Below are 57,392 nucleotides of genomic sequence, written 5' to 3' on the forward strand. Positions count from 1 at the left end.
CCTTGCGACACAGTGATTTCAACCTAGGACTTTATGGTCAACGCTGGCGCTGTGCCATGGAAGTCTGGGCGGATCTCGCCTTTCAGTTGATGGCCCTGAAACCCCACAAGCACCTCTATTTCCAGCGTGGTCTACACGTTCTAGCCCTGATGCAGCAAGCGATCTAGCCACGTTGTCACCCGTTAAGAAGTTGAACAGGCTCAAAACCGGGCGAAACAGGCCGAGGAACGGGCTGCTCAACTCGCCGAACAACTGCGGGCAACGGGGATTGAAGCCGAGGGCTAATTCGGTGTTGGTTGGTCAGCCAAGGTGGAGGCTGGGATTAGCTGGCGAGATATTCGCGGATATCGGACTGGCGTTTGCGCAGTTTGGTGAGGGCTTCTCGCTCAATTTGGCGCACCCGTTCACGGCTGATAGAGAGACGGTCGCCAATTTTCGCTAGGGTCATGGTTTGACCATCGACTAATCCGAAGCGCAGAGACAGAACCTCCCGCTGCTGGGGGGTGAGTTCGCCCATCAGGCGCTCTAGGTCTTGGCGCAGGGAGGTTTGGGCGGCAAATTCTTCGGGGGAAGGGCCGTCATCCTCCAGCAACTCCACCAGTTCGGTGTCTTGGTTGTCGCCCACCTTGAGATCGAGGGAGAGGGGCTGGCGGGCTTTTTCGAGGTAGTCGCGCACCTGCTTAGTGGTAAGGTCGCACTCGGCGGCGAGTTCGGCGACAGTGGCGGCACGGCCATGTTCCTGGGCTAACTGGCGTTGGGCCTTCTTCAGCTTATTCAGCTTTTCGGTGATGTGGATGGGCAGGCGGATGGTGCGGCTTTTTTCAGCGATGGCGCGGGTAATGGCTTGGCGAATCCACCAGTAGGCGTAGGTGGAGAAGCGGTAGCCCTTGGTGGGGTCAAATTTTTCGACGCCCCGCTGCATTCCAATGGTACCTTCCTGGATCAGATCCAACAGGTCTACATTGCGCTTAATGTACTTTTTGGCCACGGACACCACCAACCGCAGGTTGGCTTCCACCATCTTGCGCTTGGCCAGTTCGCCCTCGCGGATGATTCTCTTTAGTTCCGTCAGGGAAATGGAGGCGGCCTCGGCCCAGTCCTCTAGGCTGAGGGTTCGTCCGGTGGTTTCCTCAAGGTCGCGCCTTTGGGCCTCCAGCAGGGACAGCCGCTGCACCTGCTTACCCAGAACGATCTCTTCCTCGTGGGTGAGCAGGGGGACCCGACCGATTTCCTTCAGGTAGGTACGCACTAGGTCGGTGGAATTCTGCAACGTTCTCATGGCAGGGAGACAACTAAACAGCAGGGAGAAACAGATCGACCCATGGGGCTGGGCTGCGGTTAACGATGGCGATCCTTCACACCGCAATCATTGACAGGGACGGGGATGGGGACTTCCTGGTGAGCGGTTTCGACCTTGCGGCTAATCAGCAGGTAGCCAGCCCCTAGGGTAATGAGTCCGCTGTAAATTAGAGTTGAAGCGTCCATATTAGCTATTGCTCACTTATTTATGTAAACAAGTGTAACATTTATGAAGGAGAGCGGGAATAGTGATTCCTACTCAATTCAGGATTTTATTTAGCCCAGATGGTTTGCAGCATAGGGCTTCTAGGGCCACTGGACTGCATCCTTTGCGACATATTTTTTGCGGAAAATCCAAAAACATTCTTAAGCTTTCGCCAGATTATTAACGATTGTTACAAATATTTGCGAAAATCGCTGTCGTTCCTGAGTCAGTGCTCAGGCTGAGTTTACGTCTACGGTGTCACTCCCATTGTGGCAGCGTGGCAGAGCCTCGTACTCTATCCTGGGGAAGATTGACCCCTAGGGCTGGACAAATCTCGGAGAACCCTACACCGAGAGGGTAATCTGAGAGCCCTGGGCGGTTTTGGTAATGTCGAGGCGGGTGGGGAAGGCTTCGCGCAGGCGGGGCATATGGGTGACCGCCAAAATGCAGGCAAAATCGGGCGCAATGGCGTTGATGGCAGCGATCAGGTGGTCGCAACCCTGGGGATCTTGACTGCCAAAACCCTCATCAATCATTAACAGTTGCAGGGCCATCCCCGACCGCTGGGCCAGAATGCGGGCCAAGGCCAACCGCAGGGCAAAGTTAATCCGAAAGGCTTCACCGCCGGAGTAGGTTTCGTAGGGGCGGGTGCCCTGGGCGTCGGCAATCAGAATATCGAGGGTCTCAATTCGCTTATCTTGACTTCCCTTGCTGGCCCGCTGGGTGACAAACCGCAGGTGCAGTTGATGGTGGCTGAGCCGGCCCAAGAGGTGGTTGGCTTCGGCCTCCAGTTGGGGCAGTAGGTTTTCAATCATCAGGGCTTGGATGCCCTTGCGTCCAAAGGCATGGGCGAGTTCTTGGTAAACTTGTTGGCGCTGTCGAGCGGCCTTGAGGTCTTGCCGATTTTGCCCCATCTGTTGATCCAGGCGATCTAGGTGTTGGCGAGCCTGGGCCAAGGCTCCTAACTGAGCGAGGAGGTGATCTCGCTGCTGCTGCTGCGTTTCCAAGCGTTGCCTAAGGCGGTCTAGGGCGTCTGGATCGTAGCCCTGGTGGTGCAAGGCCGACTGAAGCTGATCGATCTGGGCGGTGAGGCGGTCTAGGGTCTGCTGCTGCTCCTGCTGCTGGTGGCGCAAATGGGCACAGCGCTGTTCTAGATGGGGCCAACGTTGGCGGGCCTGGTCTAGGTCTCGCTGCCGACTGCGCCAGATCTGGGCTTTTCCCAAGGCCAAACGAACCTGCTGATATTGGGCTAAATCTGCCTGGAGGGGCTGAATCTGTTGCTGAAGAGTCTGGATTTCTTGCGGCATCGGCCCCTGTTCCAAGGCCAGTCGCTGGGCATCCAGTTCAGCGAGGGTTTGTTCGATCTGGCGCTGCTGATCCCGCAGACGGCGCTGGCGATGTTGGGCCTGGGTGAGGTCGTGGTGTTTGAGATCGGCCCAGCGCAGGCGATTCACCTGCCCCCGCGCTAGGGCATGATCGCGATCATCGTAGGCCAACTGGTGCAGGGTGTGTTCGATCTGAGCCAGTTCGGCTTGGAGGTCGGGGGCATAGTGGCGCTGCTGAAGAGATTGCTGAAGCTGATGACATTCCGTTTCCAAATCCCGCAGGCGTTGCTGTATGGAGATCTGGGAGGCCCGCTGGGCATCGATCTGGCCCTGGCGGTGCAGCACCGGGCGGTAGAGGGCCAGTTCCGCCTCCACCGCCCGATATTCCTGCCGCAAAACCTGAATTTCCCGTTCCGAGGCCGCCAACTGTTCGCGAATCACCCAAATCTGATCCTGCAAGTCCTGCTGCTGCCGTCGATGGCGGTCGGTCACCAGAGCCCGATGGGGGCTGCCGAGGGATCGATCACAGAGGGGGCAGAAGGCGTCGGGCTGGGCCAACATCGACAACTTCTGGGCAATTTCGGCCATTTGGGTTTCACAGTCCCGCTGGCGGGCCTGAAGGGTGGCCACAAAACTACGCCGCTCCAGTCCCTTATCCCGCACCTGATCCTGGTAAGCCTGCCGCTGCTCCAGATAGCTCAGGGTTTGCTCCACCGCCTGGGCCGACACCTCTAGGGGCGGATGCTGAGCCTGGGCTTGGCGCAACTGGGCTAGGGCGGCTTGGGCCTCCTCCAACCGGGTTTGCAGCCGGGTTTCCTGGCGTTGAAGCTGGGACTGGATTTGCTGTTGCCGTTGCCGCAGTGGCCCTACCTGAAGCTGCAAGGCATCCAGGTGCTTTAGACGCGCCTTGGCCATGGCCAACTGATCGCAGGCCGCCTTCACATTGTCCGTTTGGCCGAGGGTGTCCGCCAATTCGTGGCGCTGGGTTAACACCGCCTCCAACTGGCTCTGGGCCTGCTGGTGCTGGGTTTGAAGCGCTTGGGCCTGGGCCTGGTATTCGGTCGTCAACTCCTCTAGGCGCTGCTGCCAGGTCTGGGCCTGCTGAAGCCGCTGACTCAGATCCTGTTCCTCTGATTCCAAGGCTTGCAGCTTTGCGACCTCAGTTGCAATCGTGACTGCCGCCGCTAGGTGTTGCTGGCACTGTTGGGCCTCCGCCTCCGCCATGGCCAAGGCCACCTGGGTTTGTTGGCACAGGGCCAAGGTCTGATCTCGCTGCTGGGTATAGAGTCGCCGCTGTTGCCGCTGTTCTTGGCAGGTTTGCCCCAGGGCTTGGAGGTTCTGGATCTGGGCCTGGGTATCGGCCAGTTCCCGATCCAACGCCTGTAAATCGGCCTCAAACTGGGCCCAGGCGGAAACCGTGGTCTCCGCCTGGGCTAAGGTGGCGGTCAACTCCTCTAAATGCTGAGTTCGCAGGGCGACTTCGGCCTTGGCTTGGCGGGCTTGTTCCCTGGCCCGTTCCGCCAAATCATCGTAGTGGTCGAGCTTGAGCAGTCGCGCCAGCACCGCTTTCCGTTCGCTGGGGCGCTTTAACATGAACTCATCGGCCCCACCCTGGCGTAGATAGGCACTATTAATAAAGGTGTCGTAGTCTAGTTTGAGGTGGTGGCAAATGATCTGCTGGGTGGCCCGAATGCTGCGCTGGGTCAAAACCCGATAGCCCGCCTCCGTCTGCACCTGGAACTCTAGCCCCGCCCCCTGCTGCCGATGGCGACTGCGGATCACCCGATAGCAATGATCCCCTTGCTGAAACACGAAGGATACCTTGGCCTCTAGCGCCCCTTGGTGGATCACATCGTCATCCATGGCAACCCGGCTTTGACCCCACAGCGCCCAGCCCATCGCCTCTAGTAACGAAGACTTGCCTGCCCCATTTTGCCCCGCAATACAGACCACATGCAGGCCGCTAAAATCTAAGCTAGCCTCACGGTAGCTCAGAAAATTCCTTAGCGTAATGTGTCTGGGGATCATGGAGACACAAGCACCACTTCCCCAAGTGTACAGTACGTCAGAACTTCAAGTACATTCGCTCTGGAAAAGTCGTTCATTTCATCCATGGATGACCCACCCTAGGCTTTGCCATCACAAGGCCTGATCGCCCGCGTCGCCACGCTTCAGGGACTCTGGGGGCAAAGGTTCAGTGACCACCGGGGCGGGCAGGGGCACATCTTCCACGGCAGGGAGAGTTTCGGGGGTGAGTTTGATGGGTTGAATGCCGCCCCCTAGGCGTTTGAGCAGCTTGGGGGTGGCATCATGGAGCAAGTAGATGAGGCGATCCCCCACCTTCCAGATATCTTGTCCCAACGCCACTTGCAGGGCACCGTCCCGTTCCACCAATAGGGGAATCATTTCGCCGCCGCGTACCAGGGCCGCTAGGTGGGCCTGTTGCAGCTCGGTGGCGTCGGATCGCAGGCGGGTTTCCCCCAGACGCACCTCGCCATCCGTGAGGTAGCGATTCCATTTTTTGAGGGAGAGGCTGGGGGTTGCGGCTTCTTTAAGCTTGCCTTGGTTCGGCACCTCACCCAGGTCTTTGTCCGTGGGCATGACAGCGATTACCCTGGGGGGCTGGAATTCCTCTAGGGCGCGTTGGGCTACCACAGCATTCACCTCACCGTTTTTGGTGATGGCCAGGAACGTCCCCGCCTTGCCCAGTCCGGCCTGTTCGAGCACCCCATGGTCGAGGGCACTGCTAATCAGGATAGGAATGCCATCTTTGGCAGCTTCGTCCTGGGCGGTTTCGTTGGTGTCAATTAGCACCACGGGGTCGCCATAGTCTTGAATTAGGCGGGCGATGAGCAAACTGAGGGGGTTGCAGCCCACCACCACCGCCCCCACCGCCTCAGTTTTGGCGATGCCCAGCCAGCGGGCCACCCAGCGGGCGGTTAACCCCTGCACCAGCACCGTCATAATAATGGTGAGGAACACCAGGGCTTTGATGGCATCGCCGCCGCTGATCCCCTTTTCCGTGAGCAAAATAGCAAATAGGGAGGCCACCGAGGCCGACACGATACCACGGGGGGCAATCCAGCTTAGGAAGGTCTTTTGTCGCCAGTTCATATCGCTGGACTGGGTGCAAAGCCAAATGCTGACGGGCCGCACCAGCAGCATCAACACCAGCACCGTGCCCACCGCCCCCCAGCCCAGGGCAAAGAGGCTGGCAATGGAGAGATCCGCTGCCAGCAGAATAAACAGCACCGACACCGCCAGTACCGTAAGCTGACCCTTGAAGCGCCGCAGCAGCCGTTCATCGGGCACTGAGAGGGCGCGTACCACCAGCCCCGCCACCACCGTCGCCATCAGGCCCGATTCGCTCCGTACCGTTTGGGCGAGGCCAAAAATTCCCCACAGCCCTGCCAGCACCACCAGGTTGCGCAGGTCATCACTCACAAAGCTGGCCCGCTTTAGGAACCAGCCCATCAGTCCGCCGCCAATGGCCCCAATCACCGTACCAATGCCCAGGCGCAGGGTCAGGCCACCCACCACCGACCCCAAGTCGGCATCGCCGTTGAGGATGATGCCCAGCACCACCACCGCCAGCACCGCCCCCACCGGGTCGATCAACACCCCCTCGCCCTCCAGCAGGGTGGAGACCTTGCGATCTACCTGTACCTGACGTAGCAGGGGCGTAATCACCGTGGGGCCAGTGACCACCACCAGGGAGGCATAGAGAAAGGCCAGCGACCAGGGAAATTCCCCCAGCCAGTGGGCCGCCACGCCGCCGCCAATCAGGGTGACAAACACGCCGATGGTAACCAGATTCCGCAAACTGCTAGACACCTGGCCCAGTTCGCTTAGCTCCAGGCTGAGGCCACCCTCAAACAAAATCAGCGCCACACTGAGGGAGACCATCACCTCCAGCCCCACTCCCAGCGATTGGGGGTGAATCAGCCCAAAGCCATCCGGCCCCAGGCCAATACCAAAGATCAGCAAAAAAATGATGCTCGGCACCCGCGCAAACTCGCCCACCACCTGAGCGGTCACCCCGGCTAAAACCGTCAGCACCATTTGCAGCGTTAGCTCGAAGGCGTTGTCCATAACTCTCTTTAGCGGCGAACCCAGTTAGGGATGATCCCCAACGGTTACCCCGCAAAACCCATGCAGCAAGTCCCGTCTAGGATAGCATTGTGCCCAGAGCCAAGGCTTTTAGGGCGCAGGGAGAGAGGTAAAGGGGCCAGATCCGGGTGAGGGCTAGATCCCAGGGTTCTCGCGGCTGACGCAAGGGCCATCGGTGTGACCCATGAAAGAACCCTGGGACCTTGGGTTACTGGGGATCTTTGCTAGATGCGAAACGCCAGGGTGAAGCGATCCCGTCCAGCCAGGTCTTCGATTACCTGAATGCCTCGATAGGCTCCTACTTGGGTCAGCAATTCGGTGACCAGTTCCCCCTGACCCGCCATCATTTCCGCCAGCCACAGCCCGCCAGCAATCAGGTAATCCGGGGCTTGGGTGGCGATGATACGCAGATCATCGAGGCCATCGGGGCCACCATCGAGGGCGGTGGTGGGTTCGTGGGCAATGACTTCGGGCTGAAGGGTGGGCAAGATGCCAGAGGGAATGTAGGGCGGATTGGATACTACCGCACTGAGTTTGCCCCGGTAGTTGGCCAAGGGCTGAAACCAAGACCCGTGGCACAGGGTAATGCGGTCGGTGAGGTCGTAGCGCTGGACGTTTTCCTGGGCGATGGCGAGGGCGTCGGCGCTTTGGTCTACGGCGAGGATTTGGGCATTGGGGAAGGCATCGGCTAACCCGATGGCGATGGCTCCGCTGCCTGTGCCCATATCCACCCAAATTCCGGTAGCGAGGGCGTCCCGTTGGGGACTGCGTTCCACGGCATCCACCGCGAGATCAATGATTAACTCGGTTTCGGGGCGGGGAATCAGCACCGCCGGAGAGACGTTTAGGGAAAACTGCCGCCAAGGGGCTTCCCCGACGAGGTACTGTACCGGAACCCGCCGCTGAACCCGTTGCTGCCAGCGGTGTTCTAGGTCGGCTAGGGACAATTTCAAGTCAACGCCCGCCATTTGGGATAGCCCCAGCCGCAGGGTAAGGCTATCCAAATCGCAGATCGCTCGCAGCAGCCAGTCCACTTCCTGGGGGTCAATGCCTACCGCCTTGGCCTCGGCCTTGGCCTGGTTGCGCCATTGATCGAGGCTTTTCCCAGAAACCCGCTCCCCCATCTACCCAGCCAGGGCGGCGGCGACTCGGTCTTTGATGATGTCTACCACCGCATCTAGGGCGATTTCTTCGGCTTCTCCGGTGGCCCGATCCACCACTTCCACAAAGCCATCGGCCAGGGCGCGTCCGGTGACGATGCGGTAGGGAATGCCGATCAGTTCGGAGTCCTTGAATTTCACCCCGGCCCGTTCGTCGCGGTCGTCCAGCAGGGTTTCCACTCCGGCGGCGTTGAGGGCGGTGTATAGCTCGGTGGCGGCTTGCATTTGGTTTGCGTCGCCAATGTTGGGCACGACCACAATGGCGTGGTAGGGGGCAATGGACACGGGCCAGACAATGCCGTTTTTGTCGTAGGACTGCTCCACCGCCGCCTGGGCCAACCGAGAAACCCCAATGCCGTAGCAGCCCATCACCAGGGGCACGTAGTCGCCGCTTTCGCTGGTGTAGGTGGCTCCCAGGGCGTTGGAATATTTGATGCCGAGCTGGAAGATGTGGCCGATTTCAATCCCCCGTGCGGTTTGCAAAAGCTGGCCGGGGTCGTGGACGGCCCGATCTCCTGCCATGGCCTTCCGCACATCCACAGTAATCTTAGGCAGGGTGAAGTCTTGGCCCCAGTTGGCCCCAACGACGTGGAAGCCGGATTCGTTTGACCCGGTAACAAAGCCCGTCAGATCAACGGCGGTGGCATCCACCAGGCGCAGGAATTTGGGTTCCAGGTCTTTTACGCCGGATTGAATATAGTCGTCGCCCAAGTCGGGGGCCATGTAGCCCAGGGGCAGGGGTTTGGCAGCCCATTTGGCCTGGGCTTCCTCGTCGGGCACGGTGAGCGAGAGGAGGGCGGTGCCGCCGTAGGTGGGGGCCAGTTTGGTGAGTTCGTTGGTCAGCTTTACGTCGTTGACATCCTGATCGCCGCGAATGCTGACGATCACCAGCACCGTCTTACCGCTGTCAAACACCGCCTGATAGAGGACGTTTTTGACGATCTGGGTGGGCGAACACTTGAGGAATTTCGCCAGAGATTCGATGGTGGGGGTGTTGGGGGTGTCGAGCTTTTCAAAGGTTTTGAACTCAGAAGGCACGGCATCGGCGGGCAGGGATACGGCCTTTTCCACGTTGGCGGCGTAGATACCGTCCTCGGTGTAGAGCACTTCGTCTTCTCCGGCCTCGGCCAGCACCATAAATTCTGTCGAGCCAGAGCCACCAATCGCCCCAGAGTCGGCATCCACAGCTCGGAACTCCAGCCCGCAGCGGCGCAGAATGGTGCTGTAGGCGGTGTACATCTCGTTGTAGGTCTGCTTCAGGCTGTCCTCATCGGCGTGGAAGGAATAGCCGTCTTTCATGATGAACTCGCGCCCGCGCATGAGGCCGAAGCGGGGCCGAATTTCGTCGCGAAACTTGGTTTGAATTTGGTACAGGTGCAGGGGCAGTTGGCGATAGGAGCGGATCATATCCCGCGCAATGGCGGTGATGATTTCCTCGTGGGTGGGGCCAAGGCCCATTTCCTGCTGACGGCGATCCACCAGGGAAAACATGATGCCCTCGGCCTTGGTGTAGGTGTCCCAACGGCCCGATTCGCGCCACAGGTCGGCTGGCTGAAGCTGGGGCAGCAAACATTCCTGGGCTCCGGTCGCGTTCATTTCCTCGCGCACGATGCCGGAAATTTTGGTCAGCACCCGCCACAGCAGCGGCATATAGGCATACACCCCGCTGGCCACCCGCCGAATGTAGCCCGCCCGCAGCAGCAGCTTGTGGCTGGGGATTTCGGCCTCCGCCGGGTTCTCCCGCAGGGTGACAAACAGCATTTGAGACAGGCGCATGGGAATCTCCAGGATGGGCTAAAGCAGGTTGACAGGAACGTCCATTCAGCAACGTCCATTAAGCATAGTAATCGATTCTGACTTAACACCTCCCTTCGGACAGAACCGTGCTATTTTCAGCGGCCTTTTGCTATAGAGTGATTGGCAAACGCAACAATCAGGACGTATCGATGACTCTGACCTGCAAGGATTTGGTCACTATCCATGCCGAGGCCTGGGAACGGGCCACCGTCCATCCGTTTTTGACCGGATGCCAGCGGGGCACCATCACCGCTGCCCAGTTCAATACCTGGCTGGTGCAGGATTACCTGTTTGTAAAAGACTTCACCCGCATGGTGGGCAAAATGCTGGGAGCTGCCCCCGATCACCATTTGGATGTGCTGCTGGCGGGGTTAATGGCCCTCAAGGATGAACTGCTGTGGTTCCAGGCTAAGGCCGAGGAACGGGGGTTGAAGTTGGAGGCTCCGCGCCAGTCCACCTGTTCCCACTACTGCGATTTTATGGCAGGGCTGGTGCTAGAACCCTACCCCGTCCAGGCCACCGCCCTGTGGGCCATCGAAGCCGCCTATAACCAGGGCTGGCAAAAACCTGGCCCCATGCCCGCCCCCTACACCGAGTTTGCCGACCGCTGGGGTAACCCCGGCTTTACGGACTACGTTAAACTCCTCGCCACCCAGGCCGATGAGGTACTCACCCAAGCCAGCGACCACACCCAAGCCCTCGCCTCCACCACTTTTCTGCGCATCGCCAACCTAGAAACCGCCTTTTGGCAAATGGCCTTTGTGGCCTAGGGCGAGGAGACCTCGCCCCTACCGTTGGTGCAGTTGGAAAGCGGTGTGGTCTGGTTTAGAGGACGCCTTTGGAGCTAGGAATCAAATGGGCGCGGCGGGGGTCAACTTCTACGGCCATCCGCATCGCCCTGGCGAAGGCTTTGAAGGTGGCTTCGATGATGTGGTGGGAGTTGAGGCCGTCCAGTTGGCGCAGGTGGAGGGTCATTTGGCTGTGGTTGACGATGGCCACAAAAAATTCGCGCACCAGTTGGGTATCGTAGGTACCGACCCGCTCGGTGGGGATGGTGAGGCCATAGCTGAGGTGGGGCCGTCCCGAAAAGTCGAGGGCTACCTGTACCAGGGATTCATCCAAGGGCGCAACAAAATGGCCAAAGCGGGTGATGCCCTTGCGGTCGCCCAGGGCTTGGTGCAACGCCATGCCGAGGGTGATGCCCACGTCTTCGTTGGTGTGGTGGTCGTCGATGTAGGTGTCGCCCTGGGCCTGCACATCGAGATCAATTAACCCGTGGGAGGAAATTTGGTGCAGCATGTGATCCAAAAAGGGAATGCCTGTGTTAGCGCTGCATTGGCCGCTGCCATCGAGGTTGAGGCTCACCTGTACGTCGGTTTCTCCGGTGGTGCGGCTCACGCTGGCCCGCCGAGGGGGGAATCCCACCGTAGCGGTGGAGTCAGCAACGGACAGGGGACGATCTTGGGTTTGCATGGCAGAGATTGAAACAGGGCCAATCTCTATCTTATCCCTGGCCGATCCCCTGTGCCTAGGCCAGTCGCCACTCATGGCCCCAGCAGATCTCTCAGTTGTTGGGGGCTGGGCCAGTGGCCCACAATGCGGCGTACCGGGGGCGGCGACACCTGAATTAGGGTGGGTGTAGCGGTGATGTTGTTGGCTTCGGCCTCGTCGGGGTGGGTAATCACGTCGATCAGATGGAGCGTATAGGGGTGGGTGAGGGTGGTCTCCAGGGTATGGCGCAACACCCGCAGCATTTTCTCGGTAGCTATGGTGTCGGCCCCGCTGACAAACAGTTTGAACAGGTGGGTGGGTTCCCCGTCCAAATCGGTTTCCTGAGGATCATAGATCGGGAGATCTAACCTCTGGGAATCTCTCGATCCCTGGAGGTCGTTGGATGGAGGGTTGGTGGAATCCTCGGTGAACCGGGTGGGCAACGAAGATCCTAGGGGACTCACCCAGGTAGCCTCCACCCGCATGATCAGATCGTGGCATTCCCAGAGTTCAGGAAAGGTGGTGCGGTAGGACTCGATCACCCAGACGGAGCAGTCTTCGTGGTGGCTGTAGTTGGGTTGCCAGATTAAATCATCGATGTCAAACAGCACATTGAGAAAGGTTTGGAAGCGTAGGGCACGGGGGTAAGCCTCGGCCACGGTAACCAGGGCTTGGCTATTGGGGTCTACCCAGCGATCCACCGTTGCCGTGAAGCAGGGCAGCAAAAAGTAGGGCGGCTCGGCTAGCCCTAGGGCGCTTTGCAGAGCTGCACAGAGATCCAAATGCCAGTGGCTACGCTTCCGCTGGTCGATGCAGTACACACAGTCGCCGCCTGGAGTAAAGAGGGCCAGCCCCTTAAAACTGGCGGCGGTGGTGCTGGGGTCAGGTAACTTAGACACGCAACTTAGACACGACCTCGCAGCATTTGGGCCATTTCGTTCTGCTTCGGAGCCATTTCCAGGGCCGTTTCCTCGGTGATCCGCCCCGACTCATAGAGGGCGTAGAGGGACTGGTTCATGGTACACATGCCGTCGAAGGTACACTTGGGAATCAGCGCCTCCACTTCGTCCAGCTTGCCTTGGAGGATGTAGTCCTTAATGGCGTCGGTGTTGATCAGGATGTCGTGGAAGGCGGCTCGTTTGCCGTCGGTGGTGCGACAGAGCCCCTGGGCAATCACCGCAATCAGCGATTCCGCCAAGGAGACCCGAATCGGCGCTTGTTGTTCGGGCTCGTAGAGGTTGAGGATCCGTTCCACCGTTTTCACGGCGCTGTTGGTGTGCAGGGTGCCCATCACCAAGTGTCCGGTTTGGGCGGCCTTGAGGGCGGTATTCACCGTTTCCTTGTCCCGCATTTCCCCCACTAGGATGATGTCTGGGTCTTCCCGCAGGGAGGCTTTCAGGGCGTTGTCAAACTTGTGGGTGTGCATTCCCACTTCCCGCTGCTTCACCAGGGAACGCTTACTGGTATGGACAAATTCCACCGGGTCTTCAATGGTGATGATGTGCTTCGGCATTTCGCTGTTCACATAGTCGATCATCGCCGCCATGGTGGTGGATTTCCCGGAACCCGTTGGCCCCGTCACCAGAATTAGCCCCTTGTGGTAGTGGCATACATCTTTGAAGATGCCATCAAAGCCCAACTGCTCTAGGGTGAGGATCTTCACCGGAATCAGCCGCAGCACCATGGCAGGGCCACGCAGGGTGTCAAAGATGTTGATCCGGATCCGGGTGAAGTCGTACTGGGCGGCTCCGTCAAAGTCGAGGTTTTGGCGAAATTCTTGGATTTGGTCGGGTCGCAGAATTTCCGACAGCCAATTATAAAAGGTCTCCTCATCGGTGACGGGGTATTCCGTCGGGCTAATTTCCCCCCGTTCCCGGAATCGGGGCACTTCCCCTACCCCCAGGTGAATGTCCGAAAAGCCCTTATCAAAGGCTTCCCGCACGATGTGCTCTAGGGTGGGGCTAGCACTCACCTTAATGGCCTCAGCCGCTGTGGGCATGGGCGGTGGGCTAGGGGCACGGTGTTGGGCCGCCGCTGGGGGGCGCTGTTGGCCTTGGGCGGCAGGTTGGCCCTGGGGTGGAGCCGGGGGACGTTGGCCCTGGGCGGGGGCGGGAGGACGTTGCCCCTGGGGCGGGGGCGGCGCGGGAGGCCGCTGCCCTGGGGTAGGTGGGGGAGCCGCCGGACGAGGGGGCAGATTGGGATTGGCCGGAACACGAGACGACTCAGCCATAGAACCAGTTCTCCGTGGTGAATACCGTGATAGATAGTCGATCCGGGTTAGTGATCGGTTGAGACATCCGCACCCGGACTACTGTTTAGGTTGCCCAAGGATGGGCCAAAATAACGCGGCTTAGAATTTGTTTATGGTGGGTTGGCCCCGGCCCTTCCTCAGACTATACAAACTATACGCGATGACTTTCCCTTGGGGATGGACGATCCTAGCTATCTCCCAGGACGACCTAGCCTAGCAATACTCCACAGACACCTCCTTTTGGAAGCGCCGCAGCACCGTCACTAGATCTTCAATTAGGCTACGGCGAATGGAAATATTTTTGGGCAGCAGCGGGTTTTGGTAAAACTCGTTAATACTTTGCCCCACCAAAAAGTGGATGGCATCGGCCTGGAGGATTTCGCGGGCTAGGAGATAGGCTCCATTGTTGTCAAAGCGCAGACGGCCTAGATCGCAGTGGCACTGGCGGATGTACTCCGTGGCTTTGGAGAGGGTCAAAATCCCCTCAGTTACCAAGTCCACGCCGCTCAGCATCCCAATGGGGGGTAATTCTCGCCGCATGGTCGAGAGATCCATTTCTACAATTTCCCCCAAATAGCTGGCCACGATATTGCCCGTGGTGCCACCGCAGACCACCTTGCGCCCCTCAAAGTCCAGCAACCGATTCACAAAGGATTCGTCCTGTCCTTCCTCTAGGGGGGGGCCAGTGAAAATCATCAGCGGGTGGCGCTGACGCACATATAGCCCCACCATGGTGGCATCGTCGCCGATCTGACCCTGGTATAGCTCAAAGGTGTGGTCAATCACCCGCTTGACGATGGATCGCGCCGTGTGGGCCTGACTGCCAATTACCCCCTCTACATACTGGGCAATGTTGTCCCAGCCCCAACCAAAGTTCATGGTCATGCCCATCCCGGCATAGAGCACGCCGTCGCTAATCGCCCCCAAAAAATCCCCTCGGTCGAGTTGTCCTTCGGCGGATTGCAGCTTGCGGCCTAGAATTTCCTGGGTTTCCATGGCCAGGGGTTCGACGCGGCCCCGGTGACAAAACACCGGAGGCGGATTATCGAAATTAATCACCTTGAAATGGTTGGTATGGCCATCTACCCAGAGAATCGTGAAGGTGGAATAGGCAATTTTTCGCACCTGACAAATGGGCAGGGTGCCAATCACCGTCTTCAGCACCTCCTCCAGGGGCACATCGGCGTTCAGCATGGTGATCAGAATTTCCGTGGTCAGGGTCGCCAAAATGTTGGCCTTTACCCCACTGCCCAACCCATCCGACAGCACCACGGTGGTTTGGGTACCCGTTTTGAGATACTTCACCTTGTCGCCACAGAGTTCCTCGCCAAGCTTATTCAAACTGGCGCTGTGGATATCAATAAAGGCATCTAGGGTCATTGACTAACGGCCCTCCTCCCTGGGGATATTCCCCTGGGCCAATTCAGCGGATCGGGGATGTCTCGTCTTTAAATCCTGGGGATGCACCGCCACGGTGTCCACGGCTTCGTGCTGAAGCATTTGCACAATTTTGAGCAAACTCACCTTAGTTTGGGCGGTGGTTTCCCCCAGCAGCCCTGCGATTTCCTGGACCACCTTCATTTGGTTATCTACGACCTGATTCACCTGTTTAATGGTGGTTTCTTTAATGGCCATGAGCTCCCGTCGTTCCGTGAGTTGATGGCTGTAGTCTGCCATGATGCAAGCAATAATTCCCTCATCGGGAATTGGAAAAATGACCTGATTAACTAATAAATCATGCTGGGCAAATTCTCTGGGTTTACCACGATACACTTCCCCCGTTTCCCAGACTCGCCGAAAGTCGCTGACATCATCCAAAATCGTGGCGGCGGGCTGGCCAATGACATCGTCGGGCTGTACCTTAAACATCCGACAAAAGGCCGGATTCACCAACTTAATGTAAAGATCTGCATCCACCACAATCAGACCATTGGGGTCATATTCCCACAGCAGTTGCCAGAGGTGATGGTGATCGTGACGGCCACCACCGCCCCCCAAACTGGGCCGAGACGAAGGACTAGGAAAGGTAGAATCTGCCATAACAAAATCCCTACTGGGCGTGGGCTAGGGCCGCTTGAATCATCGGCAGAATTCGCTCGGTAAAGATGCTATCTACATTTTGGGGACTAATGCCCAAAAAGCGATGATCCTGAAATTTCATCACAATTCCCTGACTGCACGTTTCTAAACAGAACGAGCCCTTCAGTTCAATCACATCCCCTAGGTTGTGAGCCAGGATGAGTGCCTGAAGCTGGGGCAACACATCGTAGACCCCCATTTGGTGACAGGCCGAACCCATGCAGAGAAACAGGTTTTCTTTCGCCATGGTGTTGAGGGATGAGACATTAAGGAATACGCGTGAAGGGATAAGACATTGAGGGCTGAGGACAGGCACAACGATAGTCAGCAAATCCCCCTCTAGTCTAAACAGGTTGCCTTGGGGGTGGTCAGCCAGAACCCAAGGATTTCCTTAAGAAATTCCCTAAGAAATTCTCCCTGCCCTGCCCTACAACCCGCCCAGACCCTAGGCTAGGATCTGGGTGAACCAGGCCCATCCCCAAAAACTTTGTGAAAGCCTGACCCACTTTTGGGGCATCGGGATTATCGTTAGGAACAAGAAAATCTGCTACCCCGGTGGGAGGAGCCCATGTCTGCCCCTGAATCGCACCCTGGATGCCTCAAAACCCAGGCCATTGTGCCGGAATATCTGGAAGCCTATGCCGAGCAAGATGCCCAGGCCGGACGCCCCAATCCCCGCTTTAAGCAATCGTCGATTTACAGTAGTCGCTACCTAGCGGTGCGGGCTGACCTGGTGGGGCCAGATCAGTTTAGCGACGCCGAGTGGGATCTAACGCTGTTTTAGCCCAGTTTTATCCCAAATCCTAATTGGATAACCCCGATTCCCAGCCCAGCAAACCGTAGGGGCGAGGTCTCTTCGCCTTCAAGCTTAGAAATACAGCAGGAGATTGAGGCCGGGGATGGTGCGGGAGAGCGTCCACAGCAGCAGGGCGGTGTAGATCAGCCCTAGTCCCCATTGATACCAGACCAGGGCGGTGACCAAGCCGGGAACATTGTGGTCGCGGAGGCGGATGTCGTTGAAGCCAAATTTAAGCCAATTGTTGAGGCTGAAGTCGAGGTAGTTCAGCCAGTTCCAGCGACGGTCTAGCAGGATGGGGGTGTAGCGATCTCGAAAGAAGTAATACTTAGGAATCACAGGCAGGCGGGCGATCAGCAGGCGCAACTGGCGCATACTACCATCTTCGACCAGGTAGCTATCGTGGAGGTGATCGTGGAAGCGGCCTTGCTTGAGCAGCAGGGCAATCAGTAGCAGGGGCACCGGGAAAATCAGCAGCCCTAGAGACAGCAGGGTGAATTGAGGATAGTCGGCGGCACGCAGCAGGTTGCTGAGGCCCAGGATGAGCAACATCCCGCCGCCACCCCCCAGCCATAGACCTTCCCCCAGGGGCGGCAAAATCGGGGTGGGAAGGCGGCGACGGTAGCGATCCACAAACCAAAACATCCCGGCAAAGAGCGGGATAGCCACCAGGCCAACGCCAAAGATCAGCCCAAAGCTGGTGCCGTAGTGGCTGAGGACGATCAAGCTTTCTAACAGCACCCACCGCAGGGCAAGGGTGACCCGTCCGCCCAGGTTGCCCTGACGACGGACGAGGACGTGGTCTCGCACCTTGACGTAGGCCGCAAGATCAATGCCCTTCACGTTTAAAATGTCGTCCACACTCAGCAGGGGCTTCTCCTGGCGGTAGGCGATCAGGGCCTCCGCTTGGGTTTCCTTAAATCCAGCTTTGATGAGGGCGGCCTTGGGAGCCTGGTTGAGGTCGGCCCCAATCAGTTGGCGCTGCCAGTCCTTCAGCCGCAGCCGTTCGGTGGTGTAGGCGATGCGGTTGGCGTCGCTGATTTGTTCTAACTGGCGAAAGTTGCGCTCTAGGTTGCGCAGTAGGGTTTCGTTGCCCGCCAACTGCGGCACGGAAAAGGCTCGCCCGATGCGCCCTGGGGTGCCCAAAATTCGGGTCTGCTCCACGCTAAATTCCATTCCGGCCACATTCAGGTAGGCGGCGGGTTGGAAGAGGGCATCACCAAAGTCGGCCTCTGGCCCCAGCAGCACATTGCGCAGGTTCACCGGGGCACCAAACCGAGCCTGACGCAAAATTAGCGGCGCTTCAAAGCGGGCCTCGGTAAAAAACAGGGCTTGGTCAAAGCGATCCCGCAGAAAAAAGGCGGTGCCCTGCCAGAGGGTGCGGGCAAAGTCGGCGGTACCCTGCCACTGCACCCGGCTAAAGTTCAAATCTCCCGCCAGTTGACTGCCGCTGAAGTTGGCATTGGCCTTAAATTCCGCCCCCTGGAAGTTGGCCCCCTGGCGAAAAAATCCCTGATCAAACCTTGCCGGGGCAAAGAATATGGCGCTTTTGGCCTGCACCCGTCCGCGAAAGTCGGCCCCGACCAGATTCACCTCCCGGTTAAACCGTGCCCCCGCCAGGTAGAGTTCCTGATCAAACCGCGCCCCCTGGGCCAAAATTTGCCCCAGCACATAGGTTTCCCCCGCTAGAACGGATCCCTCAAAGTGGGTCTGTACCGCCAGCAACGGCCCCCGAAACAGGTAGATATCCTGGGGGGTGCCCTCTGCCTGGATTAGCAGCGATTGGGATAACCGACTCAGTTGGGACAACCGCTGCCGATCTCGCTTCAGTTGGGAGAGTCCCTCTGGGCTGAGCAGAGGAGCGAGGGTCTCACCGTAGAGGGGTTCTCGCTGGCCCAGTTTTTGCAGGTCAAAATCCCCCTGTACCAGGGCATAGCTGAGGTCGAGGACGGGCGGTGTGGCGGGCCGCTGCAAGCCATTACTCAGCAGACGATAGAAGCTGGTGGCAAAGTCTGAGTCGGTTTTGAGGTCGATGGTGAAGGATCGCAGGTCAACCACCGTGCGGCCCTCCCGCTGGAGAGGGTTAGCTAGCCGCTGCCGCAGTACCTCCGTGGTGAGCAGAGGATGGGTGGAAACCGGATCCGCCCCGGCCACCGTTGGGAGTGCCACCAGTCCCCCCAGCAAAGCCACTACGACCATGAGCACAGTCACCCATCGCCACGCCCACCGCTCAAATCCTAGGCCCAGCCCAGATCCTAGACTCAGGAAACGCGATGGTTGGGGAAACCGCCAGGGAAAGGGAAGTCTATAGGCCATCACCGCAAGCTTCCATCCCCGGAATCTCCCATCACCGAACTCTCCCATCACCGGAACCCACCAAGATCGGCCTAACGACGACGTTCCTGGAGCTTGCGGTACACGTCCTTGAGGTCTACTCCGTGGTGGGCGAGGGCCACGAGGGTGTGGTAGAACAGGTCGGCCACCTCTCCGGCAATGGCGGCGGGGTCGTCGTCCTTGCAGGCCATCACCACTTCGGCGGCTTCTTCGCCAATTTTTTTGAGAATTTTATTGTCGCCCCCGGCCAGCAGCTTGCAAGTATAGGAGTCGGGGTTGGGGTTATCCCGGCGGTCGCAGATCACGCCAAACACCTGGGAGAGGGTATCCGCCGGCGGGGCCACCTTGCCCTCGTTGACCTGGTGAAAACAGCTTCGTTCCCCGGTGTGGCAGGCCACATCGCCGATTTGATCCACCGTCACCAGTAGGGCATCGCTGTCGCAGTCGTAGCGGATGGCCTGCACCCGTTGCACATGGCCAGAGGTGGCTCCCTTATGCCAAAACTCCTGGCGAGATCGGCTCCAAAACCAGGTTTCGCCCGTATCCAGCGTCTTTTGCAGAGACTCCGCATTCATCCAGGCCATCATCAACACCGTGCCATCTAGGTGGTCTTGCACGATGGCGGGCACCAACCCCTGATCGTTATAGCGAATACGATCCACGGGCACAGCGTGGGACAGCGTTGCGGGGGAAGAGGTGGCCATGACAGACAGGGAATCAAGCTTACCTGTTCACTGTAGGAGATTTCCGGTAACCCTGTACACCAGATCCGACCTCTCCAGGGTATGAGCTAGGCTTTGCCGTAGAAGTAGGCAATTTCCTTGGGTTTGAGGGGGGCAAAATCCGCCTCAAGCAGCATGTTATCGAGGTCTTCCTGGGCGTAGTGCTTGGCCCCAATCCGCACAATGCGAGATCGCATGGAGTTGATCACACCGCTGCGTTGGCGCTGGGCTTCCTTGGCCATCACGGTGTTATAGAGATCGAGCTTGGCGGCGGGAATGGGACTGCCATCGAGATCAACGCCCTGGGCAATGGCGGCGTCAACGGCGTCGGCTCCGGTGGTTTGAGACATGGTACGGGCGCTCCAGCGGCGTTACAAGGTACAGGTATCCTATCAAATCCCGTGACCTCGACCGATTTAAGGATTTCTATGGATGGGATAGGGCTGGCTGGGGGCAGAATCCCTAGAAATCCCTAGCGCTAGGGCGGCATAGACCTTCGCGGCTCAGGCTACACTAGGGGCGCACCGATGAATCAGGTTTTGCGGCCATGTCCAGCCATCCCACGCCCCGACAGATCCTAGAGGCGCTGCTGCCCTACCTCAAAACGGCGGGGGCCTATGCCCAGCAGATCCAGGCCAAAATCCAGGCCCAGCCCGACAAGGCTGATAAGGGCGACAACTTTTTTGCTTCGGCCCTTAGCGACGCCGATCTGTCTATCCAAACCATGATGGAGGTGGTGCTGTTGGGGCTGTTTCCCCAGGTGCGCTTTTTTGGGGAGGAGTATGAGCAAACCTACAACACCAAGTATTTTCGGGCCATCGACCTAGGGGAAATGGGGGATTATTTAATTACCCTCGATCCCATCGATGGCACCCAGTTTTACCTGGATGGCCATGCCAACTACCAAATCATCCTCGGTATTCTCAATGCCGATGACTATGAAGCTGCCATCGCCATCACCCCTGGTCAAGACTGTTACTACTACGCCCTGCGGGGCCAAGGCACGTTTAAGGGTCGCCTTGCCGATGCCCTAGAGGACTGCCAACGCATCACCGTGAACAATCCCACCCCGGCCATTTGCCTAGGCTGGCAGATGGGTGACCTAGTGCCCCACCTCAGCGACCGCTACCGAGTCTTCCACACCAAGGCTGACTATTCCAAAACCCATCCCATCCCCAACTTTAACGGGCTGCTCAGCGGCGAGTTGGCCGGGGCCGTGCTAGCCAGGGGGCAGTTCATCGATGGAGCCGCCATCGCCTTTATGGCCCAGGAAATGGGGCACATTGTCACCACCTTCAGCGGCGATCCCCCGCCCCCCCTCCACACCTGCGACGCCTACCAGCGGCCTGGGATGGTCGTGGCCGCCAACCCAACCATCCACAGCGATCTCCTAGCCGCCCTCGCCAAGATTTAACCCCAAACCCGCACTCAAAAACCCCGATTCTCTACCCCAGAAACCGTAGGGGCGAGGTCTCCTCGCCCACCCATACCGGGGTCAAGTACCGGGGTCAAACCAACTGGGTTGGATCGGGCTAACCCAGCAACGCCTTGGCCCGATTCACGAAGTTCTCGGCGGTGATGCCGTTGAGGGCCATGATTTGCCCAGCGGTGGCGGTGGTTTCGCCGCGCTTCCAGGCAAAGGTGTCGCGGGGGGCGGTGCTGCGCAGCATGATCGGTTCCAACATAGCGCTGGAGCCGCCCGTTACGCCAATCACCACGTCGCCGCCAAACAGCCGCTCGAATCCAGCATCATCTAGGAAGTTGCTGTCTGCCTCAGAGCACATATCCCAGGCGATATCGGTGGGGCGATAGAGCTGGCGGGGGCTAACTACGGAAACAATCCGGCTACCGACGCCCAGGCTGGCCAGTTGTTCAGCGGCCTCAAACACGGGGATTAGGGTCATGTCGCCAATCACCGCAAACACCACGGTTTTGTCGCCAGGGGTAGAGGCCAGTTCCACCGCGCCCTCGGCGAGGGCTTGGCGGGTTTGCTCGAAGGTGGTGCGGATGGGCAGGGGCGACTTGCTGGCGGTGATGGTAACGCCCTTGTTAACGGTGCCCAAGGCCCAGTCGTAGCAGACCTGGATGCCGTTGGCGTCGGTGGGGAAGAGGGGGAACACGTTGCCATTGCGCATCATGCCCGCGAAGTAGTTTTCAATTTCCGGGCGCTGGTGGGTCCAGCCGTTGCGGCCCTGTTCCAGTGCCCCCGCCGTAAACAGGGTGATGGTGGAGGGGGTGGCGCGGCGCAGTTCGGCCATCGCCTGGGTGACGGTTTGCCAAATGGGCAGGCCGTTGATGGCAAAGGATTCGTAGGAACACCAGAGGGTGCGCCCCCCAAACAGGGCTTGGGCGGCGGCGAGGCCAGCGCAGGCATCTTCGCTGAGGGGTTCGTAGACCTGGCCCTGGGGCTGCTGGAAGTAGGTGGCGTCGGTGGTGGGGTGGATAATCTTCAGGGCTTGGTTGATGTTGTTGATGCCCGAAGCCGCGTTGCCGTCGGCGTTCGTCACCACAAAAGTAGGATCTTGCTGACCGACGTAGCCCACCAGAGCACCCATCGCGGTCGTCGCCACTTGCTTATCACCGCCTACCGGGAATTCGTTGAGGGGGAGCGTTCCCAGATCCGCCAGGGGTAGTTCTTTCTCGGTGACAGCCACCTGGGAAGAGGGGCCACCCGCCGCCCGTTCGTAATTCGTCCGCACCAAGGCCCAAGCATCGGGGTGCAGGGCACGGGTCGTCAGGGCACTCACAATATAATCCCGCGTGAGGGAATCGCCGGGATAGAGGTTGTGGGATTGGGCACCGCGCTTGTGAACCCCTGCGCCCTTGAGTTGCTTCACAATCAGCACCGTCAACGTGCCGCCGAGGGCGAGTTTGGCGGCTTTGTCCGTGGCTTCGAGGACGGCCTGGGTGAAGGCGAACCGCTGAGGGAAAGAGAAGGCGGTGCTATCGACATAATCCCCAGGCTGGTTGGCATCGTCAAAATCCTTGGCATCCACCAGGATCACCTCCTGGAAGCCGTTGCCGCGCCAGTAGTCGATCATGGCCTGGTTGCTCTTGGTGGAGACCATGCTGTGGTGCTCCTGGCTATAGCCGTTCCACACCAGGATGGGGAGGAAGTTGGTGGCGCTGGGGTAGGCGGTATTGAAGTGGCCGATGCTGCTCATGATGTAGGGTTCGCCCAGGCCGCCATCGCCGATGGTGACGGGAAACAGCACACCGGGATGCAGCTTGGCCCCGGCCATGGCGAAGTGCTGCCCCTGACCGAGGGGGCCAGCGGGGGCGAGGAGGCCCGGAATTTGGCCCGACAGGTGGCCCAGCAATCCGTGGGTTTCCCGGAAGCGGTCGCATAGGTCTTGGACGGTGTTGATGCCCATGGCCTCTAGGGAGCCATCCAAAAACACGTTGCTATAGAAGCCCGGAGCATGGTGGCCCACTTCCGTCACGATGTTCTTGTGGCCCAGCATCACCAGGGCGGCGATGGCTTCGGCAATGCTGGCAAAGCCGCCGGGATGGCCCGATTCCTTGCTGGCGGTCATTTGCAGGGTCAGGTAGCGCAGGGCATCGGCAGCCAGCAGGGTTTGGTAGACGGCAGCGGGGTCGCTGGGATTGGCGATGGCGGTTTGGCCAGGGGCAATGGCCGCATCTTTACCATGGGTGGCGAAATCTGGGGGCAGATCGCCAAAGTGCTGAATTCCCTCGCAAAATGCCGGAACCGATTGGGTGGTAGCCGCCGTCATACTCAAACCCCTTAACAAGCGTCAAAATAAGCAAAAACGTTCATTCCTAGGCCGATCCTGACGATAAAAGCCTCATTTTGGCGTCTGCGTCACTGTATACAATCAGCCAAGGTCTGTTTACCATCCTACACAGGGACGGGTAGCCCTTGATCGAAAGGCCCGGTTTTCACGATAGAAATCCCGTTGGGGGGAGATTGATAGAGATTACAACCGTCTCAGGCTTGCCGTCTTTGGCTCATATTGATATTGATCGAGCGTTCCCTCCTTAACTTTTTCAATGGCGGCTTCAATCACCCCTAGGGGCAAAAGAAACCACTCTCTGGGCTTAACGGGGATGCCAAAGCGATCCTGCAATTCCACATCCAGTCGGGCTGAGTCAAAGAATTTGTGTAGAAGCGCCTCAAGCTTGGTGCGGTTGATGTTGGCTAGTTTGAAGGTGGCCACAATCTCTACCCCTGCTAGCAGGTAGGTGGGATCTTTTTCGGCATTAGCCACTCGCTTTTTAACATCCCCGCCTGTGACGCCGATTTTGTGAATGATGGATCGATGCTGGGCAACGAAGGGATCGTCGGACTGACTTCTCAGCACATAGATGTAGCCCGTTTGGATATCGTTAGCTTCTTCCGTTTGGGAGAACAGGGGGCCAAGGTCTGGGTTCGTGATGCGGCGGCTGACCTTATCTTTGTTTAAGGCCCGCTGGAGGGAGCGCAGCAGCAGGTTACTTTCCGTGCCGTTGTCGTACACCACGCGCAGTCGGGCATCGGGGCGACCATGATCACCGACAAAAAGCTCGCCCATGTCGGCCACCAGTACCTTATGACCATCCAGGATGAATAGATCGCCCTGGTTAACGGCGGCGTTGTCCTGGTACTTCAGGGTTTGGCGTACCCCTGATTCCAAGTCCTGCTGTACCTGTTTGAAGAGAGGCTTGAACGGCTTGAAGTCTGGGCAAGGGGTTCGTTGGGCGATTTCCTCAGCGGCCTTGATTTCCTGGCGAGAGCGCACATGGGTTAACTGGGTAATGTCATTCTCAGCCTCGGTATCGATGCCTAGTTCTGCCAGCAGGGCGGCATCATCGAGGTCTTCTTCCTCGGTGGGGAAGACGGCATCCGTGGCGGCTTCTAGCAGACCCTTGGAGTCCAGAGGCTGGAGGAGGTTGCGGCATTCCTCCAATTCCCTCAGGCGATCTAGGCGCACGGCATAGATGCGCTCGAAGATGTCCCGGTCTTCGCCGTGCTGGGGTAGGTGGCCCTGCTCTTCCACAAACCGCTCGATTTCCTCAAACCCAGCGATGATACGCTCTTCCCTTGGTGTCCGTTGGGCGATTTGGGCGGGGGCGGTGTCGATCCCCAATTCCGCCAGTAGCTCTAAATCTTCGTCGGTGGTGTACTTAGCCATTGTTTTCCTCTTTCGCCTTGCGTTGCAGGAAGGCGGCTCCTTCGGCCATGCGTTTTTCCCAAGGGTCGGTGGCCGTGAGGGATGGAGGACGGCCCTTTTCCCGCTTAAACCGAACCGCCCGTTTGGTGAGTTCTCGCGCCTCTTCGATGGTGAGACTAATGCGCTTAGCTGCAATCACCTCTGCCACCTGACGCAGCCGTTCTTCGGTCATGGTCTTGGCTAGGATAGCGTAGGCTTCCCCGAACGGGTTGATGCGGTCGATCAAGTCCATGTCGAGGTCGGTGACGGAGAGGGCAAACTTTTTCACCCCGTCAATTAGGGCCGTATTCCTTGAGGGTTCGCTATCGTCGGTAAGGCTGGTGTTGGTAGAATCGGCAGTCTGGTTAGGATCGACAGGATCAGCGGCATAGGTTCCTGCCATCTCGCCCACCATCTTTTTGCCCTGCTGCACCAGGTTGAGGGCGGCGATGGCATGTTGTCGAATCGCCTCGTGATCCTCCTGCTCTAGGCCAGGAAACTTGTCTTGGACAATCTTGCCCATGCGTACCTGGGTCAGTTCCTCCGGTACCGCTTCCTCGTTGAAAAGACCTTGCTCCAGGGTTTGGGTATCTTGCACAAAGGCCGTTACCAGTTCGGTCAGGTCTTCTTTGCAGATCCGCTGAGCCTCTGGACTTTTAGGTTCTACCAGCCCTTTAATTTCAATTTGAATTTGGCCTGTCTCTGGGTTCACGCCGACGTTACAGCCCTCTGGCTGATAGCCCTGATCGCCATAGTCAAAACCCGGTGTGGGGCCATTGTCCCGTCGTTTGGGGATGAACTCGAAGCGGGGCGCAAGCACCTGTTCCATGAGCAAGCTGGCGGCAATGGCCTTCAGGGTGTCGTTGACGGCCTCGGTAACGGCCCCCTCGGAGGCATCGGGTTCGGCGATGAGATTGGTGAACCGGGCACGGGTTTTGCCGGGAGCATCACGGGTGGCGCGACCAATAATCTGCACAATCTCGGTGAGGCTGGAGCGATAGCCGATGGTGAGGGCGTGTTCACACCAGATCCAGTCGAAGCCTTCCTTGGCCATGCCCAAGGCAATGATGATGTCCACATGGTCGCGGTTGTCTTTCTGAGTGGAATCTTTCAGGGCGGCGGCAACTTTATCACGCTTGTTAGGGTCGTCGTCCACCAGGTCAGCAATCTTGAGAATCTCGCCATCACTGGTTTTGACCAGTTGAAACCCGGTATCGGGGTCAATCCCCTGCCATTCTCCTAACTCCTCGATGATGTGCTCCACTTCCTTAATTTTGTCCTTGGTGCTCTCGCGGGAGTTGACGTTGGGAATGTGCAGGATGGTTTTCTCTTTTGGGTTTAGCACCTGCATGATTTCGTCGGTGTAGCTGCCGGAGTAGAAGTAGTAGCCGATGTCGAGCTGCTTCAGGTATTGGTAGCCGTTGAGCTGTTCGTAGTAGGTGTAGGTCACAGTCTCGAAGCGGGATTCGTCTTCGGGATGCAGCACAAATTCGGCATCGCCCCGGAAGTAGGAGCCTGTCATGGCGATGATGTGGGTTTTGTCGCGGCCCATGAGTTGCCGCACATGGTCGCCCAGCTTGTTATCGGGGTTGCTGGAAACGTGGTGAAATTCGTCTACGGCAATCAGGCAATCGTCAAAGACCTCGATGCCAAACTTTTCTACGGCAAAGCGAAAGGTGGCGTGGGTGCAGACCAGGGCTTTATCGTCGCTGGCTAGGAACTTCTTCACCGCATCCACCTTGCCGCCGTTGTCGCCGCCTGGAGCGTCGCACAGGTTCCACTTGGGCTTAACGTGCCAATCGGCCTCAAATCCAAACTGGCTCAGGGGTTCATCATGGAAGCTAGAGCCGATGGATTTCTCCGGCACAACGATAATGACCTGTTTCACTCCCTGGTGTCTGAGCTTGTCCAGGGCGATGAACATCAGCGCCCGACTTTTGCCGGAGGCCGGGGGCGATTTAATCAGTAGGTACTGTTCCCCCCGCTTCTGGTAGGCCCGCTCTTGCATGGGGCGCATTCCTAGCTCGTTGGCCTTGGTGGAGGTGCCATCTTTGGCATAGGTGACGGAAACGGACGGGACAGCGGGTGGTTTGCTCATGGGTTGAATTGTTGCTAAATAGCGACTTCTGAAAAGTCAATTCCTCGATAAACTTGCTCGATTGGGAACGTTAGATTAACGGATTGTAGTTCCACAATTTCTCCAGCCCGAAAGTTGAGAATTTCCCATCGTCCGGCAGCATTTTTGTGATAAAGATCAATGGCGATATCCTGGGAACTAACTAATAGATAGTCTTGTAACTGTGGATTTTGGCGATAGAGAAAAAACTTGTTTCCTCGGTCATAGGCTTCTGTACTGTCTGAAAGGACTTCAATGATTAAGCAAGGATAGGTAATGTATTGGGTGGTGGTTTTATCCCTGGAATCACAGCTAACGCTGACATCGGGATAGGTATAGTCATTGGTTTCTACAATGTTAACTCTGCAATCAGAGTTAAAGACGCGGCAAGGGCCATCTGGCAAGTGATTTTCCAATAAAACGGCGCACTTTAGAGCAATTCGGCTGTGGTTTTGGGTGCCGCCGCTCATGGCATAGACTTCACCATTGATATATTCATGGCGACAGGGCTGCTGTTCTTCCCAGTCGAAGTATTCAGCAGGGGTCAATTTAGGGGATTTATCTGGAGTTAAAGCCATGTCCTTTTCTGCAATTAGAGCTAGTATCAACTGGCTTTCGCAAAGGAACGGACGGTCAGGATTGCATCGGGGCGTAAACTCTCTATCACAGATAGTGGCACAGAAATTACAGCAAGAGACTCACCCACAGCATTAAATACTTCTAAAATACAGCCTTCTTCACCATCGCTAGGATGAGAAACAAAATCAACTAGCGTGGCAATATCCCCTGCTCTAAGTTTGTACTCTGGAAAGTCACAGGTTAAAGCAACTTCTTGATAGAGTTCTAGCGACATATTCAATTCTCCCTAAACGGTTTTAGTGTCACAAACTGAAATTTTTCATCAACTGGTCGTTGCAGCCATATTGTAACGACCGATAAGATTACACCATTTAAACCAACCAGTTCTCCTGTTAATCGATAAAAGGTTCCATATTCGTTGTCTCCATCTTTAATAGCCTCATGTATTTTTGTGGGCGACTGAATAGCGTCTTTCAGTGATTCTGGATTTTCCATTGTAAATCCGGCCTTTGCCAGAAACTTTGATTTGTCATTCCTAGCCTTCTGCACCAACAGGTAACGAGTTATTTTATCATCTGGAATAATTGCATCTACTGGGATTCTCATATCCAAATCTCTATAGATTACCTATTATGACTCGTAAATTTTCATTTTTTCTATATCTCGATGATACGACGAATTTGAGCTAAGACAATATCTCCAGGAATAGCTTGGACTGTGCCATTATCAATTTCGGCAAGGCGCTCCTGAGCTTTTTGGATGCCCTCTAGCAAAAGATCTTGATCAAATTATTCTGCCATACTCTCAATCAGTTTCTCGATGAGGATGGTTTTGTCGGCATCGGGTAATACGGTGGCTGCGGCGATAAGTTGATCTAGGGTTAGCATGGGTTTCTCCTCTAGGAATCTGTGTTTATCATTTCGTTCTTTTTCCTTGTTCAGGTGGGATTGTTTCCTTAAGTACCTCAATTAAGTGCGGTACCTCAGTTTGAATGACATCCCAGACGATATTAAGGTTGATGTCATCATACTCATGAACGAGGCGATTTCTCATGCCATTGATTTCTTGCCAAGCAATATCGGGTAAGGTTTGTCGAGTTGCTTCTGAGACCCGCTTGGCGGCTTCAGCGATGATTAGCAGTCGCCGAATAACAGAATCTTGAAGCTGTATATTTTGGATAAAGATTTCTTTTTCGCACTGGTTGATGTAAATCATCACTAATTCTGCGGATTGCAGCATGTCAAGCAGAAATTGTAGATCCCGTTGCATAAATGACCTGGGCTGAGGAAAGAATTTCGTTTCGACGGAGGTAGTTTTGGCTAGACTCAATGCCTTGACGGGTGACAAGATCAACCTCCCGATTACACAGGCTTTTAAGTTCTGCTTCCATTTGTTCTAGGGTGCCGAAGGTGGGGTGGGCCTCTGGGTGGAATTGCACCATGATGTCAATATCGCTATTGGGCCGAAAGTCATCTCGTAATACGGAACCGAAGAGGGCCAGTTCTGTGACCTGCCATTTTTGGCAAAAGGTGATGATTTCCTCTGTTGGTAGGTTGAGTTGAATTTGAATCATGGGATATGACCAAGGTAGGATATACAGTTATTTTGGTGTGGGCGAGGGAATGTGAATCTCCGAAATATCAAATATCGTATAGTAGGCGCGAGAAATGGCATATTCTGGATAGCCATTAGCAAGCAGAAGTTTTGCAGCGGCTAGGCTTTTCTGGGCTTTTGATTTCTTCGCCAGGGTTGGTCATGGATTGCAAAACAATGAGAACATCGATATCTGAATCAGAGGTATGATCTCCACGGGCTTGAGAACCGAAAAGGGTGATGTTTTTTAGATGATCGCCATAGAGTGTGGAGAGGTCTTGTTTTAGGTGTTGAAGGATGGTTTGAAGGATTGGGGTCATGATGAGTTAAAGTTGAGCGACAGGAATATGTTCGTAAATTTCTCTATTTTCTTCCTGGGCTTGGCGTAAATCATACTGAGACTGTAGGTTCATCCAAAACTGAGCGCTATTGCCAAAATATTTTGATAGGCGCAGGGCTGTATCGGCTGTGATGCTGCGCTTTTCAGATAAAATTTCGCCAATTCGCGTCTGGGCTACCCCAATATCTTTGCTTAGTCGGTAGGGTGTAATCTCAAGCGGCTCTAGAAATTCTAGCCGTAGAATTTCGCCGGGGTGAATGTTTGGCAAGCGATCAATATCCATAGTAATTTTCTCTCTTCTGCATAACGGGCAAGGTCAGTTTTACGAATCCATGCGATCTTTCCAGTAGTCTGGATCGCGACGACAACTCATGATTGCGGCGATCACGATGCGATCTGGATAGACGCGATAAAAGATGGCATAGGAAAACTTTGGGGTTAAATAACGGCGAATTTTTCCTTCAACGATGGGCCAACGCTCAGGTGCACCAATAATGCGAAAAATAGATGTTTCGATGGTGTTGATGAAGTCCTGATGGTTGTTGTACTGAGCAAAGAACTGTACTGCTTCGGCGTATTCTTGCAGGGCGGCTGGATGAAACTCATATTTCATGGCTCTAGGAACTGGCGAATTTGAGCTAAGGCAATATCTCCAGGAATAGCTTGGATTGTGCCATTATCAATTTCGGCAAGGCGCTCCTGAGCTTTTTGGATGCCCTTTAGCAAAAGATCTTTATCAAGTTGTTCTGCCATACTTTCAATCAGTTTTTCGATGAGGATGGTTTTGTCGGTATCAGGTAAGACAGTGGCTTCAGCGATAATTTGCTCTAGGGATAGCATGGTGTTTTCCTCTAAGAAACTGTTTTAATGATCGTGTCGGGCTGACTTAGGTTTTCGCTGGGCTGGCTTTTTTGATGATGTCTGCTGGCTGGTCATTTTGGTATAAAGCTCAAATAGCTTCTCTAGGCGTTCGGTGTCGTTTTTGAAGCGGCGACCGATGTAGATGCGCTCTAGGGTTTCGTCGTTGCGCTCGTGGGCAGCACGGACGAGGGGAAATTCGCTGTCCATGCGGTCGGGGTCATACATATCCGCGATGGTGGCTGGGAAGTAGTGTTCACGGGCTAGCAAAATCTCTTCGGCGCAGCGGGTGAGGTCGGTTTTGTTTTGTGTGGTGAGGGTGGGGACGGGGAAGGTGTTCCAGCCGAGGGTGTTGGAGTAGGAAAAATCTGTTCTCATCCTTCCACAAACAGTAGCAATCCAAACCAAGTGTATTTTTGAAGCTAAGATTGCTAGATTCCATAATGGTGCATCGTAAATTGCATAACACTTGAAAGTGACAATTGCCTCTTTATCCTTTAAATCACAAGGTAGATATTCTCTATTTTCTGAAGTTGTCTGTGGAACAGCAATGAAATGATTTTGAGCAGATAGTCGATCTCGAAAACGATGAGGGAAATCTTTAAGAGCTTGTGCTGTTAGATCATTTGTTTTTTTTGTACGCTCTTCCTTTACCAGCATCAATCTCTCTTTAATCCATGATATGCTCATGGCTTCTTCCACTTCACTATCTTCAATCCAAAGACACGCTCTTGGGCGTCTATTAATAATTTCAGTAGATCCGTAAATTGGACGTATAAATTTCTTTGAGCCTGGAGTTTGCATAGAAAAATTTCTTGCTGTTGCCCAATCTAAAAGTAAGGCTGAGCCATAGTAAAGATGATTTCCAAAGCTCATTCTTGATAAATTCGATATCGGATCTGGTTGTTTCCTTATATAGACATCAATGGCTGGAATTAAGTAGCCGTTTATGTTCATAGCTTCACGAATAGAGAGATTATTGTTTTCGCTAGTCTCTATGATTTTAGAGTTTCCAGAAGCTTCTTTGGACAGACCAACAATAATTACTGTGATTCCAGCATTATTAGATGCTAAATTTGACCATTTGAAAGACGTGTAAGCAAATTCTATTCTGGCTCCGAGATTCTTTAATAGAGGCCATAAAATAGGTACTTGTCCTCCTTGGCAAATAGAATTGGTCGATACAAAAGCAACTTTTCCATCTATAAATCTTAGAAAGTCTGCGGACTTTAAAAACCAGGCCGCAACATAATCCAGATTTCCCCATGTTTTGATTCGGCCTTTAAATGTGAATTCTAAGTCTTCTTTTTGATTTGAATTTTGCTTGTTGTATCCTTGATAAGGCGGATTCCCACAAATATAAGTCTCTCCACCCTCATTCTCAAAATCCATTTCCACTTGATCGTAGGTTTCACCCCACAGATCCAGCCCCTCATAACGTACCTTCACCCCCGTCCCCGTCGGTGGGCAAATGCTCAACCAATCTAGGCGTAGGGCATTGCCGCAGGTAATCCAGTTGTCGGCTTTTAGGGGCAAAAACTCTGCTAGGGCGAGTCGTTGTCCTCGGTACAGCACATCGCATTGGTATTCGGCAATAATCAGCGCCAGTCGTGCAATCTCGCAGGAGAAGTGGCGAATCTCGATGCCCCGGAAATTGGTCAGCGGAATTTCGGTCTTGAGGTCAGGCTCTCCCCGACGACGGTTAATTTCGGCCTCGATGGCTCTCATTTCTTTGTAGGCAATCACCAAAAAATTGCCCGATCCACAGGCCGGGTCAAATACCCGGATTTTGGCCATCCGTTTTCGTAGGTTCAGCAGCTTGCGGGGGTTATCGTCCGCCGCCGCCAGTTGTTCTCTCAGGTCGTCCAAAAACAGCGGGTTCAGCACCTTCAGGATATTGGGCACACTGGTATAGTGCATCCCCAGCGCTCCCCGCTCTTCCTCATCGGCCACCGCCTGAATCATGGAGCCGAAGATATCCGGGTTGATTTTCGTCCAATCCAGGTTGCCCACATGCAGGAGATAGGAGCGGGCGATCTTGCTAAAGCGGGGGACGCCCTCACCCCCGGCCCCTCTCCCAGGGCGGGAGAGGGGAGAAACAGCCGCATCTTGTCCCCCTTCTCCCAAAATGGGAGAAGGGGTTAGGGGATGAGGGCCAAACAGCCCCCCATTCACATAGGGGAACCCATTGGCCCAGTTGCGAATCGCCGCCGATTCCCGTTGAGGGAGCGGCGTGGCCATGGCCCGAAAAATCTCCGCTAGTACCTCATGGGTATTGCTAGAGTCACTGGCGCTCATCTGGGCGACGGTGCGGGTGAACAGGCCGTCACTGTGGAAGATGTTGGTGTCTTCGGCGAAGAAGCAGAAGATCAGCCGCGCCATGAAGTGATTCATTTCCTCCCGGCGTTCTGCGGTGTCCCAGTCGGGGTTTGTCTTCAGCAACTCCGTGTAGAGGCGGTTGAGGCGAGCCGTGGCCTTGATATCAAAGGCGTTTTCGCGAATCTGCTTAACCGTGGTGATTCCGGCTAGGGGCAGAAAGAACCCAAAGTGGTCAGCAAAATCTGGGTAATCACAGGCGACGGTTTCACCATCGGCTAGGTTTTCAGCCTGTAGCTCATGGCCATCGGTGGCCAGGATGAATTTAGCCTTGTGCTTGCTGGTGGCAGGGCTTTCCCGTAATGCGGTCAGGGTATCGGCAACTTGACCTGGAGGGCACACCTTGAGGTGGATGTTATTGCGCTGGAGGACGCCGCCGAGGTCTGAGTGATTGGAACTGCCCTTCGTACTCCTGAGCTTCTTGATCGTGGTGGCCTTATTGCCGAAGGCTTCCAGAAAGGCGAAGGGAAACTCTTCAGGGTCAAAGGGGGCTTCGGCTAGTTGGGAAACGGCTTCTTCGATTTCGACGGCATTCATAGGCAGACTCGCATCGGGCATGGCCGATCACCGGGCCTGGGGGCACCGGGGGCCGCATTTCCCCTAGGGTAGCGCTAGATCAGGCGAATCCAGTAGCGGTTGCGGCCTCGGCGTTTGGCTTGGTAGAGGGCGGCATCGGCGGCAGCGATCAGTTCCTCCAGGGCTTGTTCGGGGTTGGGCACCACGCTGGCAATGCCCATGCTCACCGTCAGATAGTCGTTGACTTCAGATTTGGGGTGGGGCAGTTTCAACGCCGCCACCTCCCGTTGGATCGCCTTGGCCACGTTTTCGGCCCCGGAACGGCTGGTGTTGGGCAAAATTACCCCAAACTCTTCGCCACCGTAGCGGGCCAGCAGATCCACCGACCGTTTCACCGCTTGGTTGGCGGCTTGGGCAATGGCAATCAGCCCCTCATCCCCCTGCTGGTGGCCAAAGTGGTCGTTGTAGGGTTTGAAATAGTCCACATCAAACAAAATCAGCGAGAGGGGCCGCTGTTCCCGCACTAGGCGCTGCCACTCCTGCTGGAGGTATTCATCAAAGCGGCGACGGTTGGGAATTTGGGTGAGGCCATCCAGGGTAGCGAGGCGCTCTAGTTTTTCGTTGGCGGCCTGGAGTTCGGTCTCCATCTGCTTACGGTCGGTGATGTCGATGCAGTTGCCCACCACGCCGTTGACATTGCCCGCACGGTCACGGAAGGGGTTGACCAACACCTGATACCAGCGGCTCACACCATGGACATCGGCAATTTCCTGCTCCGATTGGTAGGGTTCCTGGGTTTCCATCACCCATTGGTTAATGCGGTGGCTATCATCGGCCTCCGCCGCCGATACATTGGGGTTCATCTCCACATCGCGCTGGCCCAGCATGGTATCGGGGGTCATGCCGTGGAGGGCGGCACTGGCTCGGTTGGCAATTTGAATCCGGTTTTGCCGATCCTTCACCACAATGATGCTGGGGATGCTGTCGATGACGTTCTGCAAAAACTGCTTTTGGCTGGCCAGGGCGGCTTCGGCCTGCTTGCGTTCGGTGATGTCTCGCACGATGACCAGCACCTCATCCTCGCCGCTGACCACCAGGCGGGCCTCCTCGTGTCGCCAGCCCTTTGGGGTCTCAAAGCGATACTCATACTGCTGGGGCTGGCCCGTTTCTAGGGTAAGATGGATGTAGCGCAACCGCTCCGCCGCCATCGCCGGGGGGAGGACTTCCGTGAGGGCACGACCTATTTGGGTATGGGGAGACGCCAGCAGCGCCACAGAACCCTCGCTCAAAATATCGAGGCAGACGCCATCGCGGTTGTAGCGGATCAGGAGGTCAGGAATGGCCTGGAGGATAACGCGCTGGGTAATTTGGGCCTGCTCTAGGGCGTGGGTACGCTGGGCCACCATCGCCTCTAGGGTGTGGCTATAGTCCGTTAACACCTGCTGGGCCTGCCGATGGGTGCTAAGGTCTTGGCAAGCGGCCACGGCAAACTCGACCTGCCCCGCCCCATCAAAAATGGGCGTACTGGCCATCTCAATGGGGATCTTCTGATCCCCCCGCTGGAGAACAATATCGTCGGCCCAGGCTTTTTCGCCGCGCAGGGATTGGGTAATGGGCAAGGCTTCAAGGGGGTAGGGGCAACCGCCATCGACAGAGTGGGCCGTAAAGGTATCTGCCAAGCCTAGGGGAGGGCGCGAGGCGAGATCGTCTAGGCCCAAATGGTCTAGGCCCAAGAGTTGACGGGCTTCGGTACTGGCAAACACCATCTGACCACCCCGGTCATAGACCACAATGCCCAGGGGAATCGCATCCAAAAACTCCCGCCACCGTTCTTCGTGGGTGGTCAACGCCCGGTTTTGGGGCGGAGAGCATGGGGTCTGGGGTACCGTCTGAGCAGTGGCCTTAAGGGTCTGAAGCGATTGCAACAGGCGATTCACTGCCATGGCCCCCAAGCCCAGGGATAAAACCAAAACCCCCAGACTCAAAACCCCTAGGAACGGCCAAGCTGAAGCATGGCTGAAAACAACGATGAGCCCCACCACGGCGGCAACTTGCAGCCCCAACACAAGCCGCAACAGCCGCCGCAGCGGTATCCAGGGAAGAGGGGGGCTCAAGCGCCCAGACATAGGAGGGTTTGGCACGGGTAGGAGCGGCGAGAGAATTTTCAGCAAAGCACCCTAAACCTTTATTGCTAAAGCCTATGGCGCATCCTATCGATAGCAATCTCAAGGTTGTTGCCCTGCGCCCTAGGCATCATAAAAGCTGTCCTCATCGCTGACAGTGATCTAGCGCATTGCCCGCCCAACTCCGACCATTGAGCCTATCTAGGATGGGCCACCGCCGCCGGTTGCCGAATCAAGCCAAATTGGCTGGGAATAAGCCTTAGTCTCCCCTTAACCCTAGCTTGGCCCTTCCCTGCCATGATAATGGGGGTCTCTCGCTTTGTTCTACTTTTCTCTAGACCGCCCTGCCCATCGCGTCATTCTGGATATGTCCATGGCTAACCTGTCCGAACCTAGCGTCACCACCCGTATTGCCCTCAAGGCCGAGCGCCTCAGCGTCTACTATGGCCCCACCCTGGCCGTGCGCGATGTCAACCTCGATATTCCCATCCGCGAAATTGTGGCCTTCATTGGCCCCTCCGGCTGTGGCAAAAGCACTGTGTTGCGATGCTTTAATCGCATGAATGACCTCATCTCCGGTGCCCGTGTCGAGGGTCGTATTACCTTCCACGGCGAGGATATCTACCAGCGCCAGGTCGATCCGGTTAGCCTGCGTCGTCGCATTGGCATGGTATTCCAAAAGGCCAACCCCTTCTCCCAGTCCATCTACGAAAACATTGCCTGGGCCGCCCGCATCAACGGCTACCAAGGCGACATGGACGAACTGGTGGAAACTTCCCTGCGCAAAGCCGCCGTATGGGACGAAGTGAAGGACAAACTGCGCGATAGCGGCCTCTCCCTGTCTGGTGGGCAACAACAGCGCCTCTGCATTGCCCGCGCCATTTCCATCCAGCCCGACATCATCTTGATGGACGAGCCCTGCTCCGCCCTCGACCCCATCTCCACCATCAAGGTCGAAGAAACCATGCAGCAGCTCAAGGAAGACTACACCATCATCATCGTTACCCACAACATGCAGCAGGCTTCGCGGGTGTCCGACCGCACCGCCTTCTTCAACGCCGAGGCCACCAACCAGGGCGGCAAAGTGGGCTTTCTGGTGGAATACGACAGAACCGAGGTGATCTTCAACCAGCCCCGTGAGCAATACACCCGCGACTACGTTTCCGGGCGGTTTGGCTAGGGCGGTTTGGCCACGCTTCCCATCAACCCCTAGGCCAAACCCGATAGGCCAATCCCTAGGCCGCCGTTAGGCGAATGAGGGTAACCTCTGGGGGACAACGCCACCGCCCTGGGGCATAGGTGCCTAGCCCTCGGTTGACGTAGATCCATCCGGGACTAGCCCGATTGTGGGGCACCGAGTGTAGCCCTGCCGCCCATTCCCAGTGGGCGATGGTCTTCCTTTTCCTGGTTTTGGAGTCAGCCCAGGGTAGCAACCGAGCCATCCCCTGGTACCAGCCCTTCAGGCGGGCGGGCACAATACCCAGCCCCGGCACCACAATTTGGCCCCCGTGGGTGTGGCCCGAAAGCTGAAGATCCACCCGCCAGGGCGTCAGGGCATCGGCGCTATCGGGCTGGTGGGCCAATACCAAGCGTGGCAGGTGGGACGCAAGAGTTCCGAACACAACCGAGGGATTAAAGTCTCGCGACCAATATTCCGCCAGCCCCACCACCGGAAAGTCTGGCCCCAGGGGATAGACCACCTGGTTCCACAACGCCTGAATGCCCACCCGCCGCAGTTCGCGTAGCACCGTAGCCCGGTTGCCGGGGCGATGGTTATCGTGGTTGCCCAACACCGCCACCACCCCACAGCGGCTCTGTAGTTGGCTCAGATGATCCGCCAGTTCGGCCATGGGGGCATGGCTATGGGTCATAAAATCCCCAGTCAGGGCAATGAGATCGGGCTGAAGCTGGTTCACCTGGGCAATGGCCGCCTGGAGCAGGGGCTTGGCCAATCGCTGACCGTCGTAGTGAAAGTCGGAAAGCTGGGCAATCCGGCATCCCTCCAGGGCGGGCGGCAAATCCCGCAGGGGAACGGTGACGGTTTCCAGGGTTAAGGGGCCAACCCACAGAGGACGCATAGGCCAGGAAGGGGGAGGGAATCAGAAGGGGAAGGGAATCAAGGGACGATTGGGACAACGCCCATTACCGTAACATCCACCCATCGTTGCGGCCACGTCAAGGGCTGGAGTGGATCCCCATCTGGGCAGTTCCTAGGCCGTGGCCTAAAATCGTGGACAGCCCTCTGCCCCCATCGAAAGGTATCCCTATGCCTGTCCCCATCACCCAGCGCCATGGCCTATTCAACGAAGCGGCCTTTACTCGTCCTGACCCTGGGGCCGAGTTGACCTGCTCCATTTTGGTGGTGGGCGGTTCCACGGCAGCCTACACCACGACCCTAATGGCCCTGCGGCTGAATTTGGATGTGTGCCTGGTGCAGCCCCAGACGGTGGTAGGCGGACAGTTTACGGCCCAGGCGCTGCCCGCTTCCGATGACGGCGATTTATTGCGGGCCAAGGCGACGCTTCAGACCGTGGAGGGGGAGCGGTTTGCCATTTCTAGAGCCCAGCGGGAATTTCGGGAACGGCAGCGGGAACTTCAGCCCGTGGCCCAGCGCAAGGTGGACAATCCGGGGGGCGGCTGGGTGAGCCCGTTGGCCACGACCCCGGTGGTGGCGGCGACGGCCCTAAATGAGGCACTAATTCCCTACCTGCGGGACGGGCGACTGACCCTGATTCCCTGGGCGGAACCTGTGGAGGTGGTCTTTGCGACCGATGGCCCCCGCCCCAAGGTGACGGGGGTGGTCTGCCGCGATACCCAAACGGGAAATACCTTCACGGTCAACGCCAAGGTGACGGTGGAGGCGACGGACTTGGGCGATCTGCTGGAGGTGGGGCAGATTCCCTCCCGCGTGGGGCAGGAGGCCCGCCACGAAACCGGAGAGGCGATTTTGCCGGAGGATGCCCGCCCCCAGTGTCAGCAGTCGATTACCTGGGATGCGGTGGTGGAATGTGCCAAGCCCGGTCAGGGAACGCCTATTCATGCACCGGAGGGCTACGGGCAAGCCAGTTGGCTGACTATCCAGGAATTTACCGCTAACTTTTGGACGAAAAACAGTAATACCTGGAAGAAGTGGGGCTTTTTTAGCGATTTTGGCATTTTTCGCTATCGTCGTCTGTATCGGGTGAAAAGCCACGACAAGACCGTGACCCCAGGGGATGTGGCGGTGATTAACTGGGGCACCTCCAGCGATCCGGATCGGGCCTTTCGCTGCGGCAACGACTATCGCCCCGGACGCCTGGTGGGGGTAAGCCGCGAAGAACGGCAGCAGCATCTCCAGCGGGCAAGGCAGCGCACCCAAGCCTACCTCCACTATTTGCACAGCCAGGACGGCATCGACCTCAAACCCAGGGGCGACCTCACCTGGACGACAGACGGCCTCGCCCTAGAGCCCTATATCCGCGAAGCCCGCCGGGGCATGGCCCTGACCACCATTCGCCATGAGGATGTGGCCGAGAGCTTTTTTCCCCATCGGGCCAGGGCGCGATGCTTTGATGATTCCGTCGGCATTGGCCAGTATCACTACCTCGACCTCCACGGCAACGATGCCCAGGGTCACATCACCCCCAAGGGTAAGGATGTGATTGCACTGCCCTTCACCCTGCCCCTGGGTGCCCTGGTGCCCGCAGAAACCGACGGCCTAATCCTCTCGGCCAAAAGCATTGGCACCACCCACATTACCAACGCCGCCTACCGTATGCATCCCGTAGAATGGGCCATTGGCGAAGCCAGCGGGGTGCTAGCGGCCTTTACCCTGTGGACGGGGCTGAATCCGAGAGATTTGGCCAGAGAAGAGCGTCATATCCGCAAAATTCAGGGACTGATGGCCCGCAACGGCATCCCCCTGTTTTGGTTCAACGACATTGACCACACCGACCCCGACTTTGAGGCGATTCAGGTGATGGCGACGGCAGGGATTATCCGCAGCGAAAATGCCAACAGTCTCAGCTTCCGGCCCTATGCCACCGTCAACCGAGCCGTGGTGGCCACCGCCTTGGTTAGCGTCCTGAAGCTGCCCAAATCTAGCCCCAATCAGCCCACCTTCCAGGACGTACCGCCCGACCACTGGGCCTACGACGCCATCGAAACCCTCTACGCCCACGGCATGGTGGCGGGGATCAGCCCCACCCGGTTTGATCCCCACAGCCCCATCACCCGTGAGCAGCTTGGCTTTTTGGTCAAACGCGCCATGCCCACCGCCTACGACCAAGCCTTTATGCGCACCCCAACGGATCGCCAATTTCTCCAGCGGCGGGAACTTTCGCGGGTACTGTATGAAGTCCTAAAAGGTCGATTGGGAATCTAGTGAAAATCTAGAAAAATGTTACTGCCTGAAAGGATTAGAAAAATCGATAGGCTCAGTGTGGGCAAGAAACCATTCTGCTTCAATCAAGCTCAATTTCTCCCAACTTTTTTCCATGTCATGAGGAAAGACCCGTGAGTAATCTGCGCCGAGCGCTATTTTTATCCCATGGGGGTGGCCCATTACCCCTTTTAGGAGATCCTGCCCATAGTGAAATGGTGGACTGTTTAAATACCATCATCACCACCATCGAGCAACCGTCGGCTATCATTGTCGTGAGCGCCCACTGGGAAGCCCCTTATCCCACCATTACATCAGGTTCCAACCCAGCACTCATCTACGATTACAACGGGTTTCCGAAGGAATCCTACGAGATTCAATATCCTTGCCCAGGGGCACCCGAACTGGCCAACACCATAGCTGAATGCCTTAATCAGGCTGGTTTTTCGGCCCATCTCAACGGCACTAGAGGCTTTGATCACGGGCTCTTTGTGCCCCTAAAAATGATGTATCCAGCGGCAGATATTCCCTGTGTTCAGGTGTCGTTGATAAAATCCTTAGACCCAGCAGAGCATATTCAGCTAGGACGAGCCCTTCAAGGCTTGGCTGATCCGTCCGTATTGGTGATTGGATCTGGGTTTTCATTTCATAATATGCAGGCTTTTTTCAGGTCGGGAACGAACGATGAAAAGGCCATGAACCAAGCCTTTGAAGATTGGTTGCTAGACACCTGTTCCAACCCAGACTTGACCGAAGAAGATCGCCATCAACGATTCATTCACTGGGATTCTGCCCCCTTTGCCCGCTATTGTCATCCCAGGGAAGAACATTTGTTGCCCCTGCATGTTTGCTATGGCTTTGCTGAATCGCCCTGTACCAAAACCTATGAATTAAATATTCTCAATCAACGAGCCAGTATGTATCTATGGGATACGGGTAGCTGATGGGCACCTCGATTAATTGCCTTATTGCGAGTTTCTGGAGCCTGAAACCGTTAGCCTCTCGTAGGCGTTCTCAATAGAATCCGTATTTTTCGAGGTGCCCTGATGGCCTGGGATGCCCGCGAGCGGTGACCATCGGCATCATCGCCCACGAAATTGTGCAAACCCATGAGCTAGGCAATCCCAACTACGCCAGCAACCCGGTCAACCGCTGTGACGTTTCACTTTTCTGGTGGTGGGCTTCTGCCAACGGTGGGCGGTGTCTCCCCGACTACTGAGGTGACTTTGGGTTGAGTTACGCCACGCCTTTACAATGATCAACCGTGGGGTAGGTCATACCCACCCGCCCACCCATCCCCTAGCGCCATGATTCTGTCTGTCACCGAGGCCCCTTGTTTAGGCCAAACTCCAGGGCCACACCTGGGAGATGCCTATGCTGCCGTGCGCCAACTGAGCGAAACCCTCTGTCAACCCCTGGTCATCGAAGACTATGGGGTGCAGAGCATGGCCGACGTTAGCCCGCCCAAGTGGCACCTAGCCCACACCACCTGGTTTTTTGAAACCTTTTTGCTGTCGGCCCACTTTAAGGACTACACCGTCTTTCATCCCGGCTATGGCTACCTGTTCAACTCCTACTACGAAGCCGTAGGAAGCCGTCATCCTCGGCCCCAGCGGGGGCTAATTTCCCGACCCACGGTAGCCGACATTTACCAATACCGCGCTTACGTGGATGAGGCCATGGATTGCCTGATTCGCCAGCGGGGAGAAGAACCGGATATCGCCGCCCTCGTCACCCTGGGCCTGCACCACGAACAGCAGCACCAGGAGTTGATCCTCACCGACCTGAAGTACAACCTGGCGGTGAATCCCCTCCATCCCGCCTATCGGGAAGACTTGGCGCAAGCTGACCGGAAAGCTCCGGCTTTGGACTTTGTGGACTTCGCGGGTGGGCTGCACGACATCGGCTATCAGGCATCCGGCACCGCTTTTGACCAGTTCTCCTTTGACAACGAAGGCCCCCGCCACCGGGTTTATTTAAATGACTTTGCCCTGGCCAACCGCCCCGTCACCAATGGCGAATACCTGGAATTTATCGTCAATGGCGGCTATCGGGCGGCGCAATATTGGCTCTCCGAGGGCTGGGCCACGGTGCAGCGGGAAGGCTGGCAAGCGCCCCTCTACTGGCAGCAACAAGGTGCTGACTGGTGGGTGATGACCCTCGGTGGCCTGCTCCCCCTCAATGCCAACGAACCCGTTACCCACATCAGCTACTTCGAGGCCGAGGCCTATGCCCAATGGCGCGGCTACCGTCTGCCCACCGAGGCTGAATGGGAAGTGGCCGCTGCAACGGTTCCCATCCAGGGCAATCTGCTGATGAGTGATGCCCTCCATCCCCAGCCTGCCCAAGGCGATGGCCCCCTACACCAACTCTATGGCGATACCTGGGAATGGACCCAAAGCGCCTACCTGCCCTATCCCGGCTTTCGCACCGCCCCCGGAGCCGTGGGCGAGTACAACGGCAAATTTATGTGCAATCAAATGGTGTTGCGCGGTGGATCCTGCGTCACGCCCCCCGGCCATATTCGGCCCAGCTATCGCAACTTTTTTCCGCCCAGTGCCCGCTGGCAGTTGAGCGGTATTCGTTTGGCGCGTTCAATGAGTTGAATCCGAAGGTTTTGGGCCAAGCCGTCCGAGGAACACCGCCAGAAGCTCGTGTGTGGGCTGGCGGTGTTCAACGAATATCGCGATACGTTGAACACCGCCAGCCAGAGTCGGCCCTATCGCATGACGGGGGGTTGCCAATCGCTGAAACCAGAGAGGTGGCTCCAGTAGGCCATATAGCCAATCAAGGCCCAAATCGCCGCTGCCAACAGCAGCACCACGGCCCCCACGGTGCGCCAAGTTTTGTTTCCCTGCAAATAGACCAGCGTCGGAGCGGCCAAAACCCCTCCCAAGCCCGTCAGGATAAATCCCAGTCCGGCAATCAGGGGCCGCTGGGTTTGGCCGAGGTTAATAATTCGCGCCCCCACCACCATAGAGGTTAGCCCCGCAAAAAAGGCATAGACCGTGAGGGTGAGCAAATCCCAGCCCTGGGCAAGGGCAATGGCCGTTGCAAGATACAACCCACCAAACAGCACCGTGGTTTCACCAAAGGAAATATTGAAGCTACCGGGAACGGGCCAAGTCCACATCATATGCAGCCCCGTCGCCAGGGCAACGCCCCCCACTAGGCCAAATCCCGGAATCCAACGCTTCAGGTTGGCTCCATCCAGGCCACGATAGACAAAATCGGCCAGCAGCACCAGCCCCGCCACCATATTGATCAGCATCAGGGTGATGTAGTCGATAAACATAGCGCGTTTCTCCCGCTTCCTACAACCATAGAGAACAGCGGGCCAAACTCCCGCAATCCGTCAGCATCCTAACAAACTCCCTCCCGTCTGGGCGCACCGCCCTAGGCTCCAACCCCGCCCAATCTTGCCTTGGTGGGGAGAATCGGAGTATGCTGCGGCCAAAAGCATTGTGCTGCCATGGCTGCGATTCACCCTTCCGTTGACTTCCGATCCGATACGGTCACCTGGCCCACCGAGGCCATGCGGGCGGCGATGGCCTCGGCGGTGGTCGGGGACGATGTGTATGGCGAAGATCCCACCGTATCCGCCTTGGAAGACCTGGCGGCGGCGATGTTGGGGAAGGAAGCGGGGCTATTCGTGACCAGTGGCACCCAGGGCAATTTGATCGCCGCCCTCAGCCATGCCCAGCGGGGGGACGAGGCGATTATGGGGGAAGATGCCCACACCTTTTGCTGGGAGGCCGGGGGGATGGCAGTGCTGGGTAGTCTGACTCCACGCCCCCTGCCCACCGATCACCGGGGACGGATGGATTTGACCCAAATCCGCCACGCCATTCGGGAGGACGATCCCCATCTGCCCACCAGCCGCTTGATCCTGTTAGAAAACAGCTCCGGCGGCAACCACGGGGCGGCCCTTGAGCCTGAGTATTTTGAGGCGGTTCACGCCATTGCCCAGACCCACGGTCTGCGGGTTCACCTCGATGGTGCCCGACTGTTCAACGCCGCCACCGCCCTAGGTTGTGCCCCCACCGCCATGACCCAATGGGTCGATTCCGTCAGCATTTGCCTCAGCAAAGGGCTCTGTGCCCCCGTGGGGTCGGTGCTGGTGGGCAGCCAAGACTTCATCCACATGGCCCGTCGTCAGCGCAAGCTTTTGGGAGGCGGGATGCGTCAGGCTGGGGTGCTTGCCGCCGCTGGCGTGATCGCCCTCAAAACCATGACCCAACGCCTCCAGGACGACCACACCACGGCTCAACAGTTGGCCCAAGGACTCGCGACCATTCCAGGCATTCTCATCAACCCCGCCCAAGTGGAAACCAATATGGTCTTTTTTGACCTAGCTGATACCCTGCCCCTTGCGCCCACCGACCTGGTGAACCGCCTCAAACAAGGCTACGACCTTCACATCGGGGGCTACCACCACCGCACCCTACGCGCCGTCACCCACTATTGGATCACGCCGGAACAGGTCAACCACCTCATTGCCGCCATCCGGGCCATTGTCCAAGGGGAATAATGGGGGGCCATCCGTGCTCCGCTTGCCCAGCCATGGATGCCTTCAACCTTTGGTGATTCCTCAGTCCGGCCTGGTGGATCCCCTCAATGGGCAAGCCGCCGCCATGGCCATTGACCACTACCTGCGCCCGTGGAGCATGGACACCCACCCGTTAGAATAGAAACGTTATTCCTGATCGCCTTGTCCTATGCCGCCCCGTTGGCCCCGTAAGCCCACCCGCGAAGATCCCGCCTACCGCCGCCTCGAAGACCGCATCAACTTTGCGGTACATGTGGCGGCCTTCATCGCCGTTAACTCTGGCCTGTGGTTCTTCCACACCCTCAATCCGGCCTGGGTGCCCTGGGTGCAGTGGTTTACCCTGGCCTGGGTGCCCTTGCTGATTGGCAACGGCGTCTATATCTTTGCCATTGCCGACTACTCCCCGGCTCCCCTATCCCCCGTAGAGTCCACCGATCAAGGAGAGGCTTAACCATGAGTGCTGGCACCAGTCGAGCCATTGAAGAACTTGCCGCTGCCATTGGCGACCGTGCCTACATAGATGTGGCTAAGTGGCATTTGTATCTGGGCGACGCCAAACTACACACCCCCCTCGCCGAAGCCCTCTATCCCCTGATTGACGACGGCACCTTCACCGAAGCAGCCCTCACCAAGGTTTTGGCCAACATTTCTGTGCCCCTAGGCGGCGGCAAAAAGACCCTGGCCCTAGCGGATCTCATTCCCACAGGCAGTCAGGCGGATTTGCTCAGCGCCATTGAGGACTACCAGCGGGGGCGGTAGTATGGCGGCTGATCCCGCCCATGAACAAAAGGCATGACCGTCCACCGACAGGCCATGCCTTTGTTCTGAAAGGGCGAAACCTAGCTGAGACTATCTAGACGCTCAGTTCGCTGAATTCCCGGCACATATAGTCGAAGGGGGCATCCACCACGCTGGGATCGGTCACGCCCGCTTCGGCCACCTTGGCCTTCACAAGATCCTTCATGATTTGAATGCCGACCACGGTGGGGCCAATGGGCACACCCAGGGAGTTGTAGGTTTCCCGCAGACCCGCCAGCACCCGCTCATCCAGCAGGTCAGAATCGCCAGCGACCAGGGCATAGCTACCGTAGCGCAGGTAGTAGTCCATATCGCGCAGGCAGGCGGCATAGCGACGGGTGGTGTAGGCGTTGCCACCGGGGCGGATGAGTTCGGGCACCTGGGCAAATAGGGCAGAACCAGCGGCTTTCACGATTTCCGAGGCGTTGGCACTGATGACGGCTACCGCTTTAATCCGGTCAAGGCCACTATCAAAATAGGACTTAATGGAGCTGAGGGCATCCCGGTCGAGGTAGCGCCCCGTGTCGTCGTAGGTCTTGATCAGCGTCGTTACGGCATCCCGCATGGATTGTATCTCCCAACTCTCACTGGACAAACAGCTTTTCTCAAACATGTTCAGACCTAGGGCAAGGGACATTCATCACACCCAGCCAAGTCTGATTCTCGTGAAAGTTTACCACGGGGGTTTATCCCCCAAGTGCCCCTAGCCCGTTCAGGCAGCCTCTTTATGAGGGAATTGTTACAAAAGCACATATTTCGCGATGAACGGGTTTACCGGGCAGGGCTAGGTGATCCCTGGAGTAAGGGCATAAACCAGATTCATGACTAACGTGGCTGCACATCGTAACGATTCATCCCAATTGTGGCCTTGGGGTCTGAATTCCTGGGATAAGGAAGGGTTTATTTGTTGTCATCCCCTGACAAAAGGTAGTTACTGATACAAAACGAGCGTACCCCTATCCATAGGATGGGTCAGATGAATCAATGCTGTGGCAGTAGCCCTGCTATGTGGTTTGCTTTGGCTCAGCCATAGGGGTTCCCGTTCTGGGGTGGGTTGAGCATAGCCCGTTGGTTGGCCATTCGGGACATCCAGCGATTCTATAGACCACCAAGCCTCCCTGAAGGGCGAAGGGCATTGATTTACTACACATTTCCACGCTTGTAGAGGTTAAGGAGTAGTTCATGGCGACCCCAGCAGACATCCTAAAGAAAATTGAGGATGAAGGGATTGAGTTAATTGATCTGAAATTCATCGACATGCCAGGGATTTGGCAGCACCTCACCCTGCACAAGAGCCAGATCGATGAGAGCAGCTTTACCGATGGCGTGGCATTCGATGGGTCTAGCATCCGGGGCTGGAAGGCCATTAACGAATCCGACATGATGATGGTGCCCGATCCCGACACCGCCTGGATCGATCCCTTCATGGCTCATCCCACCCTGAGCATGATCTGCACCATCAAAGAGCCTCGCACCGGGGAACTCTATTCCCGCTGCCCCCGCGCCATTGCCACCAAGGCCATCGAATACATGAAGTCCACGGGCATTGGCGACACTGCCTTCTTTGGCCCCGAAGCGGAATTCTTCATCTTTGATGACGTGCGCTTCGACCAAAACGAGCACTCCGCCTACTACTACGTAGACAGCGTGGAAGGCCGTTGGAACACAGGTAAGGAAGAAAAAGACGAGTTCGGCGTTAGCCGGAACCTGGGTTATAAGCCTCGCTACAAAGAGGGCTACTTCCCCGTTGCCCCCACCGATACCTCCCAAGACATGCGGAGCGAAATGCTGCTGACCATGGCCCAACTGGGGGTGCCCATCGAGAAGCACCACCACGAAGTGGCCACGGGCGGTCAGTGCGAACTGGGTATTCGCTTTGGTCGGCTGGTAGAAGCCGCTGACTGGCTGATGATCTACAAGTACTGCATCAAGAATGTGGCGAAGAAGTACGGGAAAACCGTCACCTTCATGCCCAAGCCCCTGTTCAACGACAACGGCTCTGGGATGCACACGCACCAGTCCATCTGGGGCAACGGCCAACCCCTATTCGCCGGAGATCGCTACGCTGGACTGAGCCAGATGGCCCTGTGGTACATCGGCGGCATCCTCAAGCACGCCCCCGCTCTGCTGGCGCTGACCAACCCCACCACCAACTCCTATAAGCGGCTGGTGCCCGGTTTCGAGGCTCCGGTGAACCTGGCCTACTCCCAGGGCAACCGTTCTGCCTCCGTGCGGATTCCCCTCTCCGGCGACAACCCCAAGGCCAAGCGCCTGGAGTTCCGCTGCCCCGATGCCACCTCCAACCCCTACCTGGCCTTCGCTGCCATGCTCTGTGCGGGGATTGACGGCATCAAGAACCAGATCGATCCCGGCGATCCTCTGGATGTGGACATCTACGACCTCAGCCCCGAAGAACTGGCCAAGATTCCTTCTACCCCCGGCTCTCTGCTGGATGCCCTGAAGGCTTTGGAAGCGGATCACGAGTTCCTCACCAGCACAGGTGTCTTCACTCCAGACTTCATCAGCAACTGGATCGAGTACAAGCTCGACAACGAAGTCAACCCCATGCGCCTGCGCCCCCACCCCTACGAACTGGCCCTCTACTACGATTGCTAGAGTTCCCTCACCCCCAACCCCTTTCCCACGGGGCGAGGGGAGCCGGAAAGGGCTAGGCCACCAACAGCGGACTGTGTTCTACGGAATGCAGTCCGCTGCTGCATTCTGGCGCTTTTTAAGCGCTATCTTCTAGGATCCATCATCCCTGCTGCTGGCGCGGCATCCCCCAAGATAGCCCTTGCGACACAACGGGACTTGCCTTCAGGTGGGGAGCCTAATTCCAGTTGCGCCAGCGAAATCCATGCCTATGTGAGTACGGACAAAATCTGGTAAGCACGGTGTAGGGCGCTATTCAGATCCGTCGGCACATTGACCAAGCTTACGGATGCTTCGATCAATCAATTGTAATCTGGCTGGAATTGAGAGCGATGGACTCAGTCCCTGCACTGCCGTCTACTCCGTGTCAGGCAAGCTTGTTTATATAACTGACTTGTGCCTACCCGTATTACCCCTCAAAAGAGTAATCCGTAGTCTCAGGCAGGCAACATAGCAAGAGAAGACATAATACGTAGGTGGTTCAATCCAAGATCTCCGTCTTTATGTGATATTTACCCTTAAATTCAATCATTTTTTATAGGATTCTTATAACTAAATATCCGTAAAAATCCAGAGAGACAATCGCGTCACATTATCCGTTAGACCTGAATCAGTAATAACATCACATTGACAAAAAGTTAAAGATTTTGCCATCTTAAATCTAGGTAATATCCATTGAGTGCCTCGATTAATTGTCCTATTGCGAACCTCAAGAGCTTAAACCATTAAAATATCGCAATCATTCTTAATGCCGTTTTCGTTCATAGCTCCATGGCTTCCTCTCCCTTTCGGCTTTGCTCTGTACCCCTTTCTAGCATTGTCCTATTGATTGCCTTGCTTCTAGGCTGTGGGGGAAGAGTCTACGCCAGTACGCCTAGCGTGACAGTCGTTCCCCTCGCGCAAGCAAGCCGATTGGCTCAGGCCGATGACGCCTTTGATGAAGGACTTCGATTGCTTGACAGGGGTCGAACCCAAGATTTACAGGCCGCTTTAACTCAATTTAACCAAGCTCTCAGGCTTTATCGAGAAATTGGTAGCCGAGAAGGAGAGGCTGATGCTCTTTTTGAAATTGGCTGGACGTATCATTTATTGGAAAATCATCAACAGTCCTTGGATTTCTATAATCAAGCCCTGCCTATTTATCGAAATCTCCGAAATCAGAGGAGTGAGGCCAATACGCTCAATAATATTGGCTGGGCTTACTACAACCTAGAGAACTATCAACGGGCGCTCAACTTTTATAGTCAATCCCTAGCTGTTTTTCGAGGACTTCGAGATCGCGAGGGAGAAGCGATGGTTCTTCGTAATACGGCCTGGGCACATCATGATGGAGAGAACTACCGACAAGCCCTAACATTATATAACCAAGTTCTGCCAATTTTTCGAGACATCGGGGATCGATGGGGGGAAGCGGTAGTTCTCTATAGTATTGGTCTAGCCTACGATGCCCTAGATGATTTAAGACAGGCGTTGACCTTTTACAACCAAGCCTTGCCCATCTATCAGGAGTTAGGAGATCAAGAAGGTGTCTCTGAGATACAACGCCACATCAATGAGGTCTACAACTATCTAGGAATATGATTTTTATAGCTCTAGGATGTTTTTTTGATTGCTGCTTAGCGTAATCATCTTGGGACGTTTTCAGTCTATCAAGTATTCAGTTCATTTCAGAGACAGGAGAGAGATTAACGGTTATGAAATCATGGGTATGTAAGGGCGTTGCAAAAGATGGTCAGCCCCGCTCGAATCAAAGTCCACCCGGTCCCCATGATGAGTTTGAAAACTTTGGGACTGATTGTGCCATCTGTGGGCTGACCCAAGAGCAGGTAGAAGGCGGTGGCGGCGGTGCTGGCTTACCCATCGCGAAAATCGCAGCGGCGGCAGCAGCCGTCTTGGTGATAGGGGGAATTGGCACTGGGGTTTTGAGTAGGATTAACCCTGACCCTTGTCAGGGTAATAATCCTCCGCCCAGTTGTAAAATAGACCCTGAACTTTATACTTGGGAGCCTGCCCGATTCTCCTGGGGACAGCAAACCCTCTTCCCTGGGAATGCCAGTGTACCCCGAACCGAGGGCATAAATGCCTTTAATCAAGGTGACTATGCATCTGCCATAGATAGCTTTCAGCGGGCCGTTGATGGCAATCGGAATGACCCAGAGGTTTTGATCTTTCTGAATAATGCCCGAGCTCGCCAGAAAGGCAGTCCTTTCAGGTTGGCGGCAGTCGTTCCGGTGGACAACGCTACAAATTCAGCCCAGGAAATGCTGAGGGGAATTGCCCAGGCTCAAGAGGACTTTAATAAGTCTCGTGGAGACAGTGAACCACTTCTAGAAATTATCATCGCGAATGATGGCAATGAACCAGAGGTGTCTAAACGTGTCGCTGAGGAATTAGTGAAGGATACCTCCGTTTTAGGTGTTGTCGGCCATAACTCCAGTGATGCTAGCAAAGCACCACTGGAAATCTATCAAGCGGCAGGTCTAGCCCTGATTTCTCCAACCAGTACCAGTACTGAGCTATCCTCCGATGTCTTTTTTAGAACGGTTCCTTCCGACACAATTTCTGCTGAAAGCCTAGCGCAATATGCCAAAGAGGAAATGGATATTTCCAATGTGGTTATTTTCTATAACCCCAACAGCAGCTTCAGTCGGAGTTTACAATCAGCCTTTGAGAACAAATTCAAGGATCTAGGGGGTACTTCTAGCAGTCAAGATATGACTGATTCAGAGTTTGATGCTGGCATTGCAGTTGCAACCGCCGCTTCCGATGATGGGGCAGAAGCTATTGTTCTTTTTCCCAACACCGACTATCGAAGTGTTGCGATAGAGATTGCTAAGGCCAATGCAAGACTCCAGAATCGAAAACTGCCACTTCTGGGTGGGGATTCGCTGTATAGCATTGATATTTTAAAGACCGGTGGGGCCAGTGTGGATGGTTTGATCCTAGCTGTTCCCTGGTTTTCGGGTTCGGGCCAGTTTGAAGCCTTTAGTCAGGCCAGCGAAAAACAATGGGGTGGTCTCGTCAGTTGGCGAACAGCCACCAGTTTTGACGCGACTCAGGCATTTATCAAGTCTCTCTCTAGTGGGGCCAGTCGATCCACCGTTTTAGACAGTTTGAAGCAAGTTTCTCTTCCAGCCAATGAAACCTCTGGTCAAGCGTTTGAGTTTACCCCCGACGGCGAAAGACAGAGCGATCCTGTCTTAGTTAAAGTCAGCCGTGAGCAAAGTGCCGCTTCCGGTGTTGAGTTTGGTTTTGAGTTACTGCTCGATTGATAGGAATAGATGGCATGAGCAAATAAATTGCCCTGTGACAGCACCTCAATAGATCCTCACCGTACAGCCCAGCCAATGGAGAAGTGACATGGCCGCTCAAGTTCAAGAAAAAAGCATGGTTCCCACCGTTTTAGTGGGTGTTGGGGGAACGGGTAAGGAAGTTTTGCTCCGGGCTCGCCGCTTAATTGAAGAGAGCTATGGCAGCTTAGATAAGCTACCCATTGTCAGTTTCCTATGGGTTGATACTGACCTAAACTATCAGATCAATGAACCCGATGCGGCAGGTTCACCCCTGAAGCCTAACGAGGAGTATTGGGCTAAGGTTACAGGCGAGCAGGTCAATAATATGATGGCCAATATGGGCCAGTACCCTTGGATCAACACCTGGTTTCCTGAGGAACTGGAAAAGAATATGGGAGCCCTAGAGGCTGGGGCAGGGCAAATTCGGGCTTGTGGCAGATTTGCCTTTTTCTATAACTATCATAATATTAGAACCAAGTTTAATGATGCCTGTCTGAAGGTAAAAGGCCATGATACCTACATGCAAGATACCTATGGCATTAAGGTACAAGGCGATGGCCTCAATGTTTTTATTACTGGATCCCTATCGGGGGGAACTGGGAGCGGTATGCTCCTCGATATGGGGTACTGTGTACGCCATTGGCTGAAAGGAGTGAGCAGTCCCTCCATTACGGCTATCATGCCCATGCCTAATGCCTTCGCCAATATTCAAGTGGGTGATAAAGTTCTGGCGAACGGATATGCGGCGCTCATGGAGTTGAGCTATTTTTCCGACCATCGCACGACCTATAAAGCCCAATTTAGTCAGGGGCTCGTGGATGAGGTGCAATCAACCCTGCCTCCCTTCGACTTTACCTATCTAGTGGGTACCCAAAATGGCAAGTTTGATCTCGATCAACTGCGAGAGATGATTGCCCAAAATATTTTTTTCGATCTCACCTCAGACTTTGCTCCCCACAAAAAATCCATCCGAGACAATATGAAGGGGAGTTGGAGTACGGCGGATCCAGGGGGACGCAGTTATCCCAGAAACTTTATGAGTTTTGGCTTGGCCACCTTTGAAATTCCCATGGCTCAGATTCGGACGAATCTGGTGAATCGGCTAGCGGCGGATCTTGTGAGGTGGTGGATCAATGATTCGGTTGAGCTGATGCCCAATATTATCGAGCATCTCCAAACCGGAACCCTCAAGTCTATGCGGTTGACCGAGGCGGAGTTACTTAGTGATCTAGCGTCATCTAACGGAAAATTGCTAATCACGGACATTGCTGCCTGGGTGAATAGTATTCGCAGTGAAATTGCCACGGGAAGTAAACTGCAATGCACTTTCCAGGGGGCTAATTTGCTGGGGCCGGAGAAAGGCAATATCTTAGGATTTGTCGATTATCTCAAGGCCAAAGTAGATGGCTATCGTGGTGATAATCTCCGAGACCTTGACCCGAATGAGAAAGTGCATGGAGCCTTTCTCCAGACCATGTATGGCAACCGCAACAAGATTATTCAGTTAGGACAACGGGAGCTAGAGAAGGAATTTTACAAAATTATCGAAGATCGTAATCGTGGGCCTAAGTTTGCAGCGGCGTTCATTACCAGTACACGACAGATCTTTTCCAATGCGGCTGAGAAGTTTCAGCGTGAGTCTGAAAGGGTTTATCAGCCAAATGAAACCAACCGGCAGCGGCAGTACAGTCAAGCCTTAATCGAAATTGCAGAAACACAAACAGCGTTTGGGATTACGAAACAAGCCCAAATGGAAAAGCTGAATGCTCAGGCTCTTAGTGGTCTTGAAGGTGAGTTGATTGCCTTTATTCAACGAAAAGCCCGCAACGAGGGGCTGAAAGTGATTGAGCGCTTACAAGATTGTCTCAACCAACTGGAGCAACGCCTAGCCCAACTGACAACAACCTTGATGCAGCTTCGAGATGGTTTCGCAGAGGCCGCTCAAAAAGAAGCGAATCGTGCTGATGCCCTAGAGATCAATGGTATTAAGCTCTTTGACCTTGGAGAGCTCAATCAGCTTTATGATGATTTGATCGAGCGTCAGGTGGGCGAAGATGTTGGTGCGCAGAGCCGGTTTGATGCGGGTCTCAATCAAATTTGTACCATCATGACCCCGGATATTTTGAAGGAAACCAGTCCGCTCTGGAAGAAAGAGCGCAAAGCCGATGAGGTGATGCAACTCCTGGATATTACGCAGTTACCCCAGGTCAATACCAATGACTTTAAAGACAAAATTCTAGATCGCGCTCGACGAGTGATCGCGATGGCTCCTGAAGCAAGCCGACTACAGCGAGATTTATCCGCCTGTGATCGCCTCTTCAGCCTAGCCAATAACAACGATACAGATGTTCGACAAAAAGTAGGCATCGTTTACGAAAAATCTAAGCCGCTGATTGATTTATCCCAGGCTGTTTTAATGGCGGCTGGGTTTAGTGCCCCACGGGATACCAGGGTCGCTCTCATCGGTGGAAGTAATACAGCTAATCCAGCGGCGATGAAGTTGATTCCCCATGTCCAGACGCAAGTTGGTCAATCGGATGCCATTTCACCCCTGGGAGCCCAAGAGCGCCACCGGATTATTTTTGTTCAGGAGATTGGTGGATTCTCGCTCCGTTCTATCGCGGGTATGGAGAATCTCAGAATCCATTATCAAAACTGGAAAGGCCAGATGATCGGAGCAAAGCGGGCTCAACTCCGTGGGGAGCCTGTCGGTTTGCCGATTCCAGTGCATACCGATAAAAGAATGCCGTTTTGGGATCTCCTGCCGGAAGATCCCAAGATCTATCAGCTTGTGGTGCTTGCCCGTGCCCTAGGAGTTTTGACGCTGGAGCAAAACCAAAAGACCAAGGAGGATACGATTCGGTACGTCCAAACGGGTGTCATCGGAGATCAAAAGATTGAGATTGCCTCAAGCTGGGTTGATGCTGTTCAGGTTTTAGCGGTTGCCGCTTGCCGACCGGATTGTGATGAAATTCAACGACAGGTTGACGATCTTCTGGATTCAGCCGATAGCCCAGAGAAGAAGGCTCAATGCTATCAACAGCTTATGACCTATCTGAAGCAGCGAGAAAATGAGTTAAAGCAGGATGGGGGTACGGATAGTCCAGACTACAAACGGGAGGCTGAAATCCTTAAGCAAACCATTGAAAAATATGGCCTAAAGGTAGATAGTCCTATCACAGTACCCAGTTCCTTAGATCAATCTAAGGTTGTGATTCTAAACCCGTCTTCATCACCAGAACGAGAGGATAGCTATGCTCAATTTGAGCAAGATCTCAAGAAACTTGCAGCTTTGAATATTCCGGTTCCTACGTTTATCGGTATGGCCAAAGAAAAAGCAACTACCCTGGGTCTAGATCAAGCTAGGGTTCAGATCATCTTGAGAAAGTTTGTGAAACAGACGGATCTCAATGAGGAAGCCTAATCAGAATGTTGAAGCAAGTTATTCAACCCAATTTCTTCAATTTATTTTGAAGATGTAATCAAGACTAAGACATTAGAAATGGGAGTGGACATAGAGCAAGCTAAATTATAGAGCGTATTTCTACAGTCTTAAAAGCTTGCTTTATAAGCATTCTAGTGAATTTCAATACATCATGATTTGAGTTTATCGGCAATATGGTTAAAAGAAAATTCTGGCATTATGGTCTATTTCAAATACCAGCGATACTGTTGCTCTTTTGCATCATCTTCATCGCAACAGTGAATATCCTGAAGCCAACTTGCTTAGCGTTCTGGATGACCTTAGCTATAGGGCTATTCATAATCGCCTTGTCTTGGACATTAGTTATGCCTTTAGATCTCTTTCTCAGAGCAGTGATGAAGTGGAGTATGTCTCTGGCTGGGAGAATTTCCGTCTTGCAAGCCATATTTACATCGACACTTATCAGCATCATTTTAATATCAGATTTACCTACACTTAAGAGAATATGTAGTATTCCAGAGTCGATGTGGCATCTTCGACTACTGCTGGATTTTCTATAATCTTAGACACTTCTATCATTCTTCTCGAGTTCTCTTTGGGTGGTTAGTCAATGCAGACGATTGCTATCTATCATAATAAAGGCGGAGTTGGAAAAACAACAACAGCTATCAATCTGGCTGCTGCCTTTCGTAAAATGGGTCAACGGGTTCTTCTCATTGATCTCGATTCTCAAGCCAATTCATCTTTTGGGACTGGACTCGTTAAATTTCAATTTGAGGAAGAAGACGATTTAGTTGGCCGTAATGTATATCAACTTCTTGAGTCTGTCGATTTTAACTTCATTCCCGACCTTGTCAGAAAATCTAGTGGATTCAACCAACCTGAAATTGATGTTATTCCTGCCCATATTTCATTGATCGAAAAACAAAGTAAATTATCTGCTTTTGTCAACACTCGATGGCGACTTGATAAAAAGATCCAACAGGTCAAGGATGATTATGACATCGTTATTCTTGATGCTCCTCCAGCTCGTGATCTCTATGCCGAGATTGCGTTAATTGCTGCCGACTATCTGATCATTCCCTCCGATATGAAGCCCTTCGCCAATCAAGGACTAAATAACGTAAAGTCTTTCATTTCTGAGGTAAACGAAACTCGATCTGCAATCGATAAATCACCTTTAGAAGTTCTAGGAGTGCTAGCCTCGAAAATTTTACCCAATACGCGTTATCTAACTCATACTTTCCCGAGACAAAGAGATAGTGTTATTAATCGCTATGGCTTTCCGATCTTAGAGACTATTATTTATGAACGAGTTTCTCTAGCCCACTGTGTTAATCAAACGATATCTGTTGGCATGTTCGATATTCCTAATCCAACATCTATCTTTGAGTTTGATGAAGCTTGCGAATCAGCGAAAGAGTTTCGCAGTCTTGCTCAGGAAGTCATGAATAAGCTTGGAGTATAGTCCATGATTGAATATTACTTGGTTGATGTTAGCAGCATTCATTCGACTGTACCTCGATCTCAATTCAGCGTTAATCAAATAGAGATGCTTGCCCAAAGTATCTTATCTGCTGGCAGACTTGTTTCTCCCTTGTTATTAAAGCAAATGGGGCATGACAAATACGAGGTTCTGAAAGGAGATCTAGAGTACTATTCAGCCCTTCGTGCCAAGGAAATTGATCCCCGAAAAGGTGAAGTTATCAGCGCTTTTATTATTCCTCCTAATTTAGAAGGTTCAGCTATCGATCAATTGCGCTATCTTTCTCAGATCTCTGATTCACCGCAATCAGTTTCTACAAACGAAATAGATTTACGTATTACTCAAATAGAATCTCGCTTAAATATGGTTCTTCATGATTTGGAGATCTCTCATAGGCGCGACATTAAACGACTAGATGACGATATCGAAGTTATCAAAACCAAGATTCCCCAACTCATAGAACCTCTAGAAGCCTTCAATAGCCTTAGCTTAGCCGTTTTAGCACAGAAGTTATCGGCTGCAAATGTACGGGGAAAAACTGCCAAACGAATCCTCGAGCAAATTGATTCTGAGCGACAGAAAGAATCATTTAAGTCCTTTACAGATATTGTTTCAAGGTTAGACGGAATCAGCGCCAATCGAATGTTAGGCATCCTTGATACATGGAGCAGTTTATACTGAAGTATCAGCCTAAAAACAAGTTTCTGGCACAGAAATAGGTATTTCAAGGCTCGCATATATGGTTTGCATTGCCCAAGGCTACTGCTGCATTAAATATTAAATTGCGCAATACTACCTAAGTTTAGAAACCATGAAAAGACCTTTTTGGCGATACGGCTTATTCCAAATCCCTGCAATATTCCTAGCAGCATTTGTGCTGGCGACAGGCATAGCCTATTTGCTCAATCTAGGCTGTGGTAACTTTTGGGTAGCGCTATTCTTTGGCTTGTCTTGGATAGCCTTAGCCTGGGTGCTGATTATACCCCTGGATATACTCTTGCGGTCGGTATTTAAATTTCCGATGTCTTTTGCAGGCAGGTTATCTATTCTACATGCAGTTTTCTGGACAGTTGCAATATCCACCATACTCGCGGCAACTCTACCGTCAATGTGGAATCAATGCATGGCTTTAGATTGGGCACAATGGCGTGCCAATATTTGGAATGAGATGTTTTATTACGATCAAAATACTTCTAGCGCCCCTGTGGGTTCCAGGGCTGAGTTTAGTTTTATCATCAGTGATGATGGCGAAATCTCAGACATTAATATCACTACCTCCACCTCAAACGAACTGGAAAGCTATGTGAGAGCACGTATTGAAAGTCTTCAAGGATCCGACGCCCTTGAATTCATTCCCGATACGCGTCGTAGTGAAGTTCTTTATGAAAGCTCTCTTACGATATGTGAGGCGGGCAGTCAGGGGTGTGGGAAACCAGCCGATGCGAAGGATTATCCGGATCGGGAGATCTTTTAATCACTCATCTAGGTTTACTAACCGGCATCTCGATTAATTGCCTGATAGTCCTATTTCGTACAGGCTAGAGAATAATCAGGCGACCTTAAAGACCTTACGTCAGTAGATTGCTGTTTCGGGCTGATTTTTCTCT

The 57,392-nt window shown here is 54.9% G+C and carries 50 protein-coding genes and 1 pseudogene; 19 read left to right on the top strand and 32 right to left on the bottom strand.

Going from position 1 to position 57,392, the window contains the following annotated elements; translation table 11 throughout:
• Positions 1 to 167 (top strand): annotated as a pseudogene (locus tag H6G62_RS27625) (IS4 family transposase); the annotation flags it as partial.
• Positions 168 to 322: 155 nt separating this feature from the next.
• Here the strand turns inward: H6G62_RS27625 and H6G62_RS02155 are convergent.
• The 6 genes from H6G62_RS02155 to H6G62_RS02180 form a co-directional block, all read right to left on the bottom strand.
• Positions 323 to 1,279, bottom strand: a complete 957-nt coding sequence (locus tag H6G62_RS02155; RefSeq protein WP_190492474.1) for an RNA polymerase sigma factor, RpoD/SigA family — start codon at positions 1,277 to 1,279, stop codon at positions 323 to 325.
• Between the two features lie 59 nt (positions 1,280 to 1,338).
• Positions 1,339 to 1,485, bottom strand: coding sequence for a hypothetical protein (locus tag H6G62_RS02160; RefSeq protein ID WP_190492475.1), 147 nt, complete (start codon positions 1,483 to 1,485; stop codon positions 1,339 to 1,341).
• Positions 1,486 to 1,848: 363 nt separating this feature from the next.
• Positions 1,849 to 4,857: an SMC family ATPase gene (locus H6G62_RS02165; protein WP_190492476.1), complete on the bottom strand. Its 3,009-nt coding sequence runs from the start codon at positions 4,855 to 4,857 to the stop codon at positions 1,849 to 1,851.
• A 111-nt stretch (positions 4,858 to 4,968) separates the two neighbouring features.
• Entirely contained in the window at positions 4,969 to 6,921 is a 1,953-nt protein-coding gene (locus H6G62_RS02170; protein ID WP_190492477.1) for a sodium:proton antiporter, read from the bottom strand.
• 242 nt (positions 6,922 to 7,163) lie between these two features.
• Positions 7,164 to 8,063 (bottom strand): peptide chain release factor N(5)-glutamine methyltransferase, encoded by a 900-nt coding sequence (gene prmC / locus H6G62_RS02175; RefSeq protein WP_190492478.1) that lies wholly within the window; start codon positions 8,061 to 8,063, stop codon positions 7,164 to 7,166.
• Positions 8,064 to 9,875, bottom strand: coding sequence for a proline--tRNA ligase (locus H6G62_RS02180; protein ID WP_190492479.1), 1,812 nt, complete (start codon positions 9,873 to 9,875; stop codon positions 8,064 to 8,066).
• A 170-nt stretch (positions 9,876 to 10,045) separates the two neighbouring features.
• Here H6G62_RS02180 and H6G62_RS02185 point away from each other — a divergent pair, with 170 nt between their 5' ends.
• Positions 10,046 to 10,666, top strand: coding sequence for a TenA family transcriptional regulator (locus H6G62_RS02185; RefSeq protein WP_190492480.1), 621 nt, complete (start codon positions 10,046 to 10,048; stop codon positions 10,664 to 10,666).
• A gap of 55 nt (positions 10,667 to 10,721) precedes the next feature.
• Here H6G62_RS02185 and hisB read toward each other — a convergent pair whose 3' ends face one another.
• The 6 genes from hisB to H6G62_RS02215 form a co-directional block, all read right to left on the bottom strand.
• Entirely contained in the window at positions 10,722 to 11,369 is a 648-nt protein-coding gene (gene hisB / locus H6G62_RS02190; protein WP_190492481.1) for an imidazoleglycerol-phosphate dehydratase HisB, read from the bottom strand.
• A 71-nt stretch (positions 11,370 to 11,440) separates the two neighbouring features.
• Positions 11,441 to 12,286: a circadian clock KaiB family protein gene (locus H6G62_RS02195; protein ID WP_190492482.1), complete on the bottom strand. Its 846-nt coding sequence runs from the start codon at positions 12,284 to 12,286 to the stop codon at positions 11,441 to 11,443.
• 5 nt (positions 12,287 to 12,291) lie between these two features.
• The gene (locus H6G62_RS02200; protein WP_190492483.1) at positions 12,292 to 13,617 is read right to left on the bottom strand and encodes a type IV pilus twitching motility protein PilT; all 1,326 of its coding nucleotides are present in this window, start codon (positions 13,615 to 13,617) and stop codon (positions 12,292 to 12,294) included.
• A 234-nt stretch (positions 13,618 to 13,851) separates the two neighbouring features.
• Positions 13,852 to 15,018 (bottom strand): SpoIIE family protein phosphatase, encoded by a 1,167-nt coding sequence (locus H6G62_RS02205; RefSeq protein WP_190492484.1) that lies wholly within the window; start codon positions 15,016 to 15,018, stop codon positions 13,852 to 13,854.
• A gap of 3 nt (positions 15,019 to 15,021) precedes the next feature.
• Entirely contained in the window at positions 15,022 to 15,678 is a 657-nt protein-coding gene (locus H6G62_RS02210) for a PAS domain-containing protein (RefSeq protein ID WP_190492485.1), read from the bottom strand.
• A 10-nt stretch (positions 15,679 to 15,688) separates the two neighbouring features.
• Positions 15,689 to 15,964 carry a (2Fe-2S) ferredoxin domain-containing protein gene (locus H6G62_RS02215; protein WP_190492486.1) on the bottom strand — a complete coding sequence of 92 codons (276 nt, stop codon included), beginning with the start codon at positions 15,962 to 15,964 and terminating at the stop codon, positions 15,689 to 15,691.
• 321 nt (positions 15,965 to 16,285) lie between these two features.
• On the opposite strand from H6G62_RS02215, the gene H6G62_RS02220 reads away from it, so the two are divergent.
• On the top strand, positions 16,286 to 16,501 hold the full coding sequence (locus H6G62_RS02220; RefSeq protein ID WP_190492487.1) for a hypothetical protein: 216 nt from the start codon (positions 16,286 to 16,288) through the stop codon (positions 16,499 to 16,501).
• Between the two features lie 84 nt (positions 16,502 to 16,585).
• On the opposite strand, the gene H6G62_RS02225 is transcribed toward H6G62_RS02220, so the two are convergent.
• From H6G62_RS02225 to H6G62_RS02235, 3 genes are all read right to left on the bottom strand, one after another.
• Positions 16,586 to 18,724, bottom strand: coding sequence for a helix-hairpin-helix domain-containing protein (locus H6G62_RS02225; protein ID WP_347239270.1), 2,139 nt, complete (start codon positions 18,722 to 18,724; stop codon positions 16,586 to 16,588).
• Positions 18,725 to 18,900: 176 nt separating this feature from the next.
• Positions 18,901 to 19,551: a bifunctional phosphoribosyl-AMP cyclohydrolase/phosphoribosyl-ATP diphosphatase HisIE gene (gene hisIE / locus H6G62_RS02230; protein ID WP_190492489.1), complete on the bottom strand. Its 651-nt coding sequence runs from the start codon at positions 19,549 to 19,551 to the stop codon at positions 18,901 to 18,903.
• An 86-nt stretch (positions 19,552 to 19,637) separates the two neighbouring features.
• Complete coding sequence (locus H6G62_RS02235; RefSeq protein ID WP_190492490.1) at positions 19,638 to 19,919, bottom strand: DUF4090 family protein; 282 nt, start codon at positions 19,917 to 19,919, stop codon at positions 19,638 to 19,640.
• A 197-nt stretch (positions 19,920 to 20,116) separates the two neighbouring features.
• Between H6G62_RS02235 and H6G62_RS02240 the strand changes: the two genes are divergently transcribed.
• Positions 20,117 to 20,983 carry an inositol monophosphatase family protein gene (locus tag H6G62_RS02240; protein WP_190492491.1) on the top strand — a complete coding sequence of 289 codons (867 nt, stop codon included), beginning with the start codon at positions 20,117 to 20,119 and terminating at the stop codon, positions 20,981 to 20,983.
• Between the two features lie 118 nt (positions 20,984 to 21,101).
• On the opposite strand, the gene H6G62_RS02245 is transcribed toward H6G62_RS02240, so the two are convergent.
• The 14 genes from H6G62_RS02245 to H6G62_RS02315 all read right to left on the bottom strand — a co-directional run bounded on the left by H6G62_RS02245 (position 21,102) and on the right by H6G62_RS02315 (position 35,214).
• Entirely contained in the window at positions 21,102 to 23,306 is a 2,205-nt protein-coding gene (locus H6G62_RS02245) for a phosphoketolase (RefSeq protein ID WP_190492492.1), read from the bottom strand.
• A gap of 204 nt (positions 23,307 to 23,510) precedes the next feature.
• Entirely contained in the window at positions 23,511 to 24,704 is a 1,194-nt protein-coding gene (locus tag H6G62_RS02250) for a GIY-YIG nuclease family protein (protein WP_190492493.1), read from the bottom strand.
• Positions 24,697 to 26,820, bottom strand: a complete 2,124-nt coding sequence (locus H6G62_RS02255; RefSeq protein ID WP_190492494.1) for a DEAD/DEAH box helicase — start codon at positions 26,818 to 26,820, stop codon at positions 24,697 to 24,699. Before H6G62_RS02255 ends, H6G62_RS02250 begins: the two co-directional genes overlap by 8 nt.
• Positions 26,821 to 26,834: 14 nt before the next feature.
• Positions 26,835 to 27,416: a Uma2 family endonuclease gene (locus H6G62_RS02260; protein ID WP_190492495.1), complete on the bottom strand. Its 582-nt coding sequence runs from the start codon at positions 27,414 to 27,416 to the stop codon at positions 26,835 to 26,837.
• Positions 27,417 to 27,442: 26 nt separating this feature from the next.
• Positions 27,443 to 27,691 (bottom strand): DUF4926 domain-containing protein, encoded by a 249-nt coding sequence (locus H6G62_RS02265; protein ID WP_190492496.1) that lies wholly within the window; start codon positions 27,689 to 27,691, stop codon positions 27,443 to 27,445.
• Positions 27,692 to 27,693: 2 nt separating this feature from the next.
• Positions 27,694 to 28,023: a DUF6883 domain-containing protein gene (locus H6G62_RS02270; protein ID WP_190492497.1), complete on the bottom strand. Its 330-nt coding sequence runs from the start codon at positions 28,021 to 28,023 to the stop codon at positions 27,694 to 27,696.
• A gap of 309 nt (positions 28,024 to 28,332) precedes the next feature.
• On the bottom strand, positions 28,333 to 28,656 hold the full coding sequence (locus tag H6G62_RS02280; RefSeq protein ID WP_242051787.1) for a HepT-like ribonuclease domain-containing protein: 324 nt from the start codon (positions 28,654 to 28,656) through the stop codon (positions 28,333 to 28,335).
• A gap of 1 nt (position 28,657) precedes the next feature.
• Positions 28,658 to 28,990 (bottom strand): nucleotidyltransferase family protein, encoded by a 333-nt coding sequence (locus tag H6G62_RS02285; protein ID WP_190492499.1) that lies wholly within the window; start codon positions 28,988 to 28,990, stop codon positions 28,658 to 28,660.
• 115 nt (positions 28,991 to 29,105) lie between these two features.
• Complete coding sequence (locus H6G62_RS02290; RefSeq protein WP_190492500.1) at positions 29,106 to 29,330, bottom strand: nucleotidyltransferase domain-containing protein; 225 nt, start codon at positions 29,328 to 29,330, stop codon at positions 29,106 to 29,108.
• 6 nt (positions 29,331 to 29,336) lie between these two features.
• Positions 29,337 to 29,633 (bottom strand): HigA family addiction module antitoxin, encoded by a 297-nt coding sequence (locus tag H6G62_RS02295; RefSeq protein ID WP_190492501.1) that lies wholly within the window; start codon positions 29,631 to 29,633, stop codon positions 29,337 to 29,339.
• Between the two features lie 39 nt (positions 29,634 to 29,672).
• Complete coding sequence (locus H6G62_RS02300) at positions 29,673 to 29,963, bottom strand: type II toxin-antitoxin system RelE/ParE family toxin (protein WP_190492502.1); 291 nt, start codon at positions 29,961 to 29,963, stop codon at positions 29,673 to 29,675.
• A complete protein-coding gene (locus H6G62_RS02305; protein ID WP_190492503.1) occupies positions 29,960 to 30,190 on the bottom strand; it encodes an addiction module protein in 231 nt (76 codons plus the stop codon). The genes H6G62_RS02300 and H6G62_RS02305 overlap by 4 nt, the downstream gene beginning before the upstream one ends.
• A gap of 24 nt (positions 30,191 to 30,214) precedes the next feature.
• Positions 30,215 to 33,142 (bottom strand): DNA methyltransferase, encoded by a 2,928-nt coding sequence (locus tag H6G62_RS02310; protein ID WP_242051788.1) that lies wholly within the window; start codon positions 33,140 to 33,142, stop codon positions 30,215 to 30,217.
• Positions 33,143 to 33,195: 53 nt separating this feature from the next.
• The gene (locus H6G62_RS02315) at positions 33,196 to 35,214 is read right to left on the bottom strand and encodes a diguanylate cyclase (RefSeq protein ID WP_190492504.1); all 2,019 of its coding nucleotides are present in this window, start codon (positions 35,212 to 35,214) and stop codon (positions 33,196 to 33,198) included.
• Positions 35,215 to 35,596: 382 nt separating this feature from the next.
• Here H6G62_RS02315 and pstB point away from each other — a divergent pair, with 382 nt between their 5' ends.
• On the top strand, positions 35,597 to 36,403 hold the full coding sequence (gene pstB, locus H6G62_RS02320; protein ID WP_190492505.1) for a phosphate ABC transporter ATP-binding protein PstB: 807 nt from the start codon (positions 35,597 to 35,599) through the stop codon (positions 36,401 to 36,403).
• Between the two features lie 55 nt (positions 36,404 to 36,458).
• Here pstB and H6G62_RS02325 read toward each other — a convergent pair whose 3' ends face one another.
• A complete protein-coding gene (locus H6G62_RS02325; RefSeq protein ID WP_190492506.1) occupies positions 36,459 to 37,301 on the bottom strand; it encodes a metallophosphoesterase in 843 nt (280 codons plus the stop codon).
• A 188-nt stretch (positions 37,302 to 37,489) separates the two neighbouring features.
• On the opposite strand from H6G62_RS02325, the gene H6G62_RS02330 reads away from it, so the two are divergent.
• The 4 genes from H6G62_RS02330 to egtB all read left to right on the top strand — a co-directional run bounded on the left by H6G62_RS02330 (position 37,490) and on the right by egtB (position 42,189).
• Complete coding sequence (locus tag H6G62_RS02330; RefSeq protein WP_190492507.1) at positions 37,490 to 39,586, top strand: FAD-dependent oxidoreductase; 2,097 nt, start codon at positions 37,490 to 37,492, stop codon at positions 39,584 to 39,586.
• A gap of 212 nt (positions 39,587 to 39,798) precedes the next feature.
• Positions 39,799 to 40,527, top strand: coding sequence for a class III extradiol ring-cleavage dioxygenase (locus H6G62_RS02335; protein WP_190492508.1), 729 nt, complete (start codon positions 39,799 to 39,801; stop codon positions 40,525 to 40,527).
• Between the two features lie 125 nt (positions 40,528 to 40,652).
• Positions 40,653 to 40,802: a hypothetical protein gene (locus H6G62_RS28505; RefSeq protein WP_347239271.1), complete on the top strand. Its 150-nt coding sequence runs from the start codon at positions 40,653 to 40,655 to the stop codon at positions 40,800 to 40,802.
• 88 nt (positions 40,803 to 40,890) lie between these two features.
• Positions 40,891 to 42,189 (top strand): ergothioneine biosynthesis protein EgtB, encoded by a 1,299-nt coding sequence (gene egtB, locus H6G62_RS02345; RefSeq protein ID WP_190492509.1) that lies wholly within the window; start codon positions 40,891 to 40,893, stop codon positions 42,187 to 42,189.
• Positions 42,190 to 42,302: 113 nt separating this feature from the next.
• On the opposite strand, the gene H6G62_RS02350 is transcribed toward egtB, so the two are convergent.
• A complete protein-coding gene (locus H6G62_RS02350) occupies positions 42,303 to 42,878 on the bottom strand; it encodes a DUF981 domain-containing protein (protein WP_190492510.1) in 576 nt (191 codons plus the stop codon).
• Positions 42,879 to 43,055: 177 nt separating this feature from the next.
• On the opposite strand from H6G62_RS02350, the gene ltaE reads away from it, so the two are divergent.
• The 3 genes from ltaE (at position 43,056) to H6G62_RS02365 (ending at position 44,891) form a co-directional block, all read left to right on the top strand.
• On the top strand, positions 43,056 to 44,114 hold the full coding sequence (gene ltaE, locus H6G62_RS02355) for a low-specificity L-threonine aldolase (RefSeq protein WP_190492511.1): 1,059 nt from the start codon (positions 43,056 to 43,058) through the stop codon (positions 44,112 to 44,114).
• A 187-nt stretch (positions 44,115 to 44,301) separates the two neighbouring features.
• The gene (locus H6G62_RS02360; protein ID WP_190492512.1) at positions 44,302 to 44,583 is read left to right on the top strand and encodes a 2TM domain-containing protein; all 282 of its coding nucleotides are present in this window, start codon (positions 44,302 to 44,304) and stop codon (positions 44,581 to 44,583) included.
• Between the two features lie 2 nt (positions 44,584 to 44,585).
• Entirely contained in the window at positions 44,586 to 44,891 is a 306-nt protein-coding gene (locus H6G62_RS02365) for a DUF3181 family protein (RefSeq protein WP_190492513.1), read from the top strand.
• A 94-nt stretch (positions 44,892 to 44,985) separates the two neighbouring features.
• Here the strand turns inward: H6G62_RS02365 and apcB are convergent, their stop codons facing one another.
• Positions 44,986 to 45,495, bottom strand: a complete 510-nt coding sequence (gene apcB, locus H6G62_RS02370) for an allophycocyanin subunit beta (protein ID WP_190492562.1) — start codon at positions 45,493 to 45,495, stop codon at positions 44,986 to 44,988.
• A gap of 617 nt (positions 45,496 to 46,112) precedes the next feature.
• On the opposite strand from apcB, the gene glnA reads away from it, so the two are divergent.
• The 7 genes from glnA (at position 46,113) to H6G62_RS02405 (ending at position 57,259) form a co-directional block, all read left to right on the top strand.
• A complete protein-coding gene (gene glnA, locus H6G62_RS02375; RefSeq protein ID WP_190492514.1) occupies positions 46,113 to 47,546 on the top strand; it encodes a type I glutamate--ammonia ligase in 1,434 nt (477 codons plus the stop codon).
• A gap of 948 nt (positions 47,547 to 48,494) precedes the next feature.
• Positions 48,495 to 49,163 carry a tetratricopeptide repeat protein gene (locus H6G62_RS02380; protein ID WP_190492515.1) on the top strand — a complete coding sequence of 223 codons (669 nt, stop codon included), beginning with the start codon at positions 48,495 to 48,497 and terminating at the stop codon, positions 49,161 to 49,163.
• Positions 49,164 to 49,276: 113 nt separating this feature from the next.
• On the top strand, positions 49,277 to 50,854 hold the full coding sequence (locus H6G62_RS02385; protein ID WP_190492516.1) for an ABC transporter substrate-binding protein: 1,578 nt from the start codon (positions 49,277 to 49,279) through the stop codon (positions 50,852 to 50,854).
• 88 nt (positions 50,855 to 50,942) lie between these two features.
• Positions 50,943 to 54,299, top strand: coding sequence for a tubulin-like doman-containing protein (locus H6G62_RS02390; protein ID WP_190492517.1), 3,357 nt, complete (start codon positions 50,943 to 50,945; stop codon positions 54,297 to 54,299).
• A 610-nt stretch (positions 54,300 to 54,909) separates the two neighbouring features.
• The gene (locus H6G62_RS02395) at positions 54,910 to 55,767 is read left to right on the top strand and encodes an AAA family ATPase (RefSeq protein WP_190492518.1); all 858 of its coding nucleotides are present in this window, start codon (positions 54,910 to 54,912) and stop codon (positions 55,765 to 55,767) included.
• A gap of 3 nt (positions 55,768 to 55,770) precedes the next feature.
• Positions 55,771 to 56,466 (top strand): hypothetical protein, encoded by a 696-nt coding sequence (locus H6G62_RS02400; protein ID WP_190492519.1) that lies wholly within the window; start codon positions 55,771 to 55,773, stop codon positions 56,464 to 56,466.
• Between the two features lie 130 nt (positions 56,467 to 56,596).
• Positions 56,597 to 57,259, top strand: a complete 663-nt coding sequence (locus tag H6G62_RS02405) for a hypothetical protein (RefSeq protein WP_190492520.1) — start codon at positions 56,597 to 56,599, stop codon at positions 57,257 to 57,259.
• Positions 57,260 to 57,392: the final 133 nt, after the last annotated feature.

It is taken from the genome of Phormidium sp. FACHB-1136, from assembly GCF_014697375.1.
In the GTDB taxonomy this organism is placed as follows: Bacteria; Cyanobacteriota; Cyanobacteriia; order Phormidesmidales; family Phormidesmidaceae; genus Nodosilinea.

What these genes read in the sequence shown, in the direction of transcription:
- H6G62_RS02155 (WP_190492474.1), bottom strand. Translation starts at nt 1,279, where the DNA reads ATGAGAACGTTGCAGAATTCCACCGACCTAGTGCGTACCTACCTGAAG.
- H6G62_RS02160 (WP_190492475.1), bottom strand. Translation starts at nt 1,485, where the DNA reads ATGGACGCTTCAACTCTAATTTACAGCGGACTCATTACCCTAGGGGCT.
- H6G62_RS02165 (WP_190492476.1), bottom strand. Translation starts at nt 4,857, where the DNA reads ATGATCCCCAGACACATTACGCTAAGGAATTTTCTGAGCTACCGTGAG.
- H6G62_RS02170 (WP_190492477.1), bottom strand. Translation starts at nt 6,921, where the DNA reads ATGGACAACGCCTTCGAGCTAACGCTGCAAATGGTGCTGACGGTTTTA.
- prmC (WP_190492478.1), bottom strand. Translation starts at nt 8,063, where the DNA reads ATGGGGGAGCGGGTTTCTGGGAAAAGCCTCGATCAATGGCGCAACCAG.
- H6G62_RS02180 (WP_190492479.1), bottom strand. Translation starts at nt 9,875, where the DNA reads ATGCGCCTGTCTCAAATGCTGTTTGTCACCCTGCGGGAGAACCCGGCG.
- H6G62_RS02185 (WP_190492480.1), top strand. Translation starts at nt 10,046, where the DNA reads ATGACTCTGACCTGCAAGGATTTGGTCACTATCCATGCCGAGGCCTGG.
- hisB (WP_190492481.1), bottom strand. Translation starts at nt 11,369, where the DNA reads ATGCAAACCCAAGATCGTCCCCTGTCCGTTGCTGACTCCACCGCTACG.
- H6G62_RS02200 (WP_190492483.1), bottom strand. Translation starts at nt 13,617, where the DNA reads ATGGCTGAGTCGTCTCGTGTTCCGGCCAATCCCAATCTGCCCCCTCGT.
- H6G62_RS02205 (WP_190492484.1), bottom strand. Translation starts at nt 15,018, where the DNA reads ATGACCCTAGATGCCTTTATTGATATCCACAGCGCCAGTTTGAATAAG.
- H6G62_RS02210 (WP_190492485.1), bottom strand. Translation starts at nt 15,678, where the DNA reads ATGGCAGATTCTACCTTTCCTAGTCCTTCGTCTCGGCCCAGTTTGGGG.
- H6G62_RS02215 (WP_190492486.1), bottom strand. Translation starts at nt 15,964, where the DNA reads ATGGCGAAAGAAAACCTGTTTCTCTGCATGGGTTCGGCCTGTCACCAA.
- H6G62_RS02220 (WP_190492487.1), top strand. Translation starts at nt 16,286, where the DNA reads ATGTCTGCCCCTGAATCGCACCCTGGATGCCTCAAAACCCAGGCCATT.
- hisIE (WP_190492489.1), bottom strand. Translation starts at nt 19,551, where the DNA reads ATGGCCACCTCTTCCCCCGCAACGCTGTCCCACGCTGTGCCCGTGGAT.
- H6G62_RS02235 (WP_190492490.1), bottom strand. Translation starts at nt 19,919, where the DNA reads ATGTCTCAAACCACCGGAGCCGACGCCGTTGACGCCGCCATTGCCCAG.
- H6G62_RS02240 (WP_190492491.1), top strand. Translation starts at nt 20,117, where the DNA reads ATGTCCAGCCATCCCACGCCCCGACAGATCCTAGAGGCGCTGCTGCCC.
- H6G62_RS02245 (WP_190492492.1), bottom strand. Translation starts at nt 23,306, where the DNA reads ATGACGGCGGCTACCACCCAATCGGTTCCGGCATTTTGCGAGGGAATT.
- H6G62_RS02250 (WP_190492493.1), bottom strand. Translation starts at nt 24,704, where the DNA reads ATGGCTAAGTACACCACCGACGAAGATTTAGAGCTACTGGCGGAATTG.
- H6G62_RS02255 (WP_190492494.1), bottom strand. Translation starts at nt 26,820, where the DNA reads ATGAGCAAACCACCCGCTGTCCCGTCCGTTTCCGTCACCTATGCCAAA.
- H6G62_RS02260 (WP_190492495.1), bottom strand. Translation starts at nt 27,416, where the DNA reads ATGGCTTTAACTCCAGATAAATCCCCTAAATTGACCCCTGCTGAATAC.
- H6G62_RS02265 (WP_190492496.1), bottom strand. Translation starts at nt 27,691, where the DNA reads ATGTCGCTAGAACTCTATCAAGAAGTTGCTTTAACCTGTGACTTTCCA.
- H6G62_RS02270 (WP_190492497.1), bottom strand. Translation starts at nt 28,023, where the DNA reads ATGAGAATCCCAGTAGATGCAATTATTCCAGATGATAAAATAACTCGT.
- H6G62_RS02280 (WP_242051787.1), bottom strand. Translation starts at nt 28,656, where the DNA reads ATGCTGCAATCCGCAGAATTAGTGATGATTTACATCAACCAGTGCGAA.
- H6G62_RS02285 (WP_190492499.1), bottom strand. Translation starts at nt 28,990, where the DNA reads ATGATTCAAATTCAACTCAACCTACCAACAGAGGAAATCATCACCTTT.
- H6G62_RS02290 (WP_190492500.1), bottom strand. Translation starts at nt 29,330, where the DNA reads ATGACCCCAATCCTTCAAACCATCCTTCAACACCTAAAACAAGACCTC.
- H6G62_RS02295 (WP_190492501.1), bottom strand. Translation starts at nt 29,633, where the DNA reads ATGGATATTGATCGCTTGCCAAACATTCACCCCGGCGAAATTCTACGG.
- H6G62_RS02300 (WP_190492502.1), bottom strand. Translation starts at nt 29,963, where the DNA reads ATGAAATATGAGTTTCATCCAGCCGCCCTGCAAGAATACGCCGAAGCA.
- H6G62_RS02305 (WP_190492503.1), bottom strand. Translation starts at nt 30,190, where the DNA reads ATGCTATCCCTAGAGCAAATTATCGCTGAAGCCACTGTCTTACCTGAT.
- H6G62_RS02310 (WP_242051788.1), bottom strand. Translation starts at nt 33,142, where the DNA reads ATGCCCGATGCGAGTCTGCCTATGAATGCCGTCGAAATCGAAGAAGCC.
- pstB (WP_190492505.1), top strand. Translation starts at nt 35,597, where the DNA reads ATGGCTAACCTGTCCGAACCTAGCGTCACCACCCGTATTGCCCTCAAG.
- H6G62_RS02325 (WP_190492506.1), bottom strand. Translation starts at nt 37,301, where the DNA reads ATGCGTCCTCTGTGGGTTGGCCCCTTAACCCTGGAAACCGTCACCGTT.
- H6G62_RS02330 (WP_190492507.1), top strand. Translation starts at nt 37,490, where the DNA reads ATGCCTGTCCCCATCACCCAGCGCCATGGCCTATTCAACGAAGCGGCC.
- H6G62_RS02335 (WP_190492508.1), top strand. Translation starts at nt 39,799, where the DNA reads ATGGTGGACTGTTTAAATACCATCATCACCACCATCGAGCAACCGTCG.
- egtB (WP_190492509.1), top strand. Translation starts at nt 40,891, where the DNA reads ATGATTCTGTCTGTCACCGAGGCCCCTTGTTTAGGCCAAACTCCAGGG.
- H6G62_RS02350 (WP_190492510.1), bottom strand. Translation starts at nt 42,878, where the DNA reads ATGTTTATCGACTACATCACCCTGATGCTGATCAATATGGTGGCGGGG.
- ltaE (WP_190492511.1), top strand. Translation starts at nt 43,056, where the DNA reads ATGGCTGCGATTCACCCTTCCGTTGACTTCCGATCCGATACGGTCACC.
- H6G62_RS02360 (WP_190492512.1), top strand. Translation starts at nt 44,302, where the DNA reads ATGCCGCCCCGTTGGCCCCGTAAGCCCACCCGCGAAGATCCCGCCTAC.
- H6G62_RS02365 (WP_190492513.1), top strand. Translation starts at nt 44,586, where the DNA reads ATGAGTGCTGGCACCAGTCGAGCCATTGAAGAACTTGCCGCTGCCATT.
- apcB (WP_190492562.1), bottom strand. Translation starts at nt 45,495, where the DNA reads ATGCGGGATGCCGTAACGACGCTGATCAAGACCTACGACGACACGGGG.
- glnA (WP_190492514.1), top strand. Translation starts at nt 46,113, where the DNA reads ATGGCGACCCCAGCAGACATCCTAAAGAAAATTGAGGATGAAGGGATT.
- H6G62_RS02385 (WP_190492516.1), top strand. Translation starts at nt 49,277, where the DNA reads ATGAAATCATGGGTATGTAAGGGCGTTGCAAAAGATGGTCAGCCCCGC.
- H6G62_RS02390 (WP_190492517.1), top strand. Translation starts at nt 50,943, where the DNA reads ATGGCCGCTCAAGTTCAAGAAAAAAGCATGGTTCCCACCGTTTTAGTG.
- H6G62_RS02395 (WP_190492518.1), top strand. Translation starts at nt 54,910, where the DNA reads ATGCAGACGATTGCTATCTATCATAATAAAGGCGGAGTTGGAAAAACA.
- H6G62_RS02400 (WP_190492519.1), top strand. Translation starts at nt 55,771, where the DNA reads ATGATTGAATATTACTTGGTTGATGTTAGCAGCATTCATTCGACTGTA.
- H6G62_RS02405 (WP_190492520.1), top strand. Translation starts at nt 56,597, where the DNA reads ATGAAAAGACCTTTTTGGCGATACGGCTTATTCCAAATCCCTGCAATA.